Here is a 57,671-nt window from a genome sequence, read left to right as displayed (position 1 = left end):
GCGTTATCCGGTCTCGGAGATCCTCGCCAAGACCCCCGCGATCCCCTCGAACTGCCAGTGGGGCATCTTCCTGCGCAACCACGACGAGCTGACCCTCGAAATGGTCACCGACGAAGAACGCGACTACATGTGGGCCGAATACGCCAAAGACCCGCGTATGCGCGCCAACATCGGCATCCGCCGCCGCCTCGCACCCCTCCTGGACAACGACCGCAACCAGATCGAACTGTTCACGGCTCTCCTGCTGTCCCTGCCCGGCTCGCCGATCCTCTACTACGGCGACGAGATCGGCATGGGCGACAACATCTGGCTCGGCGACCGCGACGCCGTCCGCACCCCCATGCAGTGGACCCCCGACCGCAACGCGGGCTTCTCCTCCTGCGACCCGGGCCGTCTCTTCCTGCCCACGATCATGGACCCGGTCTACGGCTACCAGGTCACCAACGTCGAGGCGTCGATGTCGTCCCCGTCCTCGCTCCTGCACTGGACCCGGCGCATGATCGAGATCCGGAAACAGAACCCCGCCTTCGGGCTGGGCTCCTACACCGAACTGCCCTCGTCCAACCCGGCCGTCATCGCCTTCCTGCGCGAATACAAGGACGACCTCGTCCTGTGCGTCCACAACTTCTCCCGCTTCGCCCAGCCCACCGAACTGGACCTGCGGGCGTTCAGCGGCGCACACCCGGTCGAACTCATCGGCGGAGTCCGCTTCCCCGCCATCGGCGAACTCCCCTACCTGCTCACCCTCGCAGGCCACGGCTTCTACTGGTTCCGCCTTCGTACCGACGCGACGGACGCGGCGTAGCCTGACGCCTCGCTGTACGCCGAACCCCGGCGGGCCGGTTTCCCCCGTCCCGCCCGGGGCACGCATCAGTCACACCCCGCCCCCGGGGAAAGGACGCGACGCCATGTCGGAAGCCGCCACCCGCTCCGCCACGACAAGTCCCGACCTCCTCACGTCCCTTGATCCACTGCTGCGCGAATGGCTGCCGAGACAGCGCTGGTTCGCCGGCAAGGGGCGCCCGGTCACCGGCTTCGCCCTGGTCGCGGCCACCGAACTGCTGCCGGTCACGGTCACGGCACCGCTGGGCCTGTACCACCTCCTCGTACGCGCCCATCAGCCCGCGCTCCAGGGCCCCGGGGACTGCTACCAGCTCCTCATAGGCGTGCGCGAGGCGCTGCCGCCCCGGCTGGCGCCCGCGCTGATCGGCCATGTGGACCGGGGGCCGCTGACCGGCCGTACGGTGTACGACGCCCTGTACGACGCCCGCCCCGCCGACGTCCTCCTGGAGGCGATGCGCACCCGGGCCCGGATCGGCGCCCTGCGCTTCGACCGGGAACCGGACCCGGCGGACGGGGGCGGGGACAAGGCCGGGGCCGGGGACGCGGGCGGGCGAATACGGGCGGGGCTGGTGGCCCGGGTGGTGACCGCGGAGCAGTCGAACTCGTCGATCGTCTACGGCGACACGTACATCCTGAAGCTGCTCCGCCGGGTCATCCCGGGCGTCAACCCCGACCTGGAACTGCCGCTGGCCCTGGCCCGCGAGGGCTGCCCCCGGGTACCGGCCCCGGTGGCCTGGATCCACGCCGACGCCCCCGAGGCGGGCGGCGGCGCCGAGGACAGCGCCGAGGGATACGTACTCGGTGTCCTCCAGCCCTTCGTGCGCGGCGCCTCCGACGGCTGGGAGCTGGCGTTGCGCGAGCTGGCCAAGGGAGAGGACTTCAGCGAGGAGGCACGGGCGCTCGGGCGCGCCACCGCCGAGGTGCACCTGGCCCTCGCCCGCGCCCTGCCGACCGTGACCCTGGGCCACGCCCAGCTGCGTCCGCTGGTCGACGGCATGACCGAGCGCCTGGAGGCCGCGGTCCAGGCGGTCCCGGCCCTGCATCCGTACGCGCCCGGTCTGCGCTCGGCGTACGAGGCGCTGGCCGATCTCGCCGCCGAGGGCCAGACCTGGACGGCCCAACGCATCCACGGCGATCTGCACCTCGGGCAGTGCCTGCGGTCGCCGTCCGGTGAGTGGTCGCTGATCGACTTCGAGGGCGAGCCGTCGAAGCCCCTCGCGGAACGGCGGCTGCCGCAGCCGGTGGCCCGTGACATCGCGGGCATGCTCCGCTCCTTCGACTACGCGGCCCACTCGCTCCGCCCCCACCACCCCGGCTGGGCGGCGGTGTGCCGGGCCGCGTACTGCGCCGGGTACTCCGAGGCGAGCGGCCGGGACCCGCGTACCGATCCGGTGCTGCTGCGGGCGTACGAGACGGACAAGGCGGTCTACGAGGTGGTGTACGAGGCCCGGCACCGCCCAGACTGGTTGCCGGTACCCATGTCCGCGGTCCGGCGACTGGCCGCACCCGGCTGACCTCCCGCGTCACCCCGCCACCCGTACGCCACCTCACCCCCGGAGGCCCCAGCCCGTGACCCCGCGCCCCCCGTCCACCGGCTCGAAGAAGCCCAAGAGCACCAAGAGCCAGAAGAACCCCAAGAAGAACCCCGAGCCGGACCCCAAGAAGGACCCCCAGCAGAGCCCCGAGAAGAACCCCAAGAAGGACCCCGGGAAGAAGGCGGCGAAGAAGTTGGAACAGCAGACCGAGGAAGCCGTGCCTCTCCCCTCCCCCGCGCTGGACGCCGCCGACCGCGAACGGCTGCTGGCCGGCACGCACCACGACCCGCACTCCGTCCTGGGCGCGCATCCGCTGCCGGGCGGGGTCGCCTTCCGGGTGCTGCGGCCGTACGCGCGGACGGTGACCGTGGTCTCCGGGGAGCTGCGGACCGAGCTGCACGACGACGGGGACGGCTTCTTCTCGGGCGCGCTGGCACTGCGGGGCGTACCGGAGTACCGGCTCGTCATCGCGTACGCCGGTGAGACGCAGGAGACCGAGGACGCGTACCGGCTGCTGCCCGCGCTGGGCGAGCTGGACCTGCATCTGATCGGCGAGGGCCGGCACGAGGAGCTGTGGAAGGCGCTGGGCGCGGAGCCGATGACCCACCAGGGCGTCACCGGCACCCGGTTCACCGTCTGGGCGCCCAACGCGCGCGGGGTGCGGGTGACCGGGGGCTTCAACTTCTGGGACGGTACGGCGTATCCGATGCGGTCGCTGGGCGGCACCGGGGTGTGGGAGCTGTTCGTGCCGGGGGTCGGCGAGAGCGAGCTGTACAAGTTCGAGATCACCCGCCCGGACGGCTCGAAGACCCTGCGCGCGGACCCGATGGCCCGCCGGACCGAGGTGCCGCCCAACACATCGTCCATCGTGCACAGTTCGCGCCACGAGTGGCAGGACGAGGAGTGGCTGGCCCGGCGGGCGGAGACCCCGGCCCACGAGGCCCCGATGTCGATCTACGAGATCCATCTGGCGTCCTGGCGACCGGGGCTGACATATCGTCAGCTGGCCGAGCAACTCCCCGCGTATGTAAGGGACCTGGGCTTCACCCATGTCGAGCTGATGCCGGTGGCGGAGCATCCCTTCGGCGGCTCGTGGGGTTACCAGGTCACCGGTTTCTACGCGCCGACGGCCCGGCTCGGCACCCCGGACGACTTCAAGTTCCTGGTGGACGCGCTGCACCGGGCGGGTGTCGGCGTACTGATGGACTGGGTGCCCGCCCACTTCCCGCGCGACGAGTGGGCGTTGGCCGAGTTCGACGGGCGCACGCTGTACGAGCACGAGGATCCGCTGCGGGCCGCGCACCCCGACTGGGGCACTCTGGAGTTCGACTACGGTCGGCGGGAGGTGCGCAACTTCCTGGTGGCGAACGCCCTTTACTGGTGCGAGGAGTTCCACATAGACGGCCTGCGGGTCGACGCGGTGGCCTCGATGCTGTACCTCGACTACTCGCGCGAGCCGGGCCAGTGGACGCCGAACGAGCACGGCGGTCGGGAGAACCTGGACGCGGTCGCCTTCCTCCAGGAGATGAACGCGGTCGTGTACCGGCGGGTGCCGGGCGTCGTGACGATCGCCGAGGAGTCGACGGCGTGGGACGGCGTCACCCGGGCCACGCACCACACCGGCCCTGGCGGCTTCGGCGGCCTGGGCTTCGGCCTGAAGTGGAACATGGGCTGGATGCACGACTCGCTCGGCTACGTCCAGCACGACCCGGTGCACCGCAGGCACCACCACCACGAGATGACGTTCTCGATGGTGTACGCGTACAGCGAGAACTACGTACTCCCCATCTCCCACGACGAAGTCGTGCACGGCAAGCGGTCGTTGGTGTCGAAGATGCCCGGCGACTGGTGGCAGCAGCGGGCGACCGAACGGGCGTACCTGGCCTTCATGTGGGCCCACCCCGGCAAGCAACTCCTGTTCATGGGCCAGGAGTTCGCGCAGGGCGCGGAGTGGTCGGAGGCGCACGGCCCGGACTGGTGGCTGCTGGACCCGGCGTACGGCGCGGAGGCGGACCACAGGGGCGTAAGGGACCTGGTGCGCGACCTGAACACGGTGTACCAGGACACTCCCGCGCTCTGGCAGAAGGACACGGAACCCTCGGGCTTCGAGTGGCTGGTCGGCGACGCGGCGGAGGACAACGTCTTCGCCTTCGTCCGCTACGACGCGGAGGGCACCCCGCTGATCTCCCTCAGCAACTTCTCCCCGGTCGTCCGCCACGACTACCGCGTCGGCGTCCCGGACACGGTCCCGGCCTGGCACGAGACCCTGAACACGGACGCGTCCCGGTACGGCGGCGGGGACATCCACAACCCGTCCCCGCTGAAGCCGGACCCCCAGCCCTGGCACGGCCGTGCGACCAGCATCCACGTGACACTGCCGCCACTGGCGACGGTGTGGCTGCGGCCCGCCTGACAGTGAAGGTGACCGGCGGCTAGGGCGGCGGGCCGGGGAGCCGGACCGTGACGACGAGGCCGCCGGTGGGCCGGGGGGCGAGGTCGAGGGTGCCGTCGTGGGCGCGGACGACGCTGTGCACGATGGCCAGGCCGAGGCCGGCGCCCGCGTGTTCGTCGGTGCGTACGCGGTCCGTGCCGCGTCGGAAGGGTTCCGTGAGGGTCGGGACCAGGTCCGGCGCGAGCGGGCGGCCGGTGTTCTCGACCCGCAGCACGCTCGTGGCGCCGTACGCCTCGGTGTGGACCGTCACCGTGCCGCCGTCGGGGAGGTTGTGGACGACGGCGTTCTGGACGAGGTTCGTCACCATCCGCAGCAGGAGTTCCGCGGAGCCGCTGGTCCCGGCCGCGCCGCCGGTGACGTCGAGGGTGATCCGGCGCTGTTCGGCGAGGGGGAGCAGCGTTTCGGCGGCTTCCTCGGCGAGGAGGGAGAGGTCGACGCGCTCGTGGGTGAAGTCGCCGCGGCCGAGCAGCAGGAGTGCCTCGGTGAGGTCGATCGCCCGCGCGTTGACGGCGTAGAGACGTTCGATGAGTTCGTCCCGGTCGCGGGTGGGGTCCTTGCGGGCGACGTCGAGGAGTGTGCGGGAGATCGCCAGCGGGGTGCGGAGTTCGTGGGAGGCGTTCGCGGCGAAGCGCTGCTGCTCGGCGACCTGGGACTCCAGTCGGTCGAGCATCGAGTCGAAGGTGTCGGAGAGTTCGCGGAACTCGTCCCGGCGGCCCCGCATCCGGACCCGGTGGGACAGTGATCCCTGCCCGGCGGTCCGGGCTGCGGCGGTGATCCGGGTGAGGGGTGCGAGCATCCGGCCGGCGAGGAGCCAGCCGCCGAGGAGGCCGAAGACGAGGAGGAAGGCCAGCGCCGTGGCCGCGGCGGGGGCGAAGCCGCGCAGGAGGTCGGAGCGGTTGGGTCCGACGATGATCACGGCGCCGTACCGCTCCTGGAGGGCTCTGGGGTCGTCGGTCGGCAACCAGCGCAGCACGAACACCCACATGACGGCGAGCAGGAGGGTTCCGGCGACGAAGAGGAATCCGGCATAGCTGAGGGTGAGCTTCAGCCGGGCGCTGCGCCCCGGGCGCCTATCGGTTCTCATGCGTGCCGCCGGAGTGGGTGGTGTCGATGCGGTAGCCGACGCCGGGCACCGTGGTGATGATCCAGGGCTCGCCGAGCCGTTTGCGCAGGGCGGAGACGGTGATGCGGACGGCGTTGGTGAAGGGGTCGGCGTTCTCGTCCCAGGCCCGTTCCAGCAGTTCCTCGGCGCTGACGACCCCGCCCTCGGCGGCGACCAGGACTTCGAGGACCGCGAACTGCTTGCGGGTGAGGGCGACATGGCGTCCGTCGCGGAAGACCTCCCGGCGGAAGGGGTCGAGCCGCAGGCCCCCGATCTCGCGGACCGGGGGCCGGGCGTAGGCACGTCTGCGGTCAAGTGCCCTGAGCCGCAGGACCAGTTCCCGCAGCTCGAAGGGTTTGGTGAGGTAGTCGTCGGCGCCGAGCCGGAACCCGGAGGCCTTGTCGTCGATCCGGTCGGCGGCGGTGAGCATCAGGATCGGGATGCCGCTGCCGGAGGCGACGAGCCGCCGGGCGACCTCGTCGCCGGAGGGGCCGGGGATGTCACGGTCGAGGACGACGAGATCGTAGGAGTTGACGCCGAGCAGTTCCAGGGCGGTGTGGCCGTCGCCGGCGATGTCTGCGGCGATCGCCTCCAGACGCAGACCGTCACGGACGGCTTCGGCCAGATAGGGCTCGTCCTCCACGATCAGTACGCGCATGTCCGAAGCCTAGGCAGTACGCCATATCGCCGCCGTATGCGTGGTGCGCCACCAGCGGCGCGACGCGAGCGCGGCCAGTACGGCGCCGGTGGTGTTGACCAGTACGTCGTCCACGGAGGACACCCGGTCCAGGCGCAGGACGTACTGCGCGGTCTCGATCAGGACCGAGCAGCCCGCCCCGAGCGCCAGGATCCGGGGCCCGGACGCCAGGGCTGCGAACCGGATCGGGGCGAAGAACCCGAGCGACGCGAGGACCAGCAGGTTGCCGACGATCCCGAGCGTCCCCATGGTGACCAGGTCCCGGAACGGTACGAGGCTCACCCGGGCGGGGGCGATGCCGGGCGCGGCGCCCGGCATCATGGTCAGCCACAGGAACGGCACCGTCCCGTGGACCATGCCGACCTCGGCCAGCGACAGCCGCCACGCCGATGTCGATGTCCCGTCGGCGGGGGCTCGCCGTAGCCGCGCCAGGCCCCACGCCACCAGCACGGCGAGCGGCAGCAGGACCAACGTCATGAGCACCACGCCGTTGAACGTGTCGTAGCAGCCGTGCCACCGTCCGGCCATGCACCTCGGGGCGGACATCATGAGCGGCGCGCGTACGGCGTACGCGCCGGCCGTCAGGACCAGAACGGCCAGAACGGCCAGGCCGACGAGGACGACGAGGACGAACGTGCGGGTGCGGCGGGGGCGTACCGAGAGGGATGCGCTGGAGTGGTCCATGCGTCCATGGGAGGCGAAGGGCCGTTGCATCGGCGTATCCGATTTCCGATACGTCCGCGATACCCACACCCGCGAGTACGGGTGTCACCGCTTCACCGTGTCCCGAACATCATCCTCCGCAGCGCGCCCAGCAGCCCCTTCACCTGCTGCCCGTCCCCACCGGAGACCACCGGCTCCCCCACCGCCGCGTCCGTCTCCCAGCGCGGCCCGCCGCCGACTCCCCTTCCCACGCTGCCCGTCAGCTCGTACCGGACCGGCAGCAGCCGCAGCCCGCGCACGACCGGTCCCGACCGCCATGGCAACTGGTCGGCGGGCAGGGTCAGTTCGGCCTTGGCGAGGTGGTCGAAGATGCGGCCCACGGCCGTCGTGACGATCATCCCGCCCAACTCCCTTGCCGCGCTCGGGCATTGATGCGGCCCTGCGCCCCACCCCAGATGTGCCCTTGTGCTGACCGTCGAACCGACCATGTGGGACGCCCCGATCGCGATCAGATCCCGGTGCGCGGCAGCCGCCGACGGGGAGACGATGTCTCCGCCCCTGATCCAGAAGTCGCCCAACCGCACGTCCCGCGCCGCGAACCGGAAGCACATGTTGGCGACCGGCGGGTTCACCAGCGCCGCCCGGTTCACGGTCTCCCCGAGCTGCCCGGCCGACAGACTGCGCCGCACGGTCGCGTTGCCGCGCAGCACTTCCAGGAGCGTGTTGAGCACCATGTTCCCGGTGATGTCGTTGAGGTACACGGCGTTCATGAACAGCTCGCGCCCCAACTGCTCGTCGGACAGCTCCGGGTCGGCCAGCAGCATGTACGACGTGAGGTCGTCCCCGGGCCTGGCCCGCCGGTGCGCGGCGAGCCGGGTCATCGCGGCCAGTGCCCGTCCGGTCGCGGGCCCCGCGTCCGGGCCGCCGTCGAGCATCCGCCACAGGTCCATGACCAGTTCGTCGCCCAGTTCGACCGGGCAGCCGAACAGCTTGGTCGTGACCATCAGCAGCAGGGGCCGTGTGTACTGCGCGCCGAGGTCGGCGAAGCCGGCCGTGCCCGACTCGGCGGCCAGCATGCCGATCAGCTCGTCGGCGTACCGGGCGACCGTCGCCCGCAACTCCCAGCCCTGCGGGGTGTGTCCGTCCTGGAAGGGCCGCATCGCCGCGTGGTGGGTCTGCCGGGCGGCGAGGTGCTCCTCGTCGTCCATGAACATGGTCTGCCGCACCTCGTAGCCCGCCAGCAGCGGCCAGTCCGGGGGCAGTCGGCGCTGGGCGCGGGCCCGCCAGTACCGCACGTCCCGCCGCCACACGCTCTCGTTGCGCAGTACCTCCAGCACCTCGCGGTAGTCGAGAACCAGCCACACCGGTACGCCCATCAGTCCCACCGGCGCCACGGGGCCGTGGGTGCGCCGCAGTCGCGCGTACACGCCGCCCGGGTCGGCGTCGAACTCCGACGTCAGCAGCGGTTCCACGGGCAGCGAATCGAGGGTGGGACTGTCGGCCGGTGCGGTCGCGAAGGGATGGGCTTCCATACCGCACACGCTTACCGCACCGGCTGTGCACGCGCAGTGACCATGGCGCAAACTGTTACGTCTTGGTGACCCTTGGTCACTCCTGGTGCACAGGGTCAGCGGCCGACTCCCGAGAGCGCGACGGGCAGTTCCCACCGGCCCTCCCGGTACAGCACGCCCACCCGCTGAGTGGCCCGGGTCAGCGCCACATACAGATCGCTCGTGCCGAACGCCCCCGGCTCCACCACCAGCACGGAGTCGAATTCCAGCCCCTTCGCCTGGCGAGGGTCGAGCAGCACGACCCCGTGCGTGAGATCGGGCTCATCGCCCGCCTCGACACCTTCCAGCCGCGCGGCCAGCTCCCCGTGCAGCTCACGCGGTGCGATCACCGCCAACCGCCCCTCGGCGGGCGCCAGTTCGCCCACGGCCTTCTCGACGGCGCCGGCCAGATCGGCGTCGACGGCCCGCACCCACGGTCGTACTCCGGTGGACCGCACGGAGGCCGGCGGCTCGAAGTCGGGGCGTTCCGCGCGTACGACGGCTGCCGCGAGGTCCATGATCTCGGCCGGGGTGCGGTAGTTGACGGCCAGCCTGGCGTGCTCCCAGCGGTCCTGGACGTAGGGCGCGAGGATGTCCGCCCAGGCGCCGACCCCGCCCGGCTCGGCGGTCTGGGCCGGGTCGCCGACCAGGGTCATCGAACGGGTCGGGCTGCGCCGCATGAGCAGCCGCCAGGCCATCGGCGACAACTCCTGCGCCTCGTCGACGATGATGTGCCCGAACGCCCAGGTCCGGTCGGCCGCCGCGCGCTCGGCGGCGCTGCGCAGGTCGTCCTCCTCGTGCCGCTCGGCGAAGCGTTCGGCGTCGATGATGTCGTGCGCGGAGAGCACCTCGGAGTCCTCCGCGTCGAGGTCCTCGAACTCGTAGGTGCGGGAGGCGTAGGAGACGTCCAACACGCCCTGCGCGTAGGCGACTTGGCTGCTGCGCTCGCGCTCCGCGCGGGCCCGGGACAGCCGGTCGTCCTCGCCGAGCAGTTCGGCGGCCTCGTCGAGCAGCGGTACGTCGGCGGTCGTCCAGGCCCGGGTGACGGGCCGCCGGACGGCATCGGCGTCCTCCTGCGACACGTACCCCTCGGGAGCGGCGAGGAAGTCGGCGACGAGCCGTCGCGGGGTGACGCGCGGCCACAACTGGTCGATGGCGGCCCAGACTTCACGGTTCTCGGCGAGGTCGTCGCGGATCTGGGTGATGTCGCTGGGGTCGAGGAGGTTGCTGCCGTCATACGGGTCGGTGCCGATGCGCTCGGCGACCATCTCGGTGAGCGTGTTGAGGATGTGCCCCTCGAAATGCTCGCGCGCGACGTTGTGCGGCAGCTTCGCCTCACGGGTCCGCTCCCGCGCCACGCCCACGAGTCCGGCGTCGAGCATGAGGATGTCCCGGTCGTGCTCGATGGCGATGACGGGGTCGGGCAGACTCTGCCGGTCCCGTACGACGGCGGCGAGCACGTCGGCCATCTCGGCACGACCCTTGACGAGGGCGGCGCGGGGCGTGTCGGTGAGGGTCGCTTTCACTCCCGGGAACAGCTCACCGACCGTCGCGAGGAGCACGCCGGTCTCGCCCAGGGAGGGGAGCACCTCGCCGATGTAGCCGAGGAAGGCGGGGTTGGGCCCGACGATCAACACGGCCCGCTTGGCGAGGAGTTCACGGTGCTCGTACAGCAGATAGGCGGCCCGGTGGAGGGCGACGGCGGTCTTGCCGGTGCCGGGGCCGCCCTCGACGACCAGCACACCCCGGTGCGGGGCGCGGATGATCTCGTCCTGCTCGGCCTGGATGGTCTGCACGATGTCGTTCATCCGGCCCGTGCGGGCGGAGTCGAGCGCGGCGAGGAGGACGGCGTCGCCCGAGGGGTCCTCGTAGCCGGTGCGGGTCTCGTCGCCGAGGTCGAGGATCTCGTCGTGCAGGCCGGTGACGCGGCGCCCGTCCGTACTGATGTGGCGGCGCCGGCGCAGGCCCATCGTGGTGTGCCCGGTGGCGAGATAGAAGGGCCTGGCGACCTCGGCCCGCCAGTCGATGAGCAGCGGGGTGCGCTCGGTGTCGTCGGCGCGCAGTCCGATGCGGCCGATGTGGTGGGTGACACCGGAGGTGAGGTCGATGCGTCCGAAACAGAGCGACCCGTCGACGGCGTTCAGCGCGGCGAGCAGCCCCGAGCGCTCGGCGACGAGCACGTCCCGTTCGAGCCGGGCCTGCATGGGCGTGCTGCCCTGTGCGAGCGCGTCCGTGACGGAGTGCTCGGTGTCACCGCGCAGGACGTCGACGCGGGCATAGAGCCCGTCGACGAATTCCTGTTCGCCCCGCAATTCATCGTGAGTTGATTCCGTGTTTGCGCCCCTGTTTGACAATTCCGCTCCCGCTCGGATATACTCTGCTCAATGAACTTTCCCGCGACCGAACTCCAGTAAAGTCGCGAACCATTGAATATACGCAAAGAAATCCCCCGAGCGCAATCGCTCGGGGGATTTCTTGTGTTCCGGGCAGCCGGCGGGTCTCACCGGAACTCGTGGACCACCTGGATCTCACCGACGAGGTGCGAGTTGAACTCGTCCAACTCCTCGGCCGGCACCCACAGTTCGAGGATCGTCCGCCCACCGGCCTGCTGGACGGGGAACCGGCTCACGTACTCCGAGTCGATCTCGAAGCGTGTCACGAATCCGGCGCCGTCATGCTTGACGTTCCAGTCCCGCGCGATGCTGATCGCGTATTCCTCGTTGAGGACGGGATAGAAGATCGGCTGCTCGGGCAGCCGCGGCGGCCAGGCACGCCAGTTCAGCTCGCGGACGAGGTCCAGCTCCTTGGGACCGGTCGGGCGCCACAGGGTCGTGGTCATGGAAGTCGTCGCTCTCTGGCAGGTCGGTGCGTGTGTCGGAGTACGTCAGACTACGTCGGACAGTTCCTCCAGCAACCGCCTTTTCGGTCTCGCGCCGACCATCGAGCGCACCGGCTCTCCGCCCCTGAACACCATGAACGTCGGCATCGACAGGACCCGGTAGGCGTTCGTCGTCAGGGGGTTCAGGTCCACGTTCAGCTGGACCACCTTCAGGCGGGTGGACTCCTCCGCCGCCAGGGCGGTCAGTACCGGCGCCATCTGGCGGCACGGTGGGCACCAGTCCGCCGTGAACTCCACCAGGACCGGCAGGTCCGCTCCGAGCACCTCCGTCCCGAAGTCCGCGTCCGTCACCTCTGGCACACCCGTCGCCCCGCTCATCGCGTCCGTCCTCCCCACTCGCATGCCGGTTCCGGACCGCCCGGAACCGTCGCCTCGGCCGCCAACTCGTCGCGGGCCCGCTCGGCCCGCGTCAGCTGTTCGCCGACCTTCGCCCGTACCGACTGCAACTCCCCGATCAACGCGTCGAGTTCGTCGAGCTTGCGGCGGTAGACGGCGAGGGACGCGGGGCAGGAGTCGCCCTCCGGGTGGCCCGCCCGCAGACAGTCCACGAAGGGGCGCGTCTCCTCCAGGTCGAACCCGAAGTCCTGCAGCGTCCGGATCTGCCGGAGCAGCTTCAGGTCGGCCTCGTCGTAGGCGCGGTAGCCGTTGTCCGTGCGTCGCGCGGGCAGCAGCCCCCGTGACTCGTAGTACCGCAGGGTCCGTGTCGTGGTCCCGGCCCGCGCCGCCAGCTCCCCGATTCGCATGCCGATTCGCATACGTACGAACGTAGTCCTTGACGTCGGCGTCAAGGCAAGGCGAGGCGAGGCAAGACCGCCTGTCTGCCGCGGGGGCCTCAAGCCGGTGGCAGCAGCGGCTTCCGTTCCACCGGGGACGACAGGACGATCGACGTCGTCGTCCGGCCCAGCGCCGACGTCTGCTCCAGCACGTCCTCCAGATGGACCGTGTTCTCGACGGCCACCTTGAGGATCCAGCAGTCCTGCCCGACCACGTGGTGCACCTCCGTGATCTCCGGGCGGGCCAGCAGCTCCAGCGTCCTCGGGTGCTTGAGGGTGTAGCCGCCGTGCGGGTTGACGCGGATGAAGGCCTGGATGCCGTACCCGAGGCGCGCGGGGGCGACATGGGCGCCGTAGCCGGTGATCGCGCCGGCCGACTCCAGCCGCCGTACCCGCTCGGTCACCGCCGCCGGGCTCAGCCGCACCCGCCTGCCCAGCTCGCTCAGTTTCATCCGCCCGTCGGTCTGCAGGAGTTCCAGGATCTGCCGGTCCAACGCGTCGAAGGCCACCGACGTTTCGCGGGTGGCGGCCCGCGACTGCCGTGGTTCTTTCGGTACCTCGGCCGGATGTCCCATGACTTCCCCTTCAGAACTCGTCGGCACGCCAGGAGAATTATGATCGCAAGGTCCGCTACGGGGAGGAACATCATGCGCGACATATTGGTCATCGGCGGCAATCGCTATTTCGGAAAGCGGCTCATCGACCGGCTCATCGCGGCCGGAGACCGGGTGACCGTTCTCAACCGGGGCTCCGCTTCGCCGCCCGCCGGGGCAATTCACCTAGTCGCGGACCGCGATGACGAGGCCGCCCTGAATTCCGCTCTCGGCGACCGCACCTTCGACGTCGTCGTCGACCAGGTCTGCTACACACCCCGCCAGGCGGCAATCGCCCGGCGCGTCTTCACCGGCGGCCGGACCCACCGCTATGTGATGACGTCCACGATCGAGGTGTACGAGTACGAGGACTCCCTCGTCTACGAGGATGCCGTCGTCCCTGTCCGAGAGGACGCCGTCGACCCGCGTACCGTCTCCGTCGACCTCGAACTCCCCTGGCACCGGGCGGAGTTCCGCGACACTCACTACGGCGAGGGAAAACGCCAGGCCGAGGCCGTCTTCGCCGCCGACGGCACGGAGTCCCCGTACACCTGGACCTCCGTGCGCGTCGCCCATGTCCTGGGCGGCCACGACGACTTCACCGGCCGGCTCGACCACTACGTCGCGCGCGTCCGCACCGGCACGCCGATCGCCGTACCGACCGAGAACCGGCCCTCGACCTACATCCATGTCGAGGAGATCGCCGATTTCCTGTTCTGGGCGGTGGGCGAGGACTTCACCGGCCCGATCAACGCCGCGTCCCACGGACTGCTGACCACCGAGGAGTTGTGTGCGACCGTCGCCCGGTACATCCCGGGCGGCAGGGCCGTCTTCCAGAACGTCGACGTCGGTGAGACATCTCCGTTCTCCTTCGCCCGCTCGTACGGCATGGACAATTCCCGGGCCACCGGGCTGGGGTTCACCTTCGGCCGCGTACAGGAGTGGCTGCCCCGGGCTGTCGCCGAGACGCTGGGCCCGACGGCGGACATGGATATGGATATGGACCTGGACATGGGTGCGGATGTGGATGGGGATGGGGATGGGGATGGGGATATGGGTGCGGATCAGGAATCCGATCGAGAGGCGGGCTTCGATACGGGCTCCGGCCGCAAGCGGGACTCCGGCTCGGGGAAGGGCAACTGACGTGCGGTACCGCACACTTGGCGTCGGCGCTCCGCACCGGGCTGCAGCCGGCGTTTCACCTGACGAACTCGCCTGAAGACGGAGTCGCCCCTACCGTGACCCCATGACACACCCTGACCTCCCGACCGACCTCCCGAAAGCCGAGTTCGCCTTTCCCGGCCCGCTGCGCGATCAGCTCGTCGCCGCGATCCTGGACGGTTCCAAGACGTCCACGACCGGGCTCGTCGTCGACTACGAACACGACGGCGATCCCCTGCCGCAGGTCGGCGACCGGTCGGTGGTCGTCGACTCCGACGACCGGCCGGTCGGGATCATCGAGGTCACGGGCGTACGGGTGGCCCCGCTGGCGGACGTGGACCTCGCGCACGCGCTCGACGAGGGCGAGGGGTACACCGATGTGGCCGACTGGCGAGCTGGTCACGAACGGTTCTGGCACAGCGCGGCGATGCGGGCGGCGCTGGACGACCCCGGTTTCACGGTGGACGACGCGACACCGGCGGTGCTGGAACGCTTCCGCCTGGTGGCGGACCTACGTCCCGGCACAGCGACCGGCTGATCAGCCACCGGTACGGGTAGGGGTAGGGGTACGGGTATCGGTGCTCGCCGCCAGGCGCGCTGCCGCGACCCCCGTGACGGCCAGCAGCCCGAGAGCCGTGCCGAAGGCCGCCTCCGCGCCGCCCAGCACCGTCCCCGCCCGCAGGAACACCCCGCCGAGCAGGGCGACTCCGAGCGTGCCGCCCAACTGCTGTACGGCGTTGAGGAGTCCGGAGGCCGAGCCGGTCTCGTGCGGGCGCACCTGATGCAGGGCGGCGGTGAAGAAGGGGACGACGAACAGCCCCTGGCCCACTCCGCAGACGGCCAGCGCGAGGAGCAGTGGCCAGGAGTAACGGGTCCCGGCGGCAGGGGAGTTGGCGTACGCGGCGATGGCCGCCGCCGCGCCGACCCCGAGGGTGCCGAGGCCGGCGTACATCACCCTTGCCCCGTAGCGCGGCACGAGCCGGCCGCCCGCCGCCAGCGAGGACACGGCCATGGCGGCCGACCATGGCACGAGGGACAGCCCGGCCGCCAACACTCCCACGTGTGCGCCGAGTTGGAGTTGCAGGACGACGACCAGCAGCAGGCCGTTGACGGTGGCGAAGAAGAACAGCGAGGCGACGAGGGCGGCCGGGAAACCCCGGTTGCCGAGGAGGAGGCTCGGTTCGACGAGGGGGCTGCGCGAGTGGCGGGCGCGATGGCGCTGCTGGAGGACGAAGACGCCGAGCAGCAGTACGGCCGGGGGCGCGAACCAGCCCCAACTGCCGCTGGTGATCAGGGGGTACGTCAGCAGGCCCACGGCCGTGCTCACCAGTGCCGTACCGGTGAGGTCGAGGCGGGGGCGGGGGTGAGCCGTGGAACGGTCCTCGGGGAGGAGCCGGGCGGCGGCCAGGACGCCGAGGCCGAGCGGGACGTTGACAAGGAAGGCGGCCCGCCAGGACCCGGCGTGCGTCAGCACGCCGCCCAGCACCGGTCCGCACACGGCGGCCAGGCCCATCACCGGTCCGATGCTGCCCATCGCGCGGGCGAGTCCGTCGCCTTCGTACATGGCCCGGATCAGCCCGACCGTCTGCGGTACGACCAATGCCGCCGCCGCGCCCTGCACGGCTCGCGCGGCGATCAGTACGCCGGCGGAGAGTGCCGCGGCGCAGACCAGCGAGGCGAGGACGAAGCCCGCGACACCGATCCGGAAGATCCGCCGCCGCCCGACGATGTCGCCGAGGCGTCCGCCGGTGATCAGTAGTACGGCGAAGGGGAGGGTGTAGGCGGCGCCGTACCACTGGATGTCCGAGACGGGCCCGCCGAGGCCGGTGTGGATCGCGGGCGCGGCGACGGTCGTGATGGTGGCGTCGAGGAGGTTCATGGCTTCGGCGACGAGAAGGACGACGAGGCCTGCGTGGGTTCGGGTGCGGAGGTGAGGGTGGGTTCGGGCGCTGGTGCTCGTGTTGGTCGGCATGGGGAGGAGAGTGCGCGCGGATGTCGCTCGCCTTCCACGTTCCGCTCGTAGACTGGTGATTTCATCCATGGAATGGCTACGAGCGAGGGATTTCGTCCATGCTCGACGAGATCGACCGGGGTCTGGTGCACGCCCTGCACATCGACGGGCGGGCCCCCTTCGCCCGGATCGGCGCCGTGCTCGGGGTCTCGGCGCAGACGGTCGCCCGGCGTTACCGGCGGCTGCGCGCCGAGGCGGGCCTGCGGGTGGTCGGGCTGGCCTCGCCCGGGCACGCGGGGCAGGTCCAGTGGCTGCTGCGGCTGACGTCGGTGCCGCACAGCGCGCAGGATCTGGCCCGTGCGCTGGCCCGGCGGCCGGACACCTCGTGGGTACGGCTGGCCTCGGGCGGCACGGAGATCCTGGCGATGGTGCGCACCCCGTCGGACGCCTCGGACGGCCACGCCCTGCTGCTCCACGACATCCCGCGTACGGCCGGGATCACGTCGGTGTCGGCGCACAGCGTGCTGCACGTCTATGTGGGCGGGCCGACGACGTGGGGCGGGCGGACGGATGTGTTGACGGAGGAGCAGGTGGGCCAACTGCGCCCGGAGAAGCCGGAGTCGGCACCGGCGGGCCCGCTCCCTCCGTTCGGGGAGACCGACCGGGTCCTCCTCGACGCACTCGCCCACGACGGCCGGGCAGGCCTCGCCGACCTGGCCTCGGCGACCGGCTGGTCCCCCGCGACGGCCGCCCGCAGACTGGCCGAACTACGGTCCTCCGGTGCGCTGTTCTTCGACATCGACCTCAACGACAGTGTGCTGGGGGCCGCTTCGCAGACCCTGCTGTGGATGTCGGTGGAGCCCGCCCATCTGGACCGGGTGGCGCGTGCGCTGGCCGGGCACGGGGAGCTGGCGTTCGTCGCGGCGACGACCGGGCCCATGAACCTGGTGGCCCAGGCGGTGTGCCCGGGTCCGGAGGCGCTGCACACGTACCTGACGCGGAGGCTGGCCCCGCTGCCGGGCATCCACACCCTGGAGACGACACCGGTGCTCCGCACCCTCAAGGCGACGGGCCCGCTGACCCGCTCACCGGTTCACCCCGGTCCGTGAGGCCTGTGCGGAGCCGCTCCGGCGGGGGGCTGGAGAGGCCTGGAGGGGTCTGGAGAGGTCTGGAGGGGCCGGAACAGGAAATGGCCGAGCGGCCAGGCTTCGGGGGAGTGCCTGGCCGCTCGGCGTTTTTCGGGATCCTGGGGCGCTCCGGCGGACCTGCCGGGACGCTCCAGGCGTCGGGGCTGCCCTGCCCGGGCGGCTGGAAGACGGGGGGTCGTCCCAGCCGCCCGGAGTCGGCAGGCAGGCGGGCCGAGAGGTCAGGCCTTGGCCAGTTCCTTCTCGCCGTCCTGCTCGGGGATGTCCGGGGAGTCGGAGTCCGGGCGGGAGTCGTCGTTCTCGTCGATGAGGGTCTTCTCGTCGAACGGGTGGAGGCCGGCGAGGACCTCGTTGACGCGCTCCTTGTCGATCTCCTTGGTCCAGGTACCGATCAGGACCGTGGCGACCGCGTTGCCCGCGAAGTTGGTGAGGGCGCGGGCCTCGCTCATGAAGCGGTCGATGCCGACGATCAGGCCGAGGCCGTCCACCAGGGCGGGCTTGTGCGAGCTGAGGCCGCCGGCCAGGGTCGCGAGACCGGCGCCGGTGACACCCGCCGCGCCCTTCGAGGCGACGAGCAGGAAGAGGAGCAGCGGGATCTGCTCGCTGACCGCCATGGGCGTACCCATCGCGTCGGCGATGAACAGGGACGCCATGGTCATGTAGATCATGGTGCCGTCGAGGTTGAACGAGTAGCCGGTCGGGACGGTGATGCCGACGACGGGCTTGCTGACGCCAAGGTGCTCCATCTTCGCGATGAGCCGCGGCAGCGCCGACTCGGAGGACGAGGTCGACAGGATCAGCAGGAACTCGCGGCCCAGGTACTTGAGGAGCGAGAAGATGTTGAGGCCCGTGAAGATCCTCAGCAGTGCGCCGAGCACGATGAAGACGAAGAGGAAACAGGTGATGTAGAAGGCCAGCATCAGCACGGCGAGCTGCTTGAGCGCGTCGACACCGGCGGACCCGGTCACCGCGGCCATGGCACCGAAGGCGCCGACGGGCGCGGCCCACATCACCATGGCGAGGATGCGGAAGACGAGCCGCTGGATGTGCTCGACACCGCGCAGGATCGGCTGGCCGGTCGAGCCCATGGCCTGGAGGGCGAACCCGACGAAGAGCGCGATGAGCAGCGTCTGGAGGACCTCGCCGCCGGTGAACGCGGAGACGAACGTGGTCGGGATGATCCCGAGCAGGAACTCGGTGGTGTCCTTGGCCTCGGCCGAGACCTGCGCCTGGCCGGTCTCCTTGACGGCGTCGGTCAGCGTCAGACCCGTACCCGGCTCGATGAGGTTGCCGACGACCAGACCGATGCCCAGGGCGACGAACGACATGAGCACGAAGTAGCCGAGCGCGATACCGCCGACCTTGCCGACCTTCGCGGCCTTCCGTACCGAACCGATACCGAGCACGATCGTGCAGAAGATGATCGGGGAGATCATCATCTTGATCAGGTTGACGAAGCCGGTTCCGATCGGCTTCAGCTCGACGGCGAAGTCGGGGGCGATCAGACCCACGGCGATACCGGCGGCCACCGCGGCGATGACCGCGATGTAGAGGTAGTGGGTACGGTCCCGCTTGGCGGCGGGTGCGGCAGGTGCCGTTGAGGATGAGGTGGCCACGGCTGCCCTCCTTGACGTCGTCGTCGGCATCACCGGCGTGCGGCTCACGTCCGGGGGATGGGGAGAAAGTTGTACGGGGGATGCGGTGGTGCTTCGGGGTCGCGGGCTGCGACCGAAAACGGGCCAACGCCCGTGAATCGCGTCCCTGCGATGCCGTGACTATCTAACGGCTTGTGAGGGCGGTCACCCTTCCGTTCATTTAGTTCACGCTTATAAGGCGAGGCAGACTGACAGCATGCGTTTCCCCCGTGTTCCCGGACCCCGCAGCCTGGCCGGCCAGCTCTTCGCGATGCAGGCCGTGCTGATAGCGGTCGTGGTGGCCGGATACGCGCTGTTCACGTACGTCAGCGACCGCAGCCAGGCGGAGGACGCGGCGGGCCGCCAGGCCATGGCCGTGGCGCGTTCGGTGGCGGACGCCCCCTCGGTGCGCGAGGCGATCCGGGACGCCCCCGAACCGACGACACTGCTCCAGCCGTACGCCGTCCAGGTGCAGCGGGACACGGACGTCGACTTCGTCACGATCATGAACCCCGAGGGCATCCGCTGGACCCACCCCGACGAGGCGCAGATCGGTCAGCGCTTCCTCGGGCACCGGGAGCGGGCGCTGCGCGGCGAGTCGTTCACGGAGACCTTCTCCGGCACGCTCGGCCCGTCCGTCCGCGCGGTCACCCCGATCCACGACGGCGACCGGATCGTGGGCCTGGTCAGCGCGGGCATCCGGGTCGAGGAGATCAGCGCCCGGGTCCAGGACCAGGTCACGGCGCTGTTCGGGGTCGCGGCGGGCGCGCTGGCGCTGGGCGCGGTCGGCACGTACGTCATCAACGCGCGCCTGCGCCGCCACACGCACGGGATGAACGCGGCCGAGCTGAGCCGGATGCACGACTACCACCAGGCCGCCCTGCACGCCGTGCGCGAGGGGCTGCTGATGCTGGACGGGCAGTACAAGGTGGCGCTGATGAACGACGGCGGGCGGGAGCTGCTGGGCGTGGCCGGGGAGGGGAACGTCGTCGGCCGGTCGGTGGCCGAGCTGGGGCTGCCCGCGCCGCTGACGGGCGCGCTGCTGTCGGCCGAGCCGCGCGTCGACGAGGTGCATCTGACGGCCGACCGTGTACTGGTCGTCAACACGTCGCCGGTGTCGAGCGGCGAGCGCAGAGGCACGGTGGTGACCTTGCGCGATGTCACGGAACTGCAGTCCCTGATGGGCGAGTTGGACTCGGAACGCGGCTTCACCCAGGCGCTGCGCTCGCAGGCGCACGAGGCGGCGAACCGCCTCCACACGGTCGTCTCGCTGATCGAACTGGACCGGGCGGAGGAGGCGGTGGACTTCGCGACCGCCGAACTGGAACTGGCCCAGGCGCTCACCGACCAGGTGGTCGCGGCGGTCAGCGAGCCGGTGCTGGCCGCCCTGCTGCTGGGCAAGACGGCGCAGGCGAACGAGCGGGGCGTGGAGCTGGTGGTCTCGGAGGACAGCTGCCTGGACGACGGCCTCCTCCCCGACACGCTCCCCGCCCGCGACCTGGTCACCATCCTGGGCAACCTCATCGACAACGCGGTGGACGCGGCCCAGGGCGGCGGGGAGGCGGGCACGGGCGCCTCGCGGGTGACGGTGACGGCCCTCACGGAGGACTCCCTGCTGGTGCTGCGCGTCTCGGACACGGGCGCGGGCGTCGACCCGGCGCACACCGAGGCGGTCTTCCAGCGGGGCTTCACCACCAAGCCGGCGGGCCCGGGCGGCCGGGGCCTGGGTCTCGCGCTCGTACGGCAGGCGGTGGCCCGGCACGAGGGGACGCTGAGGGTGTCGGAGGCGCCCGGGGGCGGGGCGGAGTTCGAGGTACGGCTGCCGTTGCCTAAGGTGGCGGCGCCGCCGGGGGCCGCGTCGCCGGTCAATACCCCTACGGTGGCGTCGGCGAACGCTCCCGCTGAGCCCGCCCTGCCTGGAGGCGACGTATGACCGACCCCAGAGACACGAAACGCAGAGACACGACGACCGACCCCATCCGCGTGCTCGTCGTGGAGGACGACCCGGTCGCCGCCGACGCGCATGTCATGTACGTGGGCCGGGTGCCCGGGTTCACGGCCGTAGGCAAGGCGCACACGGGCGCGGAGGCGCGACGCGCGCTGGACCGTACGCCGGTGGACCTGCTCCTCCTCGACCTGCACCTCCCGGACGGACACGGCTTGCAGCTGGCCCGCTCACTCCGCGCGGCCGGCTATCACGCGGACGTCATCGCGGTGACGTCGGCGCGGGACCTGGCGGTGGTGCGAGAGGGGGTGTCGCTGGGCGTCGTCCAGTACGTACTGAAACCCTTCACCTTCGCGACCCTGCGTGATCGCCTGATCCGGTACGCCGAGTTCCACGCGTCGGCGGGCGAGGCGAGCGGCCAGGACGAGGTCGACCGCGCCCTGGCGACCCTGCGCGCCCCCGGCCCCGCCGCGCTCCCGAAGGGCCTGAGCGCCCCCACCCTGGAACGCGTGACGCTGACCCTGCGGGCCAGCACGGAGGGCCTGACGGCGGCCGGGGTCGCCGAGGAGGTCGGCATCTCGCGCATCACGGCCCGCCGGTACCTGGAGCACCTGGTGGACGCGGGCCGGGCGGCGCGGGCACCGCAGTACGGGCAGGTGGGCCGGCCGGAGCTGCAGTACAGGTGGGTGCGCGGGCAGTAGCACCAGGGTGCCAGGGCTGATGTAGCACTCAGGTACCTGGACGGGAGTGGTACTCAGGTGCTGGGACGGGAGTAGGCGACCATCTGGGCGGCGAGCCCGGCGACCGCGAGGGCCTCGACGACGGAGAAGACGAGGAGCCCTGCGCCTCCGGTGTCACCGGCGCCCCAGTAGACGGTGAGGCCGGCGAGCGGGACGAGGCAGAAGGCGAGCAGATCCACGGCGAGTTGGACGGCCTTGCGGGACCGCCGCCGGGCGTCGGAGCGATGGGCGACCTCCCAGCCGAAGGACGTCTGCGTCCCGGCGAGTTGGGCGAGCCGGGGCCCCAACTCCCCCCGTACATAAGCTCCGATGGCGGAGATCTTCTCGTCGTTGACGAGATAGGTCCAGCCGAGGACGACGCACACGGGCGGCAGCGCGAGCAGCATGGCGGGCCGCCCGGCCTGCACGGCGGCGGCGATGACGGCGGCGACGACGGTGAGGGTGACGTAGAGAAGGTTGTCCCGGAAGCCGATACGGGTCTTCTGCTCGTCCTTGAGGACCGTGTACTCGGCGAGCAGCAACTGCCCGAGGGTGACGTCCGCGGGCGACTGCGACGACTCCGGCACGGTTCTTCCTTCCCATGGCCAAGTGGGCTTACGTTCACCGAGCAGCCATACAGGCTTTCAGGCCCGTAGGAGGTCGTGCTCGTGCGCCCCACCGCAGCCCGCACAACTACCCCATTATCCCTGTTCGTTGCCGCAGCCCTCACCCTCGCCGCCGGTTCCCTCACGGCCTGCGGCGGCGGCTCCGGCAGCGACCCGGACACGGTGAGGATCTCCTTCAAACAGTCGACGGACAACTCCGTCAAGGTGATGGACACGTATCTCGCGGACATCAAGAAGCAGTTCGAGAACGAAAACCCGGGCAAGAAGGCGGAGTTGGTGCCGATCAAGGCGCCGGACTCGGAGTACTACACCAAGGTCCAGCAGATGCTCCGCTCCCCCAAGACGGCCCCCGACCTGGTGTACGAGGACACGTTCCTCATCAACTCGGACATCACCAGCGGGTACTTGAAGCCGCTCGACGCCTACCTCGCGAAGTGGCCGGCCTGGAACCAGTTCATCGACACGGCGAAGACGGCGGCGAGGGCGGAGGACGGCAAGACGTACGGAGTCCCGGACGGCACGGACACGCGGGGTCTGTGGTTCGACAAGGCGATCTTCAAGAAGGCGGGCCTGCCCGAGACTTGGCAGCCGAGGACGTGGGAGGAGGTGCTGTCGGCGGCCCGCAAGATCAAGGAGAAAGTACCGGACGTCATCCCGCTGAACGTCTACACGGGCAAGCCGGCGGGCGAGGCGGCGACGATGCAGGGCTTCGAGATGCTGCTGTACGGCACGGGGACCGAGGGCGGCCCGGACCCCCTGTACGACACGGCGTCGAAGAAGTGGATCGCGGGAAGCCGGCCCTTCAAGGACGCGCTGACGTTCGTCGAGACGGTGTACGAGGAGAAGCTGGGCCCGGACGTGTCGGACGCGTTGGACCCGAACATCGCGACCCGTGTCCGGGGCGAGTGGCTCCCCCAGGGCAAGCTGGGCATCAACCTCGACGGCTCCTGGCTCCCACAGGACTGGCTGCCGGGCAGCGGCCACGAATGGCCGGACTGGTCAAGGAAGTTGGGCCTGGCGGCGATGCCGACGCAGACCGGCCAGGCACCGGGCAGGGTGAGCATGTCGGGCGGCTGGACCTGGGCGATCCCGTCGAAGGCGGCCAACCCGGACCTGGCCTTCGAGTTCATCAGGACGATGCAGACGAAGGCGAACGCCCAGAAGTGGTACGTGGCCAACTCGGGCATAGCGGTACGGAAAGACGTGGCGGCCGACCCGTCCTACGTCGACGCCCAACCCGGCATCAGGTTCTTCACGGACCTGGTCGCGAGCACGCACTACCGCCCGGCGTATCCGGCGTACCCGAAGGTCTCGACGGCGATCCAGGAGGCGATGGAGGGCGTGACGACGGGGGACGCGTCGGTGGAGGAGGCGGCGAGCGCGTACGACGAGGCGTTGAAGGCGGCGACGGACGACCAGGTCGTAGAGAAGCGGTGAGGGCAGCAGGACGTCCCCTGTCCCGAACGCTGACTCGGGCGCTTCCGGTCACTCCGGCGGTGGTCCTGCTCGTCCTCTTCCTCGCGGGCCCGATCGCGTACTGCGCGTACATCGCCTTCACGGACCTCCAGTTGACGGGCCAGGCGGAGTCGTCGTTCATAGGCTTCGAGAACTTCCGAACGGCGTTCAAGGACAAGGCGTTCCTGAACGCGGTATGGCTGACGCTGGTGTTCACAGTCCTGTCGTCACTGCTGGGCCAGAACACACTGGGCCTGGCACTGGCCGCGTTGATGCAACGGGCGTCGAAGCCGGTACGGACGCTGGTGGGCGGGATCGTGATCACGGCGTGGGTGCTGCCGGAGGTGGTGGCGGGCTTCCTGCTGTACGCCTTCTTCAGACGGGAGGGCACGCTGAACGCGATCCTGGCCTGGCTCCACCTCCCCTCCCAGAACTGGCTGTTCACGCTGCCGATCCTGGCGGTGTCGTTCGCGAACGTGTGGCGGGGGACGGCGTTCTCGATGCTGGTGTACTCGGCGGCGCTGAACGAGATCCCGAAGGAGATAACGGAGGCGGCGGAGATGGACGGCGCGGGCGGCTGGCGCCGGATGTGGCACATCACGCTGCCGATGATCCGCCGCTCGATCGGCACGAACCTGATGCTGAACACGCTGCAGACGCTGTCGGTGTTCGGCCTGATCTGGGTGATGACGAGGGGCGGCCCGGGAAACAGAAGCCAGACGCTGCCGCTGTTCATGTACGAACAGGCCTTCCAGAAAAGCATGATCGGCTACGGCACGGCGGTGGCACTGCTGTTGCTGGTGGTGGGCTCGCTGTTCTCGGTGGTGTACATGCGACTGCTGCGAACGGAGGTGTGAGATGCCGTCCCGGCGTGCGCATCGAAGGGTGGCGGCGGACGCGGGCTTGCTGGTGGTCGCGGCGGCGTTCGTACTCCCGCTGGCGTGGGTGCTGCTGTCCGCCGTCGACCCACACGCGGACCTGCGGGTGAGGGTCCCGGACGGCTTGACCCTGGGCAACTTCGACGCGGTACTGACCCCGGACGTCACGTTCACCCCGCTGCTGAACAGCCTGGTGCTGTGCGGAAGCGGGACACTGCTGACGGTGGCGTGCGCGGCACTGGCGGCGTACCCGCTGTCGCGGTTCAGGTCGCGCTTCAACCGCCCGTTCCTGCTGACGATCCTGTTCGCGACGTGTCTGCCGATCACGGCGATCATGGTGCCGGTGTACGCGCTGTTCGTGCGGGTGAACCTGATCGACACGATGCAGGGCACGATTTTATTCTTCGCGGCGTCTCAACTCCCGTTCGCGGTATGGCTGATGAAGAACTTCATGGACGGCGTCCCGAGGGAACTGGAGGAGGCGGCGTGGACGGACGGGGCGTCCGCATTCCAGTCGCTGACACGGATCGTGCTGCCGCTGATGGGTCCGGGGGTGGCGGTGGTGACCGTCTTCTCGTTCGTGATGATGTGGGGCAACTTCTTCGTCCCGTTCATGTTGCTGCTTTCGCCGGATCAGATGCCGGCGAGCGTGAGCATCAATGATTTCTTCGGGAATCGGGGGACGGTTGTTTATGGGCAGTTGGCTGCGTTTTCGGTTGTTTATTCGACGCCGGTGATTTTGTTGTATGTGGTGGTGGCGGGGAGGGTGGGGAGTGGGTTTGCTTTGGGTGGGGCTGTCAAAGGGTGAGAGCCTCGGCCTGGGCACGGACATCGGCGGCTGCGGTGGGATCGTTGGCTCGGGTGTAGGCGTCTGCAGCTTGGCGGTAGTAGGCACTGGCTTCCCTGGGGCAATCGTTCTCCTCATAGGTGAAGGCCAGATTCTCCAAGGTCACACCTGCCCCGTACCAGTCGTCGAACTCGGCGCAAATCTCCATCGACTTGCCGCATGCCTCGATCGCTTCCGCCATCCGACCCGCCTGGCACAGGGCACTGCCGAGGTTGTTCCACGCCACGCCTTCGAGATGGCGGTCCCCTGCCGCCTGGAGCACGCCGAGAACGCGGGTGAAGGCATCGACCGCCTCCTCCATCCGACCCGCCTGCCACAAGGTATAGCCGAGGTCGGTCAACGCTTCGGCTTCGCGGCAGTGCTCCCGCCCCTGGTGTGGGTCGTGGGCACTGGTGATTGCCTCTATCGCGTCCTCGGGAGCCGGAAAAAGGCCGAGGCAACGGCTTAGGGCGTCGACCGCCTCCATCCCACGGCCCGCTGCCATCATGGCCCTGCCGAGGTTGATCCACGCGGCGGCCTCGCTGCGGTGGTCCCCGACGCTGTGCGCAACCTCCTGGACCACGCGCTCGACGGTGATCAGGTCATCGAAGTACCGCCGCCACTCCAAATACACATGCAGACGTGCGGCCAACGCCACTGCGCTGCGCGCGTACCGCTCCTCGCCCGCCCACTGCACCGCAGCCACCAACCCCGCCCGTTCCCCGTCGAGCCAAGCCAAAGCCTGCCCGCGGTCCACGAACCGATCCGGCTCCGCCGCCCCGGGCAACCAGCGCAACCGAGCATCCGCCGCTCCCGCCCACTTGGAGTAGAAATCAAGAACCCGCCCCCGCGCCTCTTCCCCCTCCTTCCGCAGCTCTGCATCTGCCGCCACCACGCCCAACCCGAACTCCCGCACCAAGTCGTGCAACCGCCATCGCCCGCGCCCGCTCCCGCGTTCGATGAGATGGGCACGTGACAACGCGTTCACAACATGGGCCGGTGCGGTGTCCGCCCCGAACAGGACCGCAACAACCTCGGTGGTCACCTCGGGTCCCGGTGCAAGGGCCAGTAGCCGAAGCAAGCGAGCCTGCTCAGGCAGGAGGCGCCGGTACGACAAATGGAAGGCAGCCCGAACACTCCGCTCACTGTCATCAAGGTGAACCAGACGGTCACCGGAATCGCGCAGTTCCGCGGCGAGTTCAGCAATGGGCTTGTCAGGGTCAAGCACCAGCAACGCCGCCGCGATCTGCAGGGCCAGCGGCAGATGTCCGCAGAGCGCGGCCAGGTGTGCGGCTTCCTCGGAGTCGTCCGTGATACGCCTGTCGGCGGGGTGAGCGATCCTCAGGGCACGGTCGAGCAACTCGCATGCCTCCTCTGGCGTCAGCTCATCCAACGCAATTAGCCGGGCGGCCAGTTGGGGTAGCCGGTCACGAGACGTGACCAGCACTCGATGCCCGGCGCCGCCGGGTAGAAGAGGCCTCACCTGAGCGGGCGAAGACGCGTTGTCGGCCAGGATCAGCACCGCCCCCTGCTCCTGGGCACGGCGAGCGAGGGCCGAGCGGTAGAGCGCACCTCGCGCGTCCAGCCCGACCGGAATGTGTTCCGGCTCCGTGCCCAGTGCCCGAAGCAGCACCTCCAGCACCAGGTTCCCAGTGACAGGTTCCTCGTCGTACCCGTGCAGGTCGACAAAGAGCACCCCACCCGGAAACCAGCCTTTCCCACACGCCTCGTACCCCGCCTGTACAGCGAGTGCGGTCTTGCCGATTCCACCGAGCCCGGAGACGGCCGCGACGAGTACCGCCTCCGGCGCGTCGGTGGACTTGGCCGGATCGAACGCATCCAACAGCTCCCGGAGTTCAACCTCCCGCCCGGTGAAGCCGACGGCCCGTGCGGGCAGCGCGTCCAGCGCGCTAGGCGCCGGCGCATGCTCGCGGTACACGGCCTTGGCCGTCACCGAACCGGCGACATTCGCACCCCGCAGATCGATGTGGTCCCCGCCGTACTCGGTCGCCATCGTGCCGTCCGTCCCCCGTGCCGCCTTCGCACATCAAGTGACATAACGGTACGCCCGCCAAGTACCGTAGAAGCGTGCCGGAGACAAAGAGAACCGTTACCGTCCTCACCGCGCTGTCGCTGGAGTACGACGCCATGCGGGAGCACCTCACGGACATCGAGACGCTCACCCACCCGCGCTACGGAACCAAGGCCAAGCGCGGCCAACTCCCCGGCACACCCTGGCAGGTGGTCCTCGTCAACATGGGCGAAGGCACCCTCACGGCAGCCACCCTCACCGAGCGCGTACTGACATGGCTGGACCCCGAGGCCGTACTCCTCGTCGGTGTCGCGGGCGGTCTCAAGGACGACATCGGGATCGGCGACGTCGTGATCGCGACGAAGGTGTACTCGATCCACGGAGGCAAGCAGACCCCCGAGGGTTTCCTGGTCCGCCCGGAGGCATGGAAGGCCTCGCACCGCCTGGAGCAGGCGGCCAAGGAGGCACTGGGCGGCGGCAGGGCGGCGGACTTCCGGACGGACTTCCGGACGCACTTCAAGCCGATCGCCGTCGGAGACGTGGTCCTCACCGACCAGAAGTCCGCACTGGCCCGGCACATCCACACGCACTACAACGACGCCGTGGCCATCGAGATGGAGAGCACCGGCGTCGCCAACGCGGTCCATCTCGCCGGTGAGGCGGGCGCGTTGATCATCCGAGGCATCAGCGACAAGGCCGACCCGGACAAGTCCGAGGCGGACAAGGGGGGTTCGCAGCCCCGGGCCGCAGGAAACGCGGCAGCGGCGGCCGTTGCCGTACTCCGCGAGCTGGTCCCGAAGCAGACCACCGACCCCCAGGAGGGTCCCTTTCGCGGCGAACGGTACGGCGGGGACCACTTCGACTTCCGGGACAGCACGTTCAACGGTTCCTTCGTGGCGAAGTTCGTCGGCCACCGCCCCGGCGACGAGGACGGCAGGTAGCCAGGACGCCGGCCTCGGCGGAGGCCACGCGCACGGCCCGGTACCGGTGGCGACGGCCACGCTCCCGCCGCGCCCGCTGGGCTTCACCGGCCGCACGGCGGAGCTGGCCCGCCTGCTGCCCCACCTGGCACCCGACCCGACGGGCGCCGCCGCGCACCCCCTCCTCATCTTCGTCGTCACCGGCATGGGCGGCATCGGCAAGACGGCCTTGGCGATCGAGACGGCGCACAAGGCGTGTGCGGCGGAGTGGTTCCCTGGTGGGACCTTGTTCGTAGACCTACAGGGTTACGACGACAACCCGGTGACGGCGGATCAGGCGGTGCTGGCGCTGCTCGACGCGCTCGGAGTACGGGGAGCGGACCTGCCGACGACGGCAGCACGCCAGTACGCCACCTACCACGCACTCCTCGCCGGGCGCCGGGACCGCATGCTGCTGATCCTGGACAACGCCTCGGACCCGGCCCAGTACCTCCCCCTGCTGCCCGGCACGGACAGACACCGGGTACTGATCACATCCCGGGACCGCCCGGACTCCCTCACCGGCGTCCGCCTCATCGACCTGGAAACACTCCCGGAGGACGACTCGGTCGCCCTCATCACCCGAGCCCTCCACGACGCAGACGAACGCGACGACCGCCCAGCACGCGAACCGGACGCCTTGCACGAACTGACCGCCCTCTGCGGCCACTTGCCCCTGGCCCTGCAGATCGCCGCCGCGATGCTGCGACGGCGGTGGTCGCGCGGGATCGCTTCCCTGGTGGCCGAGATCAAGGAAGCCGAGGACCCGACGGTCGCACTGGACAACGGCAATCGCGGCACCGACCAGTACGGCCGGCCCCTCGTCCTGCGCCCGGTCCTGGAGACCTCGTACCGCCGTCTCCCACCCGACCAGGCCCGTCTGCTGCGCTTGCTCGCCCTCGCTCCCGGCAGGGAGACCGGCACAGACGCGGTCGCGGCCTTGGCCGACCTCGACACGGAAGCCACCGTGCGCCGCTTGGAGGACCTGGCCGCCTCATGCCTCGTCACGCCGATTCGCGCCGACGAAGGTTCAGCCAATGGGGTGCGATGGCGGTTGCACGACTTGGTGCGGGCGTACGCAGCAGGTGTGGCGGCAAGCTGTCCGCGGCTGGTGGCTGAAGGGGCGGCTGCCCGGGCAAGGGTGCTGGAGTTCTATCGTTTGTGTGCGCTGGACGCTGACGCTCTCCTCCGTGCTTCGGAAGAGAGACCCGTTCCTGGTCGCTTTGCCAACCGACGGGAGGCACTGGCATGGCTGGACAGGGAGCGAGCCGCTCTGGTGGGCGCTGTCCAGTGGGCGCGAGAGGAGCCGTACAGTCCCGCTGCGGTCCGCTTGGCCTTGCACTTGATGGGGTACAACCTGGACTGGCGGCGATACTGCCATGACTGGATCGCCATAAGCCGCCCTGCCTGCCAAGCCGCCTACCGGCTAGGTGACCAGGTTTCCGCAGCCCGCATACTGAACAGTCTGGGCTTCGCTCTGCGAGAACTGGGCCACATAAAACAGGCCATGGCCGCTCATACGCGCGCCGGCGAGCTATACCAGACCGCTGACGACGCGCGCGGTGAAGCCAAGGCATGGAACAACATCGGGTTGTGCTTGTTGGCACTTGGCGAGGTGGAGGAGGCGATCGAGGCCCTCACTCATTCGTGGATAATTCACCACGACACCGAATATCTCACCGGAGAAGCTACGGCTCTCCTAAATCTCGGCAATGCCTTTTCTGCAGCCAATCGCCCAACGGAGGCGATAGACGCCTACATCCGTGCAATCGAGCTGCACCATGCCAATGGTGATTTCATTGATGAAGCCAGGAGTTGGAGCAACCTCGGCATCACCCAGAAGGAAACAGGTCATTTCGCCGAGGCGGTTGAATGTTACCTAAGAGCCCAGAAAATCTACCGGGATTTCGGAAACTGGCAGGGCGTAGGCGAAACGTACGCCAATCTTGCAATCGCCCACGCGTCAGTCGGCCGCCACGCCGAATCCCGTATTCTCGGATTCCAATCCGCCGCCGCTTACATCCAAGCCGGCGACACGGTCAACGCCGACAAAGTCCGCGCCTGGGCCGAGGAGCAGCGATAGCTCCGCCCTCGTCACCCAACCTCCACAATCCCCCGCTCCCCCCCCTCCGGGGCAGCACGCACAAGCCGTCAACTCCCCCACCACCTGCACCGCCACATCCGTCATCCCCTCCACCCCATGTGCCTGAAGAACAACCCGAACAGCAGCCCGGGCAACCCACGAACTCACCGCCTCCGCAGGCAGGGTGAAGCCGTACGTGAGCGTGTCCGGAGTGGGCGGCGGCACCTCCGGCAGGTCGGTCGGGACGAGACAGGCCGAGGTGGTGAGCGGTGAGGACATGACGAACTCCCTTTCCGGGACGCGGGCAGGCTCGCGTGATGCACTTCCGGGCGATGTCGGGCCGTAAGCGACCGGTGACCAAACGTAGCTCACAAGTCGGAGTACACGTACTACTCTTCGCGGAAGTCCCAGGTGGACCAGGGACGCGCCACGGCGGCAGACTGACCCCGTCACACAGCCGAACGGGAGGGACGCATGCCGCCGAGGAGCAAGCCGACGGAGCGTCAGAGGCGGTTGGGCGCGGAGTTGCGCAGGATGCGCACCTCTGCCGGGATCAAGACCGAGCACGCCGCCCGGCTGCTGAACGTCCCCCGCACCAACGTGCCCAACATGGAGTCCGGCCGCTCCGGCCTCAGCCCCGACCGCGTACGCACTCTCGCCGCCAACTACAGCTGCACGGACGAGGAGTTCGTCGAGGCACTCGCCGTCATGGCCGCCGAACGCGAGAAGGGCTGGTGGGAGGAGTACCGGGGGCAACTCCCCGACGGCTTCCTCGACATCGCCGAGATGGAATGGCACTCCGCACGACTGCGCATCACCGTCAGCGTGCATCTGCCCGGACTGCTCCAGACCGAGGACCACGCCCGCGCGGTGTTCAAGGCCGTGATCCCACCCCTGCTCACCTCCGCCGCCGACACCCGCCTGGCGCACCGGGTCGACCGGCAGCAAGTGCTCGACCGGCCGGAACCCCCGGCCCTCGACGTCATCCTCCATGAGGCCGCACTCCGTATGGAGTTCGGCGGATCCTCCGTCGCCAAGCGACAGTTGGAGCACCTGCTGCACGCGTCCGAACGCGAGGCCGTGACGATACGCGTCATCCCGTTCAAGGCGGGCGGCTTCCCCGGCGCCGGACAGTCCGTCGTCTACGCCGAGTCGAGCGTCCCCCGCCTCGACACCGTGGAACTCGACAGCACGCACGGCCCGGAGTTCATCGACACCGAGGCCCAACTCGGCAAGTACCGAGCCCACTTCGACGCGGCCGAAGCCGTCGCACTCGCCCCCGCGCCCTCACGGGACTTCATCCGCGCCCTCGCCAACGGCCTCTAGGAGACCCCGTGCCCGACATCACCTGGGAAGACCCCTACTGCGGCGAAGGCGCCAACTGCTTTCGCATAGGCACCGACCCCCACAACAACGCCTACATAGCCATCGCAGGCCAGGAAGACACCTACCTCACCGACACCCGAGAAGCCCTCCGCACCCTCATCCAGGACATCAAGGCCGGCAAAGCAGACCACCTCCTCTGATGTTCCTTCGCTCCGCGCTCATACGGCACGGCATGCGCACCCGTCCATCCGGTAGTGAGGGCGACGCACCTGCCCGACCGCGAGTCCGAAGGAGACGACATGTCCAACAAGCCAGCGAAGCGTGGTGCCCGACTCGGCGGCGCCGCCGCGGCGGCCGTGCTCTGCGCGCTCGGCATGACGCTGAGCGCCGCGCCCGCCCAGGCCGCTGCCGAACAGCGGGCCGCAGGCCCGGTGTTCACCACCTGGGCGACGGATGTGAACGTCCGTCGGGACCCGAACCCGGGCTTCCGCTGCCCAGAGTTCCCCTCCCCCGGCAACTGCCCGCAGGTGGTCGGCAAGGCGCAGCCGGGCGACCAGCTCGAAGTGACCTGCCAGACACGGGGCGAGACGGTCGGCGGCAATCCGAACTGGGTCTTCGTGGACAACCACACCCGGGGTTTCTACGGATGGATGGCGAGCTACTTCATCTCGCACCCGGACAACTGGCTGCCCGGCGTCCCCCAGTGCTACGGGCCGTGACACACCGGCCGCACACCTCTGCCCTCGTCGACCAGCACCTCGACCTGAAACGGCTCCCCGTCTACCCCAAAAAACACACGCCCCACTCCCCTACGAACCGCACCACAGGCACCAGCCAAGGCGACCGCACAGTTCGCGCCGCCCCTACTCGCCGGTCACGTGACCCTCCAGGCCCCGACCCCCACCACACCCACCGCACTCACCTTCGACACCCGCCCACAGAACCGACACCCACCCGGCACCCCACCCGCCCGCCAACTCCTCGCGCATATGCCCCACCACCTTGCCATTCGCACGGTCGAACACCACGAACAGCCCTCCCCCGCCCACACACCCGCCACCGCCGGCCGACCCGGGAACCCCCTCACCCACCCCCCGACCACCACCCCGAACCGTAGTTTCCTACAATCCGTAATTGTGGCCGAACAGAACGTAGTCACCGCCGCCCCGCACCCCTAGCTTGTGGCGCGTGCGCCGACCTCCAGTTCCGCCCCCACTGCCCATGCCGCCCACCCCACCGAACCCGCCCTTCGACGCCCACGCCGCCCGCAGACTCCGTATCGCCCTCGGCATGGGCCCCGAACACGTCGCCTACGGAATGCGCGTGTCGTACGGACTGCCGTACATCACGCCCGACCATGTGATCGCCTGGGAACAGGGCGTCATGGCCCCCGGCAACAGCGAACTCACCGCACTCGCGGGCGTGTTGTGGTGTGCGCCCTGTGAACTCGTCGGCCGTCCCCGCACCTTGCGCGAGCACCGTGCCGCGCGCAATCTCACCGCCGAGGACGTCGCCCACGCCGTCGGGCTCGAACTCCTCGTCTACGTACGGATGGAGGAGACCGGCGAATGGCGCGGCACCGAGCGGCAGTCCGCGATCCTCGCCGAGGTGCTCGCCCTCTCGCTCGCCGACTTCATCACCCTCACCGGCCTCGACGGCAAGCTCGCCGGCCTGCTGCGCAGCGCGGTCACGACGCGCTGGCAGGCGTACGTCCGCCCCGTCAACAAGATGGTCCCGCTGAACCGCCGGCTGCTCGAAGGCATCCTGCAAGAGCTGCACCGCTACTACCAGGGGCAGCTCGCCGCCACCCTCACCTGGTCGGACGGCGCCGCCGCCACCGAGGCGAGCCACACCGGACGCGACTTCCTCGACCGGATCGTCGAGCACTTCTGGACGCGGGTCGACAGCAACACCCCACCGCCGTAAGCCCCATGAGTCTCATGAGCCCCATGAGCGCCATGAGTCTCACAAGCCTCGTGAGCCCCGACTCGTAAGGTCCGGCCCGCCCGTGCTCAGCGCGCTGCCTAGAACACCGACTCCGCCTCGTCCATCCGGTCCTTCGGGACCGTCTTCAGCTCGGTGACCGCCTCCGCGAGCGGCACCATCTCCACGTCCGTCCCCCGCAGCGCCGTCATCCGCCCGAACTCGCCCTGGTGCGCGGCCTCCACCGCGTGCCAGCCGAACCGGGTCGCGAGGACGCGGTCGTACGCGGTGGGCGTGCCGCCGCGCTGGATGTGGCCGAGGATGACCGGCTTGGCCTCCTTGCCGAGCCGTCGCTCCAACTCGTACGCCAGTGCCGTACCGATGCCCTGGAAGCGCTCGTGGCCGAACTGGTCGATCGCGCCGTGGCCGTAGTCCATGCTGCCCTCGGCGGGGTGCGCGCCCTCGGCGACGCAGATGACCGCGAACTTCTTGCCGCGCGCGAAGCGTTCCTCGACCATCTTCACCAGGTGGGCGGGATCGAAGGGGCGTTCGGGCAGGCAGATGCCGTGGGCGCCGGCGGCCATGCCGGACTCCAGGGCGATCCAGCCCGCGTGCCGGCCCATGACCTCGACGACCATCACCCGCTGGTGGGACTCGGCGGTGGTCTTGAGGCGGTCCATCGCCTCCGTCGCGACGCCCACCGCCGTGTCGAAGCCGAAGGTGCGGTCCGTCGCCGAGATGTCGTTGTCGATCGTCTTCGGGACGCCCACGACCGGCAGGCCCGCGTCGCTCAGCATCCGCGCCGCCGTCAGCGTGCCCTCGCCGCCGATCGGGATCAGCGCGTCGATGCCGAACTCGTGGATCATGTCGGAGGCGTTCTCGCAGGCCTCGCGGAGCCGGTCGCGCTGGAGCCGGGAGGAGCCGAGGATCGTGCCGCCACGGGCCAGGATGCCGCTGACCGCGTCGAGGTCGAGCGTGCGGTAGCGGCCGTCGAGCAGCCCGGCGTAACCGTCCTCGAAGCCGATGACCTCGTCGTCGTACTGCGTGACCGCTCGGTGGACGACCGACCGGATCACTGCGTTCAGGCCGGGACAGTCGCCGCCTGCGGTGAGAACTCCGATACGCATCGTGCTGTGTCTCCTGCTCGCTCTGATCGCTCTGCGCGCTTTTGATACCGATGAGTCATTCCGATTGTTTCACGCCCCGGCCGGCACCCCGTCCTGGCGGGCTTCCCGGGCTTCCTGAGCCTCCCGGGCGCCTTAGCCAGCGTCGCGGGTACTGTCAAGAGGGCGCCCGGCCCACCTCGGCGGGCGATGTCCACGAGCATCGAGACGGAACGAAACGGAGAGCACGCGTGACGACCCGCAGCGTGTACGTGACCGGGATCGACCGGGGCGACGGCCGCCAGGTCGTCGAGCTGGGGGTCATGGAACTCCTGACCCGGCAGGTCGACCGGGTCGGCGTCTTCCGCCCCCTGGTGCACGACAACCCGGACCGTCTCTTCGAGCTGCTGCGCGCCCGCTACCGCCTCTCCCAGGACCCGGCGACCGTGTACGGCATGGACTACCCGGAGGCGTCCGCGCTCCAGGCCGAGCAGGGCACCGACGAACTCGTCTCCACCCTCGTCGACCGCTTCCTGCGCGTCGCCCGTGAGTACGACGTCGTCCTCGTCCTCGGTACCGACTTCGCCGACACCCAGTTCCCGGACGAGCTGGCCCTCAACGCCCGCCTCGCGAACGAGTTCGGCGCGTCCGTCGTCGCGGTCGTCGGCGGTCGCGACCAGACCGCCGAGTCGGTGCTCGCCGAGACCCGCAACGCGTACCGCGCGTACGAGGCGCTGGGCTGCGACGTCCTCGCCATGGTCGCCAACCGCGTCGCCCGCGAGGACCGCGCCGGCATAGCCGAGCGCCTCGACTCCCGTCTCCCCGTGCCCTGTTACGTCCTCCCGGACGAGCCCGCCCTCTCCGCCCCGACGGTCGCCCAGATCACCCACGCGCTCGGCGGCAAGGTCCTCCTCGGCGACGACTCGGGCCTCGCCCGGGACGCGCTGGACTTCGTCTTCGGCGGCGCGATGCTGCCCAACTTCCTCACCGCGCTCACCCCGGGCTGCCTGGTCGTCACCCCCGGCGACCGCGCCGACCTGGTCGTGGGCGCCCTCGCCGCGCACAGCGCCGGTACGCCGCCCATCGCGGGCGTTCTGCTGACCCTGAACGAGCGCCCCAGCGACCACGTCCTCACCCTCGCCGCCCGGCTCGCCCCCGGCACCCCGGTCGTCTCCGTGGCCGACACCAGCTTCCCCACCGCCGCCCAACTCTTCTCCCTGGAGGGGAAGTTGAACGCGGCCACCCCGCGCAAGGCGGAGACGGCCCTCGGCCTCTTCGAGCGCCATGTGGATACGACCGAACTGCTCAAGCGGGTCTCCGCGCCCAGCAGCGACCGCGTCACGCCGATGATGTTCGAGCACAAGCTCCTCGAACGCGCCCGCGCCGACAAGCGCCGGGTCGTCCTCCCCGAGGGCACCGAGGAACGCGTCCTGCACGCCGCCGAGGTGCTGCTGCGCCGGGGCGTCTGCGACCTGACCCTGCTCGGTCCGGTCGACGCCATCCGCAAGAAGGCCGCCGACCTGGGCATCGACCTCGGCGACTGCCGGCTCATCGACCCGGCGACCTCCGAACTCCGGGACACCTTCGCCGAGAAGTACGCCGCCTTCCGCGCCCACCGGGGCGTCACCGTCGAGCTGGCCTACGACGTCGTCTCGGACGTCAACTACTTCGGCACCCTGATGGTCCAGGAGGGACTGGCCGACGGCATGGTGTCGGGGTCCGTGCACTCCACCGCCGCGACGATCCGCCCCGCCTTCGAGATCATCAAGACCAAGCCGGACGCCGACATCGTCTCGTCCGTCTTCTTCATGTGCCTGGCCGACAAGGTCCTCGTCTACGGCGACTGCGCGGTCAACCCCGACCCGAACGCCGAGCAGTTGGCCGACATCGCCATCCAATCGGCCGCCACCGCCGAGCAGTTCGGCGTCGAGCCGCGCATCGCGATGCTGTCGTACTCCACGGGTACGTCCGGGTCGGGCGCCGACGTCGACAAGGTGCGGGAGGCCACGGAACTGGTGCGCTCGCGGCGCCCTGACCTCCGTATCGAAGGACCCATCCAATACGACGCGGCAGTTGAGCCGACCGTGGCCGCCACGAAACTCCCCGGCTCCGAAGTCGCGGGCCAGGCAAGCGTGTTGATCTTCCCTGACCTCAACACCGGCAACAACACCTACAAGGCCGTGCAGCGTTCGGCCGGCGCGATCGCCGTCGGCCCGGTCCTCCAGGGCCTGCGCAAGCCGGTCAACGACCTGTCCCGGGGCGCGTTGGTCCCGGACATCGTGACGACGGTCGCGATCACGGCGATCCAGGCCCAGACCTCCGAGACCTCCCAGACCACCGACTCCGCCCCCACCCCGAAGGTGCCCCACCAGTGACCGCGACCCGCGTCCTCGTCCTCAACTCCGGTTCGTCCTCGCTGAAGTACCAGCTTCTCGACATGCGCGACAGCACGGGTGCCGGCGGCCGGCTCGCCGTCGGCCTGGTGGAACGCATCGGCGAGACGACCTCCCGGCTGAAGCACACCCCGCTGGCCACCGGCGGTGAGTCCCGCGAGCGCACGGGCCCGATCGCCGACCACGAGGCGGCCCTCCAGGCGGTCGCGGAGGAGCTGGCGAAGGACGGACTCGGCCTGGACTCACCGGAGTTGGCGGCCATAGGGCATCGCGTCGTGCACGGCGGGCAGTCGTTCACCGAGCCGACGGTCGTCGACGAGACGGTCCTCGCGGAGATCGAGCGGCTGATCCCCGTAGCGCCGCTGCACAACCCGGCGAACCTCACCGGCATCCGTACCGCCCAGGCCCTGCGCCCCGACCTCCCCCAGGTCGCCGTCTTCGACACGGCCTTCCACACCACGATGCCGGAGTCGGCGGCCCGTTACGCGATCGACGTCGCGACGGCCGACGAGTACCGGATCAGGCGGTACGGGTTCCACGGCACGTCCCACGCGTACGTGTCGCGGGAGACCGCGCGGCTGCTCGGGCGCGCGCCCGAGGACGTGAACGTCATCGTGCTGCACCTGGGCAACGGCGCGTCCGCGTCCGCCGTACGGGGTGGGCGGTGTGTGGACACGTCGATGGGGCTGACGCCATTGGAGGGGCTCGTCATGGGGACCCGGTCCGGTGACCTGGATCCGGCCGTCATCTTCCATTTGACGCGTGTTGGCGGAATGTCCACGGACGAGATCGACACTCTTCTCAACAAGAAGAGCGGCTTGATCGGCCTGTGCGGAGACAACGACATGCGGGAAATCCGCCGCCGTATCGACGAGGGCGGCGCGGACGCCCCGGCGGCCCGGCTGGCCTTCGACATCTACATCCATCGACTGAAGAAGTACATCGGCGCCTATTACGCGGTACTCGGCCGGGTGGACGCCATCGCGTTCACGGCCGGGGTCGGCGAGAACGCGGCGCCGGTGCGCGAGGCGGCCGTGGCCGGCCTGGAGGGGCTGGGCGTGGCCGTGGACGGCGCCCTGAACGCCGTACGGAGCCAGGAGGCCCGCCTGATCTCCCCCACCGGCTCCCGGGTCGCGGTGGCGGTCGTGCCGACGGACGAGGAGCTGGAGATCGCGACACAGACATACGCCCTGGTGGTAAGGGACAACTGAACGCACTTCGCGGATATTGACGGGAGTGCCTCACCTGAGCGCTATCCCGCCCCTTTGTGTTCAGGTCATGTCTTCTGCGGCCTTCTACGTCGTCCACCAGGCGGAATATTCCGAAGCGAAACAAACCGATAGGATCGCCCCATGCGCCGTTCGAAAATCGTTTGTACTCTCGGCCCCGCGGTCGACTCCCATGAAATGCTCGTCTCGCTGATCGAGGCCGGCATGAACGTGGCCCGGTTCAACTTCAGCCACGGCACGCACGCCGAGCACCAGGGCCGGTACGACCGGGTCAGGGCCGCCGCCAAGGAGACCGGCCGGGCGATCGGCGTCCTCGCCGACCTCCAGGGCCCGAAGATCCGCCTGGAGACCTTCGCGGAGGGCCCCGTCGAGCTGGTCCGGGGCGACGAGTTCGTCATCACCACCGAGGACGTCCCCGGTGACAAGACCATCTGCGGTACGACGTACAAGGGCCTCCCGGGTGACGTGTCGCGCGGCGACCAGATCCTGATCAACGACGGCAACGTCGAGCTGAAGGTCCTGGACGTCGAGGGTTCGCGGGTGAAGTCGATCGTCATCGAGGGCGGTGTCATCTCGGACCACAAGGGCATCAACCTGCCCGGCGCGGCCGTGAACGTCCCGGCTCTCTCCGAGAAGGACATCGACGACCTGCGCTTCGCCCTGCGCATGGGCTGCGACCTGGTCGCCCTGTCCTTCGTCCGTGACGCCGCCGACGTGGACGACGTACACAAGATCATGGACGAGGAGGGGCGCCGCGTCCCCGTCATCGCCAAGGTGGAGAAGCCGCAGGCGGTCGAGAACATGGACGCGGTCGTCGCGGCCTTCGACGGTGTGATGGTGGCCCGTGGCGACCTGGCCGTCGAGTACCCGCTTGAGCGGGTCCCGATGGTGCAGAAGCGCCTGGTGGAGCTGTGCCGGCGCAACGCCAAGCCGGTGATCGTCGCGACCCAGATGATGGAGTCGATGATCACCAACTCCCGCCCGACGCGCGCCGAGGCGTCCGACGTGGCGAACGCGATCCTGGACGGCGCGGACGCGGTCATGCTGTCCGCGGAGTCGAGCGTCGGGGCGTACCCGCTGGAGACGGTCAAGACGATGTCGAAGATCGTCGCGGCGGCCGAGGAGGAGCTGCTCTCCAAGGGCCTGCAGCCCCTGGTCCCCGGCAAGAAGCCGAAGACGCAGGGCGGTTCGGTGGCCCGCGCGGCCTGCGAGATCGCCGACTTCCTCGGCGGCAAGGGCCTGGTCGCCTTCACCAAGTCCGGCGACACGGCCCGCCGCCTCTCCCGCTACCGCGCCGCCCAGCCGATCGTCGCCTTCACGACGGACGAGGGCACCCGCAACCAGCTCTCCCTGAGCTGGGGCGTCGACTCGTACGTCGTCCCGTTCGTCAACAGCACGGACGAGATGGTCTCCCTGGTCGACCGGGAGATGCTCAAGCTGGGCCGCTTCAAGGTCGGCGAGGTCGTCGTCATGACGGCGGGCTCCCCGCCCGGCGTCCCCGGCACGACGAACATGGTCCGGGTGCACCACCTGGGCGAGGGCGAACACGCCTGACCTGCGGTTTCGGCTGTACGACAGTGAGGGCGCTCCCTGTGGCAGGGGGCGCCCTCGTTTCTTTCGCGACGCTTCCCGCTGAGTACGCTCAGCGCTGCCGGAGGGCGTCGAGTGCGGCCTGTCTGATCCTCTTGGTCCGGCCCCTCTGCGAGACGACGCGCAGGACGCCCTCGTCGGCGATCACACGGACCGCTCTCAGCTGAAGCCAGTCGGACCAGCCGTCGATGAGATCGTCGACGGCCGCTGCCGACATCGAGCCCTCCTCGATCGATTCCAGGACCCCGAGTTCCCGCGCCCGGCGCGCGGAGAAGTCGCGCACGGCCGGCGGGAGGCTCTGTACCCACCGCTCACGCTCGTCCCCCGGAACGCGTTCCAGTACGTCACCGACGACTCCCGATGCCAGCGGACCGTCCTGCTCCAGGGACACCGCCTCGAACAGCAGCGGCAGTGCGCCGGGGGTGTCCAGCGCCACCCGGTAGAGGGACCAGCGGTCGTGCCCGTCGGCGAACGAGGCGTCGTCCTCGTACCGGCCGACGGCCTGGGCGAGCTGCCGCAGCACCTCGCCCAGGGCCGGGGATGGATCAGCAGCCACGTGCTTTGTGCCTTTCCACGGCGACTCGGATGTTCTCTCCATGCGGGAGGAAACGGAGCTTGGAGGCGTGGTCAGAGGAGGTGGTCTGCTTTGCCTGCCTTGATGTCCTGGATGAGGGTGCGGAGGGCTTCTCGGGTGTCGGTGAGGTAGGTGTCTTCCTGGCCTGCGATGGCTATGTAGGCGTTGTTGTGGGGGTCGGTGCCTATGCGGAAGCAGTTGGCGCCTTCGGCGCAGAACGGTTCTTCCCAGGTGATGTCAGGCACGGTGACTCCTCAGAGTTGGCGGGCGATCGTGTGGATGAAGTCCCGCGACGCGCTGGGCGAGAGCGACGCGGCTTCCATCCAGTCCAAGTGGGCACGGTACTTGTCGAGTTGGGACTGGCCGTGGGTGAACTCGGGGCCGTGTGCGGAGTCCAGTTCCACGGTGTCGAGTTGCGGGACGGACCCCTCGGCGTAGGTCACCGCCTGGCCGGCGCCGGGGAACGCCCCTGCCTTGTAGGGGATCACGCGTACGCCGATGTTGTCGCGCTCGGACACCTCACAGAGGCGGTCCAACTGGCCGCGCATCACCTTGACTCCGCCGAACTCGATGCGCAGGGCGGCCTCGTGTACGTAACCGACGTAGGTGATCGCCGGGTGCCAACTCAACAGGGCGAAGTGGCCGGGCCTTAGGTGTATTGATCACGAGCGTCGTCAGCACTGGCAAGGCTCGACCATGACGAAGAGCTCCGGCGTGGTGGAGCTGTCTGACACCGCACCACATGGGAGATCTTCGCGACGGACACGGTTCGCGTGCACCACCTGAGCGAGGGCAAACATGCCTGACGGGCGATTTCGCGACTGCGGGGGCGCCCCCCCCTGACAGGGGAGCGCCCTCCATTCCTGCAATCGGAGTGCTGTCACGCGGTGGGCGGCGCCACCAGTGCCTCCCGCAACCACACGTTGTCGCCCAGTTCCGGATGAGCGGTGGTGATCAACCGCATCGCCTCGGACTTCGCTCGGACGGTCAGCTCTCGCAGCTCGAGCCATGTCATCCGGGCAACACGCGGGGGCAACTCTGTCGTGAGGGTGATGGAGTCACCGTCTCGGTTGAAGGCGTACACATGCTGGGTCAGACTGGCCTCGACCGCGACGTCACTCTGGGTCTCCAGCATCGTTGTGGCGTAGTGCAACATCAGCGCGAAGTCGACCACCGGTAGTCCCGGCAGGCTCACGCCGAGGTCCACACCGTGAACGACAAGCCGCAGATCGGCCTGGAAGAGTTCCAGGCAGAAATCGGAGTTCGTCAGTCCCGGGTGCTCCGGCCGGTCCGATTTCTCCGTCGGCCAGTCCGGGGCCCAGGAAGGGTCCTCGACCCGAGGCTGGAAGGCAAAGATGATCATCGCTACTCCTGTCGCTACCAGATGTTCGCAGGCATCGCGGTCTTGAGGTTGCCGAACTCGTCAACGACGAGCCGGATGCCGTTCTGCCCGTTCGCGCCAGTAGTGACGGCGTCGAAGGCGTAGTCGATGTAGTTGCCGCCTCGGGGGTCGCCCTTGGCCCTAGGGACCTCTCTCCCGAACTGGGCAGCCTCTTCGATGAGTTTCTTGAGCTTGGCACTGTCGATACCCTCCGCGAACACATTGCCCATAACACCCTGGGCGTGGTCGGTACCACCCCACAGATGCTTGTCGTCAATATGCTTGAGGGCTCCTGCAGTGATCGTCCTGCAATTTATGTTGTGCACCAGCACCGGAGTCGCGCCTGCCATCACGAAGTAGGCATGCACGCCCTCCACCGTCATGTCGTAGGTGACAAGCGGCTTCGTGTACGAAGACACACCGACGACCGTGACGGTGTCGTCGTCCAAAGTCTGCAGCCGGTGACCAGCCTGAAGGCTCCCGGCGTCCGTCCATGAGCCGGTAGTGAGGTCGTAGAACGGGTGATCGGTCGTACCGGTGATAGTGCGCTGCCCGCTCGGAGTAGCGACGGTCACGTCGGTGAACCGGGTGTCGCTAGTGGTGCGGTGCGTCAGCACGACGTCGTGCTGTTCAGCAGTCGTGGCGCCCGACCGCGCGTTGAGGACCTGATCCCCGGCCTTGACGTTCTCGATGGCGCGGAGGCTGCCGTCGGCCATCTTGACCAAGGTGCCCGCCACGAAGCTGTGCTTCACACAGAACGACACGCCCTTGGCAAGCCGTGCGTCGATGATGTTCTTCAGCGCCTTGAGGGTCTTGCGTGCCTTGGAGGCCCCCTCGAAGAACTTCGCGATCCCGACACTGACCTTCAGGATGGCCTTGCCCACAGGGATTGCCTTACCGATCAAGGCAACGGCGCCGATGGCGTTGATGGCCGTCCACAGGCAGCTCTCCACGTCAGGGTCGGAGAAGCACTTCTTGGCGTCTTTGACCCCGAGCAGGTCGAGCAGGATCTCGCCGCCGTTCGCCTTCACCCAGTCGATCACGTCCTGGTTGGCAGCCGTCATGGCCGCGCGGTACTGGTCGACGCACTCCTGCCCGCACTCGGCGAGCAGCGCGGCCTCCTCCTCCTTGGTCAGGACGTACTCGGCGGTCGAGCCACCGGACTCCGTAACCTGCTCGCGTTCCTGTCTGGCCCGCTCCCGCTCTTCGGCCTCCGCCTGGTCGGCGGCCTTGTCCGCCTGCTCCGCGTAGGTGTTGGCGTTGGCCGCCGCCCCCTCCGCCTTGGTGGCGTCGCCCTCCGCCTTGGTGGCCGTGCGGTCGGCCGCCGACGCGTCCTGCTCCGCACTGCTGGCGGCCGAGCGGGCGCTCGACGCGTCCTTCTCCGCGTCCGTGGCGTCCTGGTCGGCCTGGGCTGCCGCCGATTCGGCCTCGCCTGCGGCGAAGTTGGCGTAGAAGGCGTCCGTGCCTGCCTGCGCGTCGTACTTCTGGGCGTTCGCGTCAGCCTTCTTCGCGGCTGCCGCGTCGATCGCCGCCGCGGCAGCGGAAGCATTCGCAGCCGCTGCGGAGTTGACCGCCTGTACGGCGTAGTCCGCCGCGTCGGCCGCCGCCTGGAGGGCGATCTTCGCGTCGCCTGCGGCCTTGTCGGCGAGTGCCTTGGCCGTGGCCGCCGCCTTCTTCGCCTCGTCCGACTTCGCCTTGGCCGCAGTTGCCTGCTGCTCGGCGAGGGTCTTGGAGGTCTGCCCGATCAGCACCGCGTACGCCGCCGAGGAGTCGGTCTCGCGGTACGGGGAACCCACGCTGATCGCCTCGTCGGCCGCCTTGGTCGTCGCCGTCGCGGCGTCCCGGGCGCCCTGCGCGTACTGGGCCGTGGCAAGGGCGTACCCGGCGGTCTTCGCCGACCACGCGGCCGTCTTGGCGGCCTCGGCCACCGCCGCGGTGGCCTCCTTGCGCGCGGTGATCGCCGCGGCCTGGGCCTTCTTCGCCTCGGCGTCCGCCAGCCTGGCCTTCTCCTTCGCGGACGCCGCCGCGTCGATCGCCTCGGCAGCGGCGGCGTGCGCGGTCGCAGCAGCCGCGTGGGTCTTGGCGTACGCCGACTGGGCCGCGTCCGCCGCGGACCGGGAGCGCTTGGCCGCCCCCTCGGCCCGAGTGGCCGCCGCTCGGGCGTTCACTGCCGCGGTGCTCGCCTCGTTCGCCGCCGTACGGGCCCTGCTCGCCGCGCCGGCCGCCTCGTTGGCGGCGGAACGTGCCTCCGTGGCCGCCTGCCTGGTCTCGCCCGCCGCCTGGGTGCCCTCGGCAGCCGCGGCTGCGGACTCCAGCGCCGCCGCCCGCGAGGCGGTGGCGCTCTTCTCGTGCTCGGCCCTGACCGCCTGGTTCCGCGCGGTGAACGCGCGCGCTTCGGCGTCCTCGGCCGCAGCCAGTCTCTCCGCTGCCGTCGAACCCGCGGTCTCCGCGGCCGTACGCGCCTGCCCTGCCCTGGCCTGCTCGTCCCGCGCCCGGTCCTCGGCCGCGCCCGCCTTCGCGCGCTCGCTCGCCGCGAGGTCGCGCTCCCGCTCCGCGGTGGCCTTCTCGGCCTCCGCGATCCCGCGCTGGCGCTTCGCCTCGGCGGCCTGGGTCTTGGCCGTCTGCTCGGCCTTCTCGGCCGTCGCGCGGGCGCTCTTCGCGGTGGCCGCGTTGGCGGCGGCCTCCGTGGCCAGCTTCGCGGCCGACTCGGCCGCGGCCTTGGCCTGTGCCTTCGCCTCCAGCGCAGCCGTCTTGCGGAACTCGGTGTTCAGCGCGTGCGTCTGGGTCTTCGCCAGCGCCAGCAGCGTCTGGGAGTCCGCCACCGTGGCCTTCGCCGCGTTCGACGCGGTCAGTGTGGCCTTCGCCGCCGCCAGGGTGGCCGCGGCCGATGCCTTGGCGACCTGCACGGACTGCTGCGCGTAGAACAGACCCCGACCGCGCGGCAGTTTCGCGGTGTCCGCGATCGCCCACGCCTTGGTCTGCTGGGCGCTCGCGGCGTCCGCGGCCGTCTTGGCCCTGGTTGCCGCCGCGTCCGCCAGGGTCACCTGCGCGGCGGCCTTGGTCCTCGCCGCGTTCAGGTCCGCCGTGGCCTTGGTGAAGACCGCGGGCTTCGGGTAGGAAGCGGATCCCTTGTTCGCGGCCCAGTACTTCTGCCAGTACAGGATCTGGTCCGCCTGCCAGGCCTGCCGCACCGCCTCAAGCATGGCGTCCGTGGCGACCCGGACCTCCTTCGCCGCGGTGGCCTTGGCGGTGACGATCGCCTTCCGCTGCTCGGCCTGGCCGACGTACTCCGTCTCCCACTCCGAGTAGGCCACCAGGACCGGTCCGGTCAGTACCCGGTAGTGGTCGATCGGGTTGGCGCTGTCACAGGCCGCCCAGGCGGTCTTCAGTGCCTCGACCTCGGTGCGGAACTCCAGCGAGTCAGGCTCGGGGGCCTTGGTCGCGAAGCCGCCGAAGCGCAGGAAGGTCGCGACGTCGTTGGCCGAGGAGTAGCCCAGGTTGCTCGTGTCGAGCAGCGCACTCCCGGCGAAGCTCTTGTACGCGGCAGCCCAGGTGTCGTCGCCGGTGCCGAAGGCATCGAGCACCTTCTTGGCCTGGTCCAGCGCGGCCTGGCCGGGCCGCGGAGTCGGGTTCTCCGAAGCCTTGGTGTACAGGTCCTGCTGTGTGCCGAGGGTGAAGGCGACGATGTCCTTGCCGAACTCGGGCGCGTGATAGTCCCGGCCTCCGAAGGAGTTCTCCGCGGCGTAGGGCTTGTTGGCGGTGTTCAGCTTGTCCTGGCGGTCCCGGAAGGCGTGCGCGGCTGCGATACCCGCGTCCCTGTCCCGGGTACTGGCCTGGCCCCACTCGCCCAGGAGTGCGTCCGGGGTCACGAACGCGCGCAGCGCGGCGTCCGTGCCGGTGAGCTTCGTCGCCGCGACCGCGTTCAGCTCGGGCCCGGCGAACTGCACGGCCCGGCCCGCCTGGCAGCGGTCCTTGCGGGCCTGCTCGCCGAGGCTGATACGGAGGGTGCGCTCGTACGGGTTGGTCGGGTTGTCCCCCGGCTCGTCGGAGGCCGCGGGGGCGGCGGACACCAGTCCGCCGAGCACGGCGACAGCGGTCGCGAACGCAACTGCCGCGAACCTGCTCTGTGTTTGGCCTCGTCGAGGTCTTCTTCGGGTTGTTCGCACGTCGATGCCTGCCTGGATGGTCGGTCCGGAAGATCGGTCTCGTCCGGCAGGAAGAAAGCACGACGAACACCCGGCCACAGCCGGCCGGTGGTGTCACCGGCGGCCTGCCGCGAAGGAAAAAGTCAGGAAGCTCTGAGACCCCCGTCTCTGTGCGCATGCGGTCAACACGCGCCCCCCGCCCTCCTCCTCCCGCACAGCCCTGTGGCCCGGCCCCGCCAAACGGCGGCGGGCCGGGCCACAGGCCTCGGTGCGGCTCCCGAACGGGACTTCCGAGGGGTCAGGTCGTGAACTGGTGCAGGCCGGGAACCTTCAGCGTGCCGCCGAACTGGCCCGCCTGCGTGACCTTCACGTTCGTGAAGTAGATCAGCGGGATGTTCAGGGGCGGCGGGCTCTTCGGGCTGAACGTCACCGGTATCAGGCCGAACAGATTGCCCGAGATGCTCTCCGTGTACATGACCGTCTTGCCGTTGGTGATCGTGGACGTCGAGCCCTTGGCCGCCTGCACGTGGTAGGTCTTGCCCGAGGTGTCGTCGGTGACCAGCTGGTGCAGGTCGCCGATGTCCGTGCCGTCGGAGATCACGTACTTCAGGACGTCCTTGACCGTGCCGTCGGCGGTGCGCACCTTCACGATGCCCTGGTAGTCCGCGCCCTTGAGCAGCAGCGAGCTGGCCTGGAGGGTCCACGGCTTGTCGGGCAGCCGGATGGTGTTGTCGACGCCGCCGAGGTCCTCCGTGGCGACCGGGCAGTCGTCCACGTCGGTCGTCGAACTCGCCGAGGGGGTCGGGGAGGCGGTGGCCTCGTCGGCCGCCGCCTCGGCGGCCTCCGTGGTCGTCTCCGTCGCCTTGGCCGCCGTGTCGGTGGTGTCCTTGAGGACCTCGGTGACCTTCGGCGTCGTGTCCTTCACCGTGGTGGTGTCGGTCGTGTCCTTCTCGGGCGTCTCCGCGGCCGGCGCCGCCGACGCGGTCGGCGTCGGGGTGGCGGTCGGCTCGCTGGTCTCCGTCGACTCCGTGGAGGTGGTCGTCGTGGACGTCGAGTCGCTCGACGATTCGTCGCCGCCCGTGAAGATGTCCACGATCGCGTCGCCGATGGTCTCCAGCAGGTTGCCGCTCTCCTCGGTGGCGCTCGCGCTCGCCGAGGGGGTGGGCGTGGCCGTGTCGCTGTCGCCGCCGGTGTCACCGCTGGACGTCGTCTTGCTCGCGGAGGGCGTCGGGGTCGGCGTCGCCCCGTCGTCGGAACCTGAATCCGACGAGGAGGAGTCGCTCGGCGTCGAGCCGGAGTCCGTGGCGGAGGCCGACGGGGTCGCCGTCGCCTCGTCCTCGCCGGAGGAGCTCTCGGTGGCGGTCTCCGACGGGTCGGCCGACGCCGAGGCGTCCTCCGCCATCGCCGCGACGCAGTCCTTGTACTCCTCGGCCTTCTGACTGTTCGTCGTCGGCTGGTCGTCGGCGTTGGCGAGGGTCGGCGTGAACCCCATGCCCATCAGCACCGCGGTAGGCATCGCCGCCAGGGCTATCGCCTTTCCGGCCGGCATGTGGAACCTGGTGAACAGCGGCTTCCTCGGGGCCGCGTGCCGCGGCCCGGTTCTCCCTCGGGACCCGTCCACATCGGTCCCGTGGGTCACCTCGTCAGCCGGCACTGTGCCTCCCGTTCGCCCCGTTCACCGGGCTCGTTCCTGACAGATCGTTCGGCTCGTCCGACTTGCTCATGTTCAGTGCGCCCGACTCCGCCACCGGGTCCGAGTCCGCTCCGCCGGCGGCCTCGGCCGCCACAGGGGTCTCGGGGGCCACAGGGGCCGCAACGGTGGGGTCGGCGTCCGTGCTCTGGCCCGCCGGCTTCGCGGGCTCTCCGTACTTCGACTCCGGCTCGCCCGGCGCCCAGGCGATGGCCAGCGCTCCGCCGATCATCGACAGCAGGAAGCCCATGAGGAACCCGCCGAAGTTGGAGACCGGAAGGGACACCAGGGCCAGCAGGATCGCGGCGGTCCCGGCGAAGGTCCGTACGTGCTTCTGGAACCAGAGGCTGATTCCGAGTACGACGAGCAGCACGCCGATGATCAGTGACCCGGCGCCGGCCGTCGTCGACATCGCCATCGTCAGACTGCCGATTTTGAGGTCGAAGTACGGGAAGTACATGATCGGGAAGCCACCGAGGAGGACCAGCAGCCCTGCCCAGAACGGACGGGCGCCCCGCCAGTCGCGGAACTTCCGCTTGAAGACGCGAAGATAGTGCTCGTCCTGCGCGGGCGACTCGGCGTTCATGGAAAACAGCTCCCTGGAGCGGTGTTGCCGTGATGAGTGTTGTTGCGTGTTTGGGAGAGCGAACGGGCGGGGCACCATCGGGCCCCGCCCTTCACTGAGTGCCTAGTAGCACTCGGCGTCGGTGCCCTTCGACAGCTTCATCGAGAGACCACTGAGCTTGAAGGTTCCGGCGGTGGTGGCCCACGCCGTCTGCTTCACGCCGGTGAGCGTCGCGGAGTCGGCCTGCTGGGCGAACCCGGCCTTGCTGGCCCGACCGGACTCCAGCTCCTCCGTCTTGACCTTCGGTCCCTTGGTGATGGAACCGGCGGCCACACCGATGTCGATGTTGCTGAACACCGCATCGGCCTCGAGGTCCGAGACGTCGATGTACAGGTTCTCGGCCTTGACCGGGGTCGCGCCCCCGCCGGCTTCCAGCCGGAGGGTGACCGATCCGAGGACCGGGATGTTCGGCGTGACCACGGACTGGCACATGTTGGTGATGTCGGCGGAGTTGAACGCCGAGACCGCGACGGGGTTGATCTTCCCGCCGGGACCGACGTCAACCGCGCCGTACTGTGAGAACCCCTTGCCTTCGAGCAGATCCGCCGTGACCTTGAAGTCCTGGCCGGACACACTGAACGAAGCGGCGAGAGCACCCTGCGCGAGGGCGACACCTATACATGCCGTAGCGGCGACGCTGGGCACCATCACCACAGCGAAGCGCTTCCATCTGGTCCCGCCACGCACTTGGGACTCCATATTTCCTCCTTCTCGGACGTACATCTCCTGGCCCTGACTGCCCCATGACGGCGGCTCAGCCGGGCAGGGATGGGAGAAGTGCTACGTCCTCGGTAAGGAGAGCGCCCGCGCTCGACGGCGCGAACAGCGCCCGAATCACCGGCGATCACCCCCGAGCGACAACCACTGGTCGCGCCTGACACACATCACGCACAACCTTGCCGGACAGGCTCCACCGGAAGGCGAAGACCCCCCTGCCCGAGAGCCGGCGCCACTGCCGCCGACTCTGCCCGGTGGGGACCCAACAACTCCCGTCCGGCCGACTGGCTGTCGGGGTACGGGATAGGACCGAGCGTCGCCGATCGTGGTGCATTCTCGCCGCCCGCACAAGGGGGTTCGTTACTGGCTAGTAACGGGCAGATAACCGAGCGGCGACCCGCGGGTGTCACTCGACAACGCTGGGTGTCCTTCGAGGGGGTGACAAACCATCCACTTCTCGCCCCAAACCCGACAGTGCGACGCCTCTGACTTACTCCAAGTAACAGCGGTCGCGATTACCAAGATTTGGTAAAGCGCGACCGCATGAGCACTCGATCGGCAAATTCTTCACCTGGGCAACACCCGTCGCGATGTTTAGCGACAGGTCAGACCACTGATCGGACGGCACCTCCGCCGCCGCCCGACCGGCTGCCCGACCGACCGGTCAGAACAACGCCCGCGCCAGCGCCCGCCGGGCCACCAGGACCCGGGGGTCGTCCGCGCCGACAACCTCGAACAGCTCCAGCAGCCGCAGCCGTACGGCGTCCCGGTCGTCGCCCGCCGTACGCGCGACCGTCTCGGTGAGCCGCCCGAAGGCGTCCTCGACATGGCCGCCCACCAGGTCCAGGTCGGCCGCGGCGATCTGCGCCGCCGCGTCCTTGGGCTTCTCGGCGGCGTCCCTGCGCACCTGCTGCGGGTCGAGATCCTGCACGCGCTGGAGCAACTCCGCCTGCACGAGGCCGAGTTTGGCCTCCGTGTTGCCGGGGTCGTCGCCCAGTACGTTCTTGTACGCCTGCACCGCCCCGCCGAAGTCCCCCGCGTCCAGGGCCTGTACGGCGGCTTCGAGCAGCGCGTCGTACGGGCCGGCCGGGATCGTCTGGGGGTCGGGGGCCTGCCGGTCGCCGGGTTCGGCCTCCGCGTCGACGACCAGGCCGGTGAGGCCGAAGCGCTGCTCGGCGACCTGGACCAGCTGGTCGAGGGTCTGCCGGATCTGCGCCTCGCCCGCGGCGCCCTGGAAGAGGGGCAGGGCCTGCCCGGCTACGACGGCGAAGACGGCCGGGATTCCCTGGATGCCGAACTGCTGCATCAGCATCTGGTTGGCGTCGACATCGATCTTGGCGAGGACGAAGCGGCCGTTGTACTCGACGGCCAGCCGCTCCAGGACGGGGCTCAGCTGCTTGCAGGGCTCGCACCACTCGGCCCAGAAGTCGATGACGACGGGCACCTCGGTGGAGCGCTGCAGGACATCGAGTTCGAACCCGGCCTCGTCGACGTCGATGACGAGGTCGGCCGGGGAGACGGCACCTCCGCCACCCTGCCGGGCGGCTTCGGCACGAGCCTGCTCCGCCTTCGACTTGGCCTCCTGGGCCGCCTTCACCGCGGCGAGGTCGACGACTCCGCTCATGGACATGTTCCGTGGCTGCATGCGTCTATCCTCCCCCGTCCCGCGCGCACATGTGAAAGGCGTAGTGAAAAGCTGTCCCGGTCGGTGGACACGGCTTTCGCTACGGGTCGTAGCGTAACGGCAGCGGTGGCCCCCTGTGAAGCAATACCCAGTGATCTGCCTCACCACCGCTCGGGAAGGAGCGGATCGGAAACGGCCGGTTATGGTCATGCCATGCAGAGCCGCACCCCCGCAGGTCGTACGGGGCGTCCCCGTAGCGTCGCCGCGGACACCGCGATCCTGGCGGCGACCCGGGCCGCGCTGGTGGAACTCGGCTGGTCCAAGCTGACGTTGGGGGACGTGGCGACCCGCGCGGGGGTGGCGAAGACGACCCTCTACCGCCGCTGGCCCGGCAAGAACGAGCTGGTGGTCGACGCGGTGGCGGAGTTGTTCGACGAGCTGGAGCTGCCCGACCGCGGCAGCCTCGCCGCCGACATCGAGGGCGTCGTCCTCCAGTTCGCGACGATCCTGGCCCGCCCGGAGGCCAAGAGCGGACTGATGGCCGTACTGGCCGAGTCGACGGTCGACGACGCCCTGCGCGAACGCATCCGCGACTCGATCGTCGACCGCCAGAAGCGCCTGGTCCTGGAGGGCCGCTCCCGCGCCCAGGCCCGCGGCGAACTCCCCCCGGAGCCGGACCAGGAGACGGCGTCCAAGAACGCGGACCTGATCTTCGACGTGGTGGCGGGCTCGGTGGTACACCGCACCCTGATCAGCGCGGAACAGGTGGACACCTCTTGGGCCCAGCGCTTCACGGCCCTGCTACTGGGCGGCCTGAACGCGACGGCCCGACCGACCGACCCGACGGCACCGGGGACGACGACGTCGGTGGCTTGACGGGGGCTGGGAGGGGAGGGTTGACGGGGGCTGCGCGCAGGGGGCTTGACGCCGACCGAGCCCCGCCAACCCTCAGGCCACGCAAGCCCCTTGGCGCCCGCCGAGCCCGGGGCCCCAGCCCCTGACCAGCGCTGCCGGTCACCCCGCCAACCGATCCACCACCCCCTGCACCCCCACCCCCCGCAACCCCCCATCCCCCCTCCGCACCCTCCCCCAAGCCGCCCGCCAGGCGTGTATGCGGTGGCCGGGCTGGCCGCAGGCCAGGGCGTAGGAGATCAGTAGGGCCTCCGACGGGAGGCGCAGGCCTGACAGGACGTCTGCCAGGGTGCTGCGGGGGAGGGGGCCGAAGCCGGAGTCGGTGGCCCGGTCCTGGAGTTCGCGCAGGGACGGGTGGCCGGCGTCGTGGCGCAGGCGGTGCATCGCCTCCAGTAAGTGCGCGGGCTCGTAGACCAGTTCGAGGCGTCGGCCCCGGCCCCGGCGCGGCACCGACAGGACGGAGGCCTCGCCGCGGTCCCTCGGGCCCGCCGACGTCGCCGTCTTCTCCCACCTGCTCCGCGCCTCGTGCTCCGCCGCCCCGCACACCACCGCGTACACCTCCACCACCGCGCACTTGGGCAGCACGCTCCCGCTGTCGGCCCGCGAAAGGGTCACCGCCGAGCAGCCCGGCCGCCCCGCGCGGTCGGCCATCTCGCGATAGGTGAGCCCGGCACGCTCCCGCAGCGACCGCAGCCATCGCGCCAACTCGAAGTACGGGGCCGACTCCGTAAGATCCGCTTTTCGACGTCCCATCACATTCCCCTCCTCGACGCCCGCCGGTTCGGTCTTCGCCTGTCTCCCGTTTTCTTCCGTGGATGATCGAAATTCAATGGGCCGGGATTCAATCGGACCGAGCCGCTCCTCCGGACACCAAACGGCAGGATGGCGGGTTGGGAAGCCATTGGTCCAGAACTCGTGATGGTTGATTCAACCTTGTCCGGAAACCAGAGGAAACAATCCGGCCGCAGGAATCGGCTCACGGCATCACAAGCGCGGGTACGCACAGCTTGCGGGGCTTCTCGGGGCCGGACCGTAAATTCTGGAGAACATTCTGTCCGGCACCACGGCACAGGTTAGCCCTTGCGGCGATCTCGCCCGGTCTGCTGGCATGTCCCAGGACCGCACGGATTCGCACATGCCGCTGACCACAACCGGAGGCCCAGAATGTCAGATTCCGCTGCCGAGAAATTCGATGCCCTGGTCGCGCTGATTCGGGATGTGAAGCCGAGTCTGAACAACACGCAGATCACCCCGGAGCATTCCGTCGTCGAGGATCTCGGACTCGACTCCCTCGACATATTGCAGCTTTCCCGGAAGGTGAACCGCGACTTCGGCGGCACCTTCGACCTGGAGGAGTGGGAAAGCGACTCGGACACCCACCACAGGTCGGTCGGCTCGATTCTCCGGCACATAGACCCGGCGACCGTATGAGCGCGGACACGGGCACGGAAACGAGCACGGGCGCAGACCCGGGGTCGCCGAGCGAACACCGTCGCGTCGCCCTCGTCACCGGCGGCTCCCGGGGCATCGGCGCCGCCGTCTGCCGGCGGCTCGCGGGCGACGGACACACCGTCCACCTCGTCTACCGCGACGCCGAGGACGCGGCGGAACGCGTCGTCAAGGAGATCACCGCCACCGGCCGCCGCGCCGTCGCCCACCGCGCCGACGTGTCCGACGAGGCGCAGGTACGCGCGCTCGTCGACGCCGTCGTCGAGCGGGAGGACCGCGTGGACGTCCTGGTCAACAACGCGGGCGTCATCGACGACCGGCTGCTCGCACTGACCAGGACGGCCCAGTGGGAGCACGTGATCCGGGTCAACCTCGGCGGCCCCTTCCTGATGTGCCGCGCCGTCGTCCCCCTCATGCTCGAACGCTCCTGGGGCCGGATCGTCAACATCTCGTCCAATTCGGTACGCCAGCCCGGCCCCGGCCAGACCTCCTACGCCGCGTCGAAAGGCGGCCTGGAGGCACTGACCCGCGGTCTCGCCGCGGAAGTGGGCCACAAGGGGATCCGCGTCAACACCGTGGCCCCCGGTGCAATCCGCACCGATATGACGGCGGCCCTGGCCGGCCGGCTGGGAGTCGGTCCCGAAGGGGCGGGCTGGGGTGTGCCTGAGGACATCGCGGGTCTCGTCGCTTTTCTGGCGGGCGACGAGGCCGACTACATCCAGGGACAGACCTTCACGGTCGACGGCGGCCGGCAGGCCATGCGTCCGCGCGGCTCGAAGAGCGGCGCATGAGGAAGCGGGGAGAAATGACGGAAACAGCATCCGAGGCCGCCGGCAACGCACCGCCCGCCACTCGGCGTCTCCTGTACTGGGAGGACCTGAAAGAGGCCTCCGCACGCAGCTACGGCCCGGTCGTCTTCAGCAGCGAACTGCTCGACCAATTGCTGAACCTGCTCGGCGAAAAGCACCCGATCCACGACAGTGGCGCCTTCGCCGAGTCGGTCGACCGGCGCCAGCGCATCATTCCCGGCGGATTCATCCACGCAATCACCTCGGGCTGGGTCGTGCGGCACGGCAGCGCGGGCGCGGTCCTCGGTCTGCGCTCCATGAATTGGGACTACGTACGGCCGCTGTATCCGGACACACCGTTCTGGTTCACCACCGAGACCGAGCACAGCGAATTGATCGACGACCGGTGCGGTCTCGTGAGAACGGTGCGTCGCGTGCATACGGAAGATGACCGGGTGTACGCGATAGGACGGCTGAGCGTCGTGTTCATGCGGCGTTCGTGGCGTGACACACGAGTCGAGGAACGCACCAGGGCGAAGGCCGGGCAGCGTCAGAAGGGGGTCTCTTCGTGAGTTTCGAGGAATGCCGTCCGCTGAAGGGCCGGGTGGCGCTGGTCACCGGCGGCTCCCGGGGCATCGGCGCGGGTATCAGCCGCAAACTGGCCGCCTGGGGCTGCACGCTGGCCGTCAACTACGTCGACCGGGCCGGCCCGGCGCGCAGGCTCGCGGCCGAGCTGGAGGAACTGGGCACGAAGGTCACCCTGCACCAGGCGGACCTCGGCGAAACGGCCGCCGTGGCCCGGCTCCTGGAGGAGGTCGGGTCGGTCCACGGCGACCTCAACATCCTCGTGCAGAACGCGGCGGCCACGAAGTTCATCGCCCTGGAGGACGCGACCCCGGAGCAGTGGCAGTTCGTCCAGGACACCAACGCCCGCGCCACCTGGCTGCTGGCCAAGCACGCGATCCCCCTGATGCGGGACCGCCCTGGCGCCCGTTTCATCACCATCACCAACTCCACGACCCAGCGGATCGTGCCGCGCGCCGGCCTCTTCGGCGCCGCCAAGGCCGCCCTGGAGAACCTCACCAACTACCTCTCGTACGAGCTGGCCCCGTACGGCATCGTCGCCAACTGCGTACGCCCCGGCCTCGTGCAGACCGACGTGTTCAACGTACGGCCCGACTTCGCGGGCGGTGTCCTGCACGAGATGGCCGTCACGCCCTGGCGGGACGGGCTGATGACCACCCCGGAGAACAGTGCCGACGTGGTCGCCATGCTCTGCCTCGACGAGGCCAGCTGGATTGCCGGCCAGACGATCACCGTGGACGGCGGCTACCAGCTGTGGGGCAACCTCGGCGCCCGCCGCGACCCCCGGGCGGGACAGCAACAGCAAGGGCAGCAAGGACAGCAGGAGCAACAGCCCGGCCCGGTGCCCTCATGAGCGGCACCAAGGGCGCGACGCGCACGAAGGACACGAGCGGCATCGTCATCACCGGCACGGGAGTGATCACCGCCGCCGGTACAGGCCCCGGTCCCGTCCTCGACGCCATGCTGTCCGGCACCACCCTGTTCGCCGACCGGCCCGAGCACGCCTGGCTGCCCTGGCCACTGGCCGACATGGGCCTGCCCGGTATCCCCTGGCCCGAGGGCGACACCTGGGCCAACAACCAGAAGTACGCCAGTGCCACCGCCCACGCCGCGGTGGCCGCCGCCCGGCTCGCGCTCGCGGAGGCGGGCGGGGCGGAGAACCACGAGGAGGCGATCCGCTGCGGCACAGTCGTCGCGACGGGCATGGGCGGCGGCGACGAACTCACCGAGGTCATCCCCAAGTTGGCGGTCAAGGCCGAGACCGACCCGAGGCCACTGGCGAAGCTGCTGTACGACGAGGTGCCCGACTACACCTATCTGCGCGGAATCCCTTCCCAGATAGGCCAGTTCGTCTGCATGGCGGCGGGCTTCCTGGGCTCCAACCTCGCGATGTACGGGGAGTCGGGCGCGAGCGGCCTCGGCACGCTGGCGGCGGCGATGCGACTGCTGCGGGCCGGCGAGCTGGACCGGGTCCTGGTCGTCGGGGTCCAACCGCCGCTCTCCGCCATCGTGTTGGCGGCCCTGGACAGCGAGGAGGCCATCGGCACGAACGCGGGCTCCGGCGCCGGACCCTTCGACCTCGACCGGGCCGGCATCCTGCTCGGCGAGGGCGCGGCGGCCCTGATGGTGGAGCGCGCAGAGGTCGCGCGGGCGCGGGGCGCGCGGGTCGTCGCGGAGGTGGCGGCCTGCGAGACCCTGTGCGCGGCCGACCGTACGAGCGCGCTCGACGGGGCGGTCTCCGCCGTACTGGAGGAGGCCGGGCGGCGGCCGGACCTGTGGTGGGCGCACGGCTCGGGTTCGGTGGCGTCGGACCTGGACGAGTGCCGTACGGTCGGCCGGTTCGCGGCGGGCGTGCCCGTCACGTCGAGCAAGGGGACCATCGGCAACACCTTCGAGTGCGCCGGTCTGATCGACGTCGTGCTGGCGATCGAGGCCCTGGACCGCGAACTCGTCCCGCCCGTGGGCCTGTTGCGCAAGCCCGACCCCGCGCTCGGCGAGCTGGACTTCGTCCACGGCGCGGCACGCCCCGTCGCCAGGACCGGCAGCGCGCTCGTGACCACGTTCGGCCCGACCCCCCGCTCGACGACGGGGGGAGCGGCGATGCTCACCAGGGGGAGCCAGTGACGAACGAGAAGCACGGGCACGGCGCCGATGTGGTGATCACGGGGATGGGGGTCGTGACCCCCAACGCGGGCTCGGTGGAGTCCTTCTGGGAGGCCAATCTGACCGGGCGGTCCGGGCTGTCGTACGAGCGGCGGATGGATCTGTCGCAGCTGCCGTGCGGCTGGGTCGCCGGGATCATCCCCGATGACATCAAGAAGTCGGTCGAGGACCGGGCGGGCGCACCCGGCCGTTCCTGGACGGACATGCTGCTGCACGCGACCGTCGACGAGGCGCTGCGCGACGCCCGGGTCGAGGGTCCGCTGGACCGCCCGGCCGGTCTGCTGTGGTCCCGGGTGTCGCCGGGGCCGAGCGGCACCTTTCCCGAGGAGTACGTCGCGTACATGGAGACGGTCGCGGCCCGCTACAAGGAACTGGGCGACGACCGCGCGGCCACCCTGCGACGCCTGCGCGCCGAACGGGCCGAGCGGGTCGAACAGGCGGCACGCACAGGACGATCCGCCTCGGACTCCGCGTCTTCCGCCGACGCCGCCGAGGCGACGACGTTCCCGAACGCCGTCGCACGGCGCCTCGGCACCCCGCTGGTCACCATGGGCCTGGAGGCGACCTGCGCGGGCGGGCTGCGCGCGATCGCGGAGGCGGCCCGGCTGCTGCGTACCGGCCGGATCGGGCTGGCGGTGGTCGCGGCGAGCGTGTCCCGCAACACGCACTATGTCCTGTCCCAGTACGGGCAGTTGATGGCGCTGTCGCGCTGGAAGGGCGCGGCGGAGCAGGCCTCGATGCCGTTCGACAGCCGGCGTTCCGGGATGGTGATCAACGAGTCGTCTGCGGCGCTCGTCCTGGAGACGGCGGAGCACGCGCGGCGGCGCGGGGTGGACACGGTGCACGCCGTCATCGACGGCTGGGGCCTCGCGGTGGACATCAGCCATGTGACCGCGCCGCGCATCGACACCGTCGAGCGGGTGGTCCGGGGCG

General features: G+C 69.7%; 50 protein-coding genes and 1 pseudogene (2 of these 51 only partly in view). 27 read left to right on the top strand and 24 right to left on the bottom strand.

The genetic code is table 11. The annotated features are described in order from the left end of the window. From treS to glgB, 3 genes are all read left to right on the top strand, one after another. On the top strand, positions 1-805 hold the 3' portion of the coding sequence (gene treS / locus CW359_RS17220) for a maltose alpha-D-glucosyltransferase (RefSeq protein ID WP_105970822.1). Its footprint begins 905 nt before the window's first position; 805 of the gene's 1,710 nt are visible here — the last part of the coding sequence; the start codon falls outside the window, past its left edge; the stop codon is at positions 803-805. A gap of 103 nt (positions 806-908) precedes the next feature. After that, a complete protein-coding gene (locus CW359_RS17215) occupies positions 909-2,357 on the top strand; it encodes a maltokinase N-terminal cap-like domain-containing protein (RefSeq protein ID WP_105970821.1) in 1,449 nt (482 codons plus the stop codon). A 55-nt stretch (positions 2,358-2,412) separates the two neighbouring features. Then, positions 2,413-4,791: a 1,4-alpha-glucan branching enzyme gene (gene glgB / locus CW359_RS17210; protein WP_105970820.1), complete on the top strand. Its 2,379-nt coding sequence runs from the start codon at positions 2,413-2,415 to the stop codon at positions 4,789-4,791. A gap of 19 nt (positions 4,792-4,810) precedes the next feature. Here the strand turns inward: glgB and CW359_RS17205 are convergent, their stop codons facing one another. The 9 genes from CW359_RS17205 to CW359_RS17165 all read right to left on the bottom strand — a co-directional run bounded on the left by CW359_RS17205 (position 4,811) and on the right by CW359_RS17165 (position 13,089). Beyond that, positions 4,811-5,914: a sensor histidine kinase gene (locus CW359_RS17205; protein ID WP_105970819.1), complete on the bottom strand. Its 1,104-nt coding sequence runs from the start codon at positions 5,912-5,914 to the stop codon at positions 4,811-4,813. After that, positions 5,901-6,590: a response regulator transcription factor gene (locus CW359_RS17200; RefSeq protein ID WP_105970818.1), complete on the bottom strand. Its 690-nt coding sequence runs from the start codon at positions 6,588-6,590 to the stop codon at positions 5,901-5,903. The genes CW359_RS17205 and CW359_RS17200 overlap by 14 nt, the downstream gene beginning before the upstream one ends. Before the next feature lie 9 nt (positions 6,591-6,599). Further along, positions 6,600-7,313, bottom strand: a complete 714-nt coding sequence (locus CW359_RS17195; protein ID WP_105970817.1) for a VanZ family protein — start codon at positions 7,311-7,313, stop codon at positions 6,600-6,602. Between the two features lie 92 nt (positions 7,314-7,405). Continuing rightward, positions 7,406-8,824: a cytochrome P450 family protein gene (locus tag CW359_RS17190; RefSeq protein WP_105970816.1), complete on the bottom strand. Its 1,419-nt coding sequence runs from the start codon at positions 8,822-8,824 to the stop codon at positions 7,406-7,408. 95 nt (positions 8,825-8,919) lie between these two features. Further along, on the bottom strand, positions 8,920-11,214 hold the full coding sequence (locus tag CW359_RS17185; RefSeq protein ID WP_105970815.1) for a HelD family protein: 2,295 nt from the start codon (positions 11,212-11,214) through the stop codon (positions 8,920-8,922). Between the two features lie 128 nt (positions 11,215-11,342). After that, entirely contained in the window at positions 11,343-11,681 is a 339-nt protein-coding gene (locus CW359_RS17180; protein WP_105970814.1) for a hypothetical protein, read from the bottom strand. 45 nt (positions 11,682-11,726) lie between these two features. Then, a complete protein-coding gene (locus CW359_RS17175) occupies positions 11,727-12,059 on the bottom strand; it encodes a thioredoxin family protein (protein WP_269805594.1) in 333 nt (110 codons plus the stop codon). Then, positions 12,056-12,484, bottom strand: coding sequence for a MerR family transcriptional regulator (locus CW359_RS17170; RefSeq protein WP_105970837.1), 429 nt, complete (start codon positions 12,482-12,484; stop codon positions 12,056-12,058). Before CW359_RS17170 ends, CW359_RS17175 begins: the two co-directional genes overlap by 4 nt. Positions 12,485-12,573: 89 nt before the next feature. Continuing rightward, positions 12,574-13,089 carry an Lrp/AsnC family transcriptional regulator gene (locus CW359_RS17165; RefSeq protein WP_198655250.1) on the bottom strand — a complete coding sequence of 172 codons (516 nt, stop codon included), beginning with the start codon at positions 13,087-13,089 and terminating at the stop codon, positions 12,574-12,576. A gap of 72 nt (positions 13,090-13,161) precedes the next feature. Between CW359_RS17165 and CW359_RS17160 the strand changes: the two are divergent. Next, a pseudogene (locus tag CW359_RS17160) lies at positions 13,162-14,082 on the top strand (NAD-dependent epimerase/dehydratase family protein); the annotation flags it as partial. Positions 14,083-14,353: 271 nt separating this feature from the next. Then, positions 14,354-14,806 (top strand): ASCH domain-containing protein, encoded by a 453-nt coding sequence (locus CW359_RS17155; protein WP_105970813.1) that lies wholly within the window; start codon positions 14,354-14,356, stop codon positions 14,804-14,806. Here CW359_RS17155 and CW359_RS17150 read toward each other — a convergent pair whose 3' ends face one another. Beyond that, positions 14,807-16,240, bottom strand: a complete 1,434-nt coding sequence (locus tag CW359_RS17150) for an MFS transporter (RefSeq protein ID WP_105970812.1) — start codon at positions 16,238-16,240, stop codon at positions 14,807-14,809. Positions 16,241-16,338: 98 nt separating this feature from the next. Here CW359_RS17150 and CW359_RS17145 point away from each other — a divergent pair, with 98 nt between their 5' ends. Then, positions 16,339-17,328, top strand: coding sequence for an Lrp/AsnC family transcriptional regulator (locus CW359_RS17145; protein ID WP_105970811.1), 990 nt, complete (start codon positions 16,339-16,341; stop codon positions 17,326-17,328). 257 nt (positions 17,329-17,585) lie between these two features. Here the strand turns inward: CW359_RS17145 and CW359_RS17140 are convergent, their stop codons facing one another. After that, positions 17,586-19,010, bottom strand: coding sequence for a cation:dicarboxylate symporter family transporter (locus CW359_RS17140; RefSeq protein WP_408647489.1), 1,425 nt, complete (start codon positions 19,008-19,010; stop codon positions 17,586-17,588). 205 nt (positions 19,011-19,215) lie between these two features. Between CW359_RS17140 and CW359_RS17135 the strand changes: the two genes are divergently transcribed. Next, positions 19,216-20,931: a sensor histidine kinase gene (locus CW359_RS17135; RefSeq protein ID WP_105970809.1), complete on the top strand. Its 1,716-nt coding sequence runs from the start codon at positions 19,216-19,218 to the stop codon at positions 20,929-20,931. Continuing rightward, positions 20,928-21,644, top strand: a complete 717-nt coding sequence (locus CW359_RS17130; RefSeq protein ID WP_105970808.1) for a response regulator — start codon at positions 20,928-20,930, stop codon at positions 21,642-21,644. The genes CW359_RS17135 and CW359_RS17130 overlap by 4 nt, the downstream gene beginning before the upstream one ends. Positions 21,645-21,697: 53 nt before the next feature. On the opposite strand, the gene CW359_RS17125 is transcribed toward CW359_RS17130, so the two are convergent. After that, the gene (locus CW359_RS17125; protein WP_105970807.1) at positions 21,698-22,249 is read right to left on the bottom strand and encodes a hypothetical protein; all 552 of its coding nucleotides are present in this window, start codon (positions 22,247-22,249) and stop codon (positions 21,698-21,700) included. A gap of 75 nt (positions 22,250-22,324) precedes the next feature. Between CW359_RS17125 and CW359_RS17120 the strand changes: the two genes are divergently transcribed. The 3 genes from CW359_RS17120 to CW359_RS17110 are packed head-to-tail and all read left to right on the top strand — an operon-like array spanning position 22,325 to position 25,429. After that, a complete protein-coding gene (locus CW359_RS17120; protein WP_105970806.1) occupies positions 22,325-23,725 on the top strand; it encodes an extracellular solute-binding protein in 1,401 nt (466 codons plus the stop codon). Next, positions 23,722-24,600 (top strand): carbohydrate ABC transporter permease, encoded by an 879-nt coding sequence (locus CW359_RS17115; protein ID WP_105970805.1) that lies wholly within the window; start codon positions 23,722-23,724, stop codon positions 24,598-24,600. The genes CW359_RS17120 and CW359_RS17115 overlap by 4 nt, the downstream gene beginning before the upstream one ends. A gap of 1 nt (position 24,601) precedes the next feature. After that, positions 24,602-25,429 (top strand): carbohydrate ABC transporter permease, encoded by an 828-nt coding sequence (locus tag CW359_RS17110; protein WP_105970804.1) that lies wholly within the window; start codon positions 24,602-24,604, stop codon positions 25,427-25,429. On the opposite strand, the gene CW359_RS17105 is transcribed toward CW359_RS17110, so the two are convergent. Beyond that, a complete protein-coding gene (locus tag CW359_RS17105) occupies positions 25,419-27,461 on the bottom strand; it encodes a tetratricopeptide repeat protein (protein ID WP_105970803.1) in 2,043 nt (680 codons plus the stop codon). The genes CW359_RS17110 and CW359_RS17105 overlap by 11 nt on opposite strands. Positions 27,462-27,535: 74 nt before the next feature. Between CW359_RS17105 and CW359_RS17100 the strand changes: the two genes are divergently transcribed. From CW359_RS17100 to CW359_RS17075, 6 genes are all read left to right on the top strand, one after another. Continuing rightward, entirely contained in the window at positions 27,536-28,420 is an 885-nt protein-coding gene (locus CW359_RS17100) for a 5'-methylthioadenosine/S-adenosylhomocysteine nucleosidase family protein (RefSeq protein ID WP_105970802.1), read from the top strand. Between the two features lie 46 nt (positions 28,421-28,466). Continuing rightward, complete coding sequence (locus CW359_RS17095; RefSeq protein ID WP_332874979.1) at positions 28,467-30,521, top strand: tetratricopeptide repeat protein; 2,055 nt, start codon at positions 28,467-28,469, stop codon at positions 30,519-30,521. A 534-nt stretch (positions 30,522-31,055) separates the two neighbouring features. Next, a complete protein-coding gene (locus CW359_RS17090) occupies positions 31,056-31,847 on the top strand; it encodes a DUF5753 domain-containing protein (RefSeq protein ID WP_332874978.1) in 792 nt (263 codons plus the stop codon). An 8-nt stretch (positions 31,848-31,855) separates the two neighbouring features. After that, positions 31,856-32,047, top strand: coding sequence for a hypothetical protein (locus tag CW359_RS17085; RefSeq protein ID WP_105970800.1), 192 nt, complete (start codon positions 31,856-31,858; stop codon positions 32,045-32,047). Between the two features lie 99 nt (positions 32,048-32,146). Continuing rightward, positions 32,147-32,566 (top strand): SH3 domain-containing protein, encoded by a 420-nt coding sequence (locus tag CW359_RS17080; protein ID WP_105970799.1) that lies wholly within the window; start codon positions 32,147-32,149, stop codon positions 32,564-32,566. A gap of 502 nt (positions 32,567-33,068) precedes the next feature. Then, positions 33,069-33,773 carry a helix-turn-helix domain-containing protein gene (locus CW359_RS17075; protein WP_105970798.1) on the top strand — a complete coding sequence of 235 codons (705 nt, stop codon included), beginning with the start codon at positions 33,069-33,071 and terminating at the stop codon, positions 33,771-33,773. A 98-nt stretch (positions 33,774-33,871) separates the two neighbouring features. Here the strand turns inward: CW359_RS17075 and CW359_RS17070 are convergent, their stop codons facing one another. Further along, positions 33,872-34,897 carry an ATP-dependent 6-phosphofructokinase gene (locus CW359_RS17070; RefSeq protein ID WP_105970797.1) on the bottom strand — a complete coding sequence of 342 codons (1,026 nt, stop codon included), beginning with the start codon at positions 34,895-34,897 and terminating at the stop codon, positions 33,872-33,874. A 227-nt stretch (positions 34,898-35,124) separates the two neighbouring features. On the opposite strand from CW359_RS17070, the gene pta reads away from it, so the two are divergent. The 3 genes from pta to pyk all read left to right on the top strand — a co-directional run bounded on the left by pta (position 35,125) and on the right by pyk (position 40,049). Next, the gene (gene pta, locus CW359_RS17065; protein WP_105970796.1) at positions 35,125-37,248 is read left to right on the top strand and encodes a phosphate acetyltransferase; all 2,124 of its coding nucleotides are present in this window, start codon (positions 35,125-35,127) and stop codon (positions 37,246-37,248) included. Then, entirely contained in the window at positions 37,245-38,477 is a 1,233-nt protein-coding gene (locus tag CW359_RS17060; protein ID WP_105970795.1) for an acetate kinase, read from the top strand. Before pta ends, CW359_RS17060 begins: the two co-directional genes overlap by 4 nt. Before the next feature lie 141 nt (positions 38,478-38,618). Beyond that, complete coding sequence (gene pyk / locus CW359_RS17055; protein WP_105970794.1) at positions 38,619-40,049, top strand: pyruvate kinase; 1,431 nt, start codon at positions 38,619-38,621, stop codon at positions 40,047-40,049. Positions 40,050-40,137: 88 nt separating this feature from the next. Here the strand turns inward: pyk and CW359_RS17050 are convergent, their stop codons facing one another. The 9 genes from CW359_RS17050 to CW359_RS17000 form a co-directional block, all read right to left on the bottom strand. Beyond that, positions 40,138-40,641 (bottom strand): hypothetical protein, encoded by a 504-nt coding sequence (locus CW359_RS17050; RefSeq protein WP_105970793.1) that lies wholly within the window; start codon positions 40,639-40,641, stop codon positions 40,138-40,140. 71 nt (positions 40,642-40,712) lie between these two features. Then, a complete protein-coding gene (locus tag CW359_RS17045; RefSeq protein ID WP_105970792.1) occupies positions 40,713-40,904 on the bottom strand; it encodes a hypothetical protein in 192 nt (63 codons plus the stop codon). A gap of 9 nt (positions 40,905-40,913) precedes the next feature. Then, on the bottom strand, positions 40,914-41,288 hold the full coding sequence (locus tag CW359_RS17040) for a Scr1 family TA system antitoxin-like transcriptional regulator (protein ID WP_332874977.1): 375 nt from the start codon (positions 41,286-41,288) through the stop codon (positions 40,914-40,916). Between the two features lie 251 nt (positions 41,289-41,539). Further along, complete coding sequence (locus CW359_RS17030) at positions 41,540-42,022, bottom strand: hypothetical protein (RefSeq protein ID WP_105970791.1); 483 nt, start codon at positions 42,020-42,022, stop codon at positions 41,540-41,542. Positions 42,023-42,036: 14 nt separating this feature from the next. Next, positions 42,037-46,125: a Hint domain-containing protein gene (locus CW359_RS17025; RefSeq protein WP_105970790.1), complete on the bottom strand. Its 4,089-nt coding sequence runs from the start codon at positions 46,123-46,125 to the stop codon at positions 42,037-42,039. Between the two features lie 358 nt (positions 46,126-46,483). Further along, positions 46,484-47,839, bottom strand: a complete 1,356-nt coding sequence (locus CW359_RS17020; RefSeq protein ID WP_105970789.1) for a hypothetical protein — start codon at positions 47,837-47,839, stop codon at positions 46,484-46,486. Then, positions 47,829-48,461: a DUF6114 domain-containing protein gene (locus CW359_RS17015; RefSeq protein ID WP_105970788.1), complete on the bottom strand. Its 633-nt coding sequence runs from the start codon at positions 48,459-48,461 to the stop codon at positions 47,829-47,831. Before CW359_RS17015 ends, CW359_RS17020 begins: the two co-directional genes overlap by 11 nt. A 102-nt stretch (positions 48,462-48,563) precedes the next feature. After that, positions 48,564-49,199 (bottom strand): DUF6230 family protein, encoded by a 636-nt coding sequence (locus CW359_RS17010; protein ID WP_105970787.1) that lies wholly within the window; start codon positions 49,197-49,199, stop codon positions 48,564-48,566. Between the two features lie 682 nt (positions 49,200-49,881). Further along, positions 49,882-50,862: a tetratricopeptide repeat protein gene (locus tag CW359_RS17000; protein ID WP_105970786.1), complete on the bottom strand. Its 981-nt coding sequence runs from the start codon at positions 50,860-50,862 to the stop codon at positions 49,882-49,884. Positions 50,863-51,054: 192 nt separating this feature from the next. On the opposite strand from CW359_RS17000, the gene CW359_RS16995 reads away from it, so the two are divergent. Further along, positions 51,055-51,717: a TetR/AcrR family transcriptional regulator gene (locus CW359_RS16995; RefSeq protein ID WP_105970785.1), complete on the top strand. Its 663-nt coding sequence runs from the start codon at positions 51,055-51,057 to the stop codon at positions 51,715-51,717. 138 nt (positions 51,718-51,855) lie between these two features. Here CW359_RS16995 and CW359_RS16990 read toward each other — a convergent pair whose 3' ends face one another. After that, on the bottom strand, positions 51,856-52,506 hold the full coding sequence (locus CW359_RS16990) for a helix-turn-helix domain-containing protein (RefSeq protein WP_105970784.1): 651 nt from the start codon (positions 52,504-52,506) through the stop codon (positions 51,856-51,858). 411 nt (positions 52,507-52,917) lie between these two features. On the opposite strand from CW359_RS16990, the gene CW359_RS16985 reads away from it, so the two are divergent. The 6 genes in view from CW359_RS16985 to CW359_RS16960 are tightly spaced (at most 14 nt apart) and all read left to right on the top strand, a layout consistent with a single transcriptional unit that may run on beyond the window. Next, entirely contained in the window at positions 52,918-53,184 is a 267-nt protein-coding gene (locus tag CW359_RS16985; RefSeq protein ID WP_105970783.1) for an acyl carrier protein, read from the top strand. After that, positions 53,181-53,993, top strand: a complete 813-nt coding sequence (locus tag CW359_RS16980) for an SDR family NAD(P)-dependent oxidoreductase (RefSeq protein ID WP_105970782.1) — start codon at positions 53,181-53,183, stop codon at positions 53,991-53,993. Before CW359_RS16985 ends, CW359_RS16980 begins: the two co-directional genes overlap by 4 nt. A gap of 14 nt (positions 53,994-54,007) precedes the next feature. Further along, positions 54,008-54,562, top strand: coding sequence for a MaoC family dehydratase (locus CW359_RS16975; RefSeq protein WP_105970781.1), 555 nt, complete (start codon positions 54,008-54,010; stop codon positions 54,560-54,562). After that, complete coding sequence (locus tag CW359_RS16970) at positions 54,559-55,428, top strand: SDR family NAD(P)-dependent oxidoreductase (RefSeq protein WP_105970780.1); 870 nt, start codon at positions 54,559-54,561, stop codon at positions 55,426-55,428. The genes CW359_RS16975 and CW359_RS16970 overlap by 4 nt, the downstream gene beginning before the upstream one ends. After that, entirely contained in the window at positions 55,425-56,699 is a 1,275-nt protein-coding gene (locus CW359_RS16965) for a beta-ketoacyl synthase N-terminal-like domain-containing protein (RefSeq protein ID WP_105970779.1), read from the top strand. The genes CW359_RS16970 and CW359_RS16965 overlap by 4 nt, the downstream gene beginning before the upstream one ends. Then, positions 56,696-57,671 carry the 5' portion of a beta-ketoacyl-[acyl-carrier-protein] synthase family protein gene (locus CW359_RS16960; protein ID WP_105970778.1) on the top strand. The gene runs 419 nt beyond the window's last position, so 976 of the gene's 1,395 nt are visible here — the first part of the coding sequence; its start codon is at positions 56,696-56,698; its stop codon lies off the right edge, out of view. Before CW359_RS16965 ends, CW359_RS16960 begins: the two co-directional genes overlap by 4 nt.

Source organism: Streptomyces geranii (assembly GCF_002954775.1).
In the GTDB taxonomy this organism is placed as follows: Bacteria; Actinomycetota; Actinomycetes; order Streptomycetales; family Streptomycetaceae; genus Streptomyces; species Streptomyces geranii.
This window is presented reverse-complemented; position numbering and strand designations above follow the sequence as displayed.

What these genes read in the sequence shown, in the direction of transcription:
- CW359_RS17215 (WP_105970821.1), top strand. Translation starts at nt 909, where the DNA reads ATGTCGGAAGCCGCCACCCGCTCCGCCACGACAAGTCCCGACCTCCTC.
- CW359_RS17205 (WP_105970819.1), bottom strand. Translation starts at nt 5,914, where the DNA reads ATGAGAACCGATAGGCGCCCGGGGCGCAGCGCCCGGCTGAAGCTCACC.
- CW359_RS17200 (WP_105970818.1), bottom strand. Translation starts at nt 6,590, where the DNA reads ATGCGCGTACTGATCGTGGAGGACGAGCCCTATCTGGCCGAAGCCGTC.
- CW359_RS17195 (WP_105970817.1), bottom strand. Translation starts at nt 7,313, where the DNA reads ATGGACCACTCCAGCGCATCCCTCTCGGTACGCCCCCGCCGCACCCGC.
- CW359_RS17190 (WP_105970816.1), bottom strand. Translation starts at nt 8,824, where the DNA reads ATGGAAGCCCATCCCTTCGCGACCGCACCGGCCGACAGTCCCACCCTC.
- CW359_RS17180 (WP_105970814.1), bottom strand. Translation starts at nt 11,681, where the DNA reads ATGACCACGACCCTGTGGCGCCCGACCGGTCCCAAGGAGCTGGACCTC.
- CW359_RS17175 (WP_269805594.1), bottom strand. Translation starts at nt 12,059, where the DNA reads ATGAGCGGGGCGACGGGTGTGCCAGAGGTGACGGACGCGGACTTCGGG.
- CW359_RS17170 (WP_105970837.1), bottom strand. Translation starts at nt 12,484, where the DNA reads ATGCGAATCGGGGAGCTGGCGGCGCGGGCCGGGACCACGACACGGACC.
- CW359_RS17165 (WP_198655250.1), bottom strand. Translation starts at nt 13,089, where the DNA reads ATGGGACATCCGGCCGAGGTACCGAAAGAACCACGGCAGTCGCGGGCC.
- CW359_RS17155 (WP_105970813.1), top strand. Translation starts at nt 14,354, where the DNA reads ATGACACACCCTGACCTCCCGACCGACCTCCCGAAAGCCGAGTTCGCC.
- CW359_RS17150 (WP_105970812.1), bottom strand. Translation starts at nt 16,240, where the DNA reads ATGCCGACCAACACGAGCACCAGCGCCCGAACCCACCCTCACCTCCGC.
- CW359_RS17145 (WP_105970811.1), top strand. Translation starts at nt 16,339, where the DNA reads ATGCTCGACGAGATCGACCGGGGTCTGGTGCACGCCCTGCACATCGAC.
- CW359_RS17140 (WP_408647489.1), bottom strand. Translation starts at nt 19,010, where the DNA reads ATGCCGACGACGACGTCAAGGAGGGCAGCCGTGGCCACCTCATCCTCA.
- CW359_RS17135 (WP_105970809.1), top strand. Translation starts at nt 19,216, where the DNA reads ATGCGTTTCCCCCGTGTTCCCGGACCCCGCAGCCTGGCCGGCCAGCTC.
- CW359_RS17130 (WP_105970808.1), top strand. Translation starts at nt 20,928, where the DNA reads ATGACCGACCCCAGAGACACGAAACGCAGAGACACGACGACCGACCCC.
- CW359_RS17110 (WP_105970804.1), top strand. Translation starts at nt 24,602, where the DNA reads ATGCCGTCCCGGCGTGCGCATCGAAGGGTGGCGGCGGACGCGGGCTTG.
- CW359_RS17105 (WP_105970803.1), bottom strand. Translation starts at nt 27,461, where the DNA reads ATGGCGACCGAGTACGGCGGGGACCACATCGATCTGCGGGGTGCGAAT.
- CW359_RS17090 (WP_332874978.1), top strand. Translation starts at nt 31,056, where the DNA reads ATGCGCACCTCTGCCGGGATCAAGACCGAGCACGCCGCCCGGCTGCTG.
- CW359_RS17080 (WP_105970799.1), top strand. Translation starts at nt 32,147, where the DNA reads ATGTCCAACAAGCCAGCGAAGCGTGGTGCCCGACTCGGCGGCGCCGCC.
- CW359_RS17075 (WP_105970798.1), top strand. Translation starts at nt 33,069, where the DNA reads ATGCCGCCCACCCCACCGAACCCGCCCTTCGACGCCCACGCCGCCCGC.
- CW359_RS17070 (WP_105970797.1), bottom strand. Translation starts at nt 34,897, where the DNA reads ATGCGTATCGGAGTTCTCACCGCAGGCGGCGACTGTCCCGGCCTGAAC.
- pyk (WP_105970794.1), top strand. Translation starts at nt 38,619, where the DNA reads ATGCGCCGTTCGAAAATCGTTTGTACTCTCGGCCCCGCGGTCGACTCC.
- CW359_RS17030 (WP_105970791.1), bottom strand. Translation starts at nt 42,022, where the DNA reads ATGATCATCTTTGCCTTCCAGCCTCGGGTCGAGGACCCTTCCTGGGCC.
- CW359_RS17015 (WP_105970788.1), bottom strand. Translation starts at nt 48,461, where the DNA reads ATGAACGCCGAGTCGCCCGCGCAGGACGAGCACTATCTTCGCGTCTTC.
- CW359_RS17010 (WP_105970787.1), bottom strand. Translation starts at nt 49,199, where the DNA reads ATGGAGTCCCAAGTGCGTGGCGGGACCAGATGGAAGCGCTTCGCTGTG.
- CW359_RS17000 (WP_105970786.1), bottom strand. Translation starts at nt 50,862, where the DNA reads ATGCAGCCACGGAACATGTCCATGAGCGGAGTCGTCGACCTCGCCGCG.
- CW359_RS16995 (WP_105970785.1), top strand. Translation starts at nt 51,055, where the DNA reads ATGCAGAGCCGCACCCCCGCAGGTCGTACGGGGCGTCCCCGTAGCGTC.
- CW359_RS16990 (WP_105970784.1), bottom strand. Translation starts at nt 52,506, where the DNA reads ATGGGACGTCGAAAAGCGGATCTTACGGAGTCGGCCCCGTACTTCGAG.
- CW359_RS16985 (WP_105970783.1), top strand. Translation starts at nt 52,918, where the DNA reads ATGTCAGATTCCGCTGCCGAGAAATTCGATGCCCTGGTCGCGCTGATT.
- CW359_RS16980 (WP_105970782.1), top strand. Translation starts at nt 53,181, where the DNA reads ATGAGCGCGGACACGGGCACGGAAACGAGCACGGGCGCAGACCCGGGG.
- CW359_RS16975 (WP_105970781.1), top strand. Translation starts at nt 54,008, where the DNA reads ATGACGGAAACAGCATCCGAGGCCGCCGGCAACGCACCGCCCGCCACT.
- CW359_RS16965 (WP_105970779.1), top strand. Translation starts at nt 55,425, where the DNA reads ATGAGCGGCACCAAGGGCGCGACGCGCACGAAGGACACGAGCGGCATC.